We start from the raw sequence: 41,447 nt of genomic DNA, 5'->3' as shown, positions 1-41,447 counted from the left end.
TGCGCTGGACGCACCGAACGCCACATTGGGGCGCTTGGGTCAGATGACGGCGCCGTCGTCCTCGGGGGTGCGCGGCGGCAGCCACGACAGGCCGGGCACGCCCCACTTGTTGGCCTTCAACATCTTCTTCGCGGCGCGCGCGTGCCGGCCGACCAGCCGGTCGAGGTAGATGTACCCGTCCAGGTGGTCGGTCTCGTGCTGCAGGCAACGCGCGAAGTAGCCGGTGCCCTCGACCTCGATCGGGCTGCCGTCGATGTCGGAGCCGGTCACCTTCGCCCACTTGGCGCGGCCCGTCGGGTACGACTCGCCGGGCGCCGACAGGCAGCCCTCCCAGTCGTCGTCCGGGTCCGGCATGGTCTCCGGGATCTCCGACGTCTCCAGTTTCGGGTTGACGACGACGCCCTTGTGCCGCACGCCCTCGTCGTCCGGGCAGTCGTAGACGAACACCCGCAGGTCGAGGCCGATCTGGTTGGCCGCCAGGCCGACGCCCTCGGCGGCGTACATCGTCTCGAACATGTCGTCGACGAGCGTGCGCAGCTTCTCGTCGAACTCGGTGATCTCCCGAGTCGGCTGGTGCAGCACGGGTTCGCCGGCGATAACGATGGGGTGGATGGTCACGGCGAGCCAGTTTAGTCGGACCCCTCTGGTAGACCTGCATCAGACCGTGACGCGCCGACGTCGATGCCCACGTCGGCGTGCTGATCCGTGGTTGAATGGCGCCCGCGGAAGAGCTAGGTCTGATTCGCCATGACGCCCGATTGAGAGGGACTCGGATGGACGCCGCGGAGTCGATGGCTGAGCCGCAGCCGTCGCCGCCGAAGCCCGTGCCCGGCCTGACCGAACGCGAGGTCGAGATGCTCGCCTTCGAGCGTCAGTGGTGGCGGCACGCCGGGGCGAAGGAGAACGCCATCCGCGAGCGCTTCGATCTGTCCGCCACGCGCTACTACCAGCTGCTGAACAAGCTGCTGGAGAAGCCGGAGGCGATCGAGGCCGACCCGATGCTGGTGAAGCGGCTGCGCAAGACGCGCGCCGCCCGGCAGCGTAAACGTGGCGCCCGGCGACTGGGGATCGAGCTGAAATGAGCGTGTTTTCGGGGATGTCGCGGCCGATGAAGGCCGCGGGTGTCGTGTTGGTCGGCGTGGCCATCGTCGCCGCCGTGATCGGCGGGATCTCCGCGCTGAGCGGGGGCGACGGAGGGAACGAAGCCGGGCCGAGCGGCACTTCGACGCAGCCGGGCACGTCCGGCGGGCCGTCGTCGCCGCCGGCCACGTCGTCGACGGCCACCCCGCCGTCGACCTCGACTCCGGCTTCGCCCACCTCGCCGCCGCCTCCGACCTCGCCGCCGCCCGGGCAGCCGACGTCGCCCGGTCCCGGCCAGCCGGGCGGTGACCAGCAGGCGTCCAACAAGTGGGTGACGGTCCGGGTCTACAACAACTCCCTGATCGAGCACCTCGCGGCCCGCGCGGCCGACGACTTCCGCCACGCCGGCTGGAACGTCACCGAGGTCAAGGGCTATCCCTACGGCACCATCCCGGCGACGACGGCGTACTACCGCCCGGGCACCGACGAGGAAGCGGCCGCCAAGGCGCTCGCGCAGCAGTTCGGCTTCAAGGCCGAGCCGCGCTTCGACGGCATCAAGGACGCGTCCGCCGGCGTGATAGTGATCGTGACGAAGGACTACGGGACCAACAGCCCCAAGGGCAGCTGACCCGCAACTCGCGTGACCAGAACGCCGACACGCGTGATTGAGGGGTCAACTCGCGTGATCAGAGGGTCGACACGGCAGGTCGGGTGACCGGCGTCGTGTCGACCCTTCAATCACGCGTGTCGACCCTTCAGTCACCGGCCTGGGTCTTCGCGTAGGCCTCCAGGGCGGCCAGCTGGGCCGGGTCGAGGCTCGGCCGGACCGTCTTCCGGGCCGTCTCCAGGTGTGCTGCCGTGACTTCGCGGGCCTCCAGGGACTCGCGCATCGCCGTCAACGCCGCTTCGCGGATCAGCGCGGCGCAGTCGGCGGCGGAGTAACCGTCCAGAGTGGACGCCACCGCGGCGAGGTCCACATCGGACCCCAGTGGTGTGTTCTTCGAAGTCGCCGCCAGGATCGCGGTGCGGGCCCCGGCGTCCGGCGGCGGCACGTAGACGCGGCGCTCCAGTCGTCCCGGCCGCAGCAGCGCCGGGTCGACCAGCTCCGGCCGGTTCGTCGCCCCGAGGACGACGACCTCGCGCATCGGCTCGACGCCGTCGAGCTCGGTGAGCAGCGCCGCGACCACGCGATCGGCGACACCCGAGTCGGACGACTGCCCGCGGCGCGGGGCCAGCGCGTCGATTTCGTCCAGGAAGATCAGTGCGGGCGCGGCCTCCGCGGCCCGGCGGAACAGCTCGCGCACCGCGCGCTCGGACTCGCCGACCCACTTGTCCATCAGCTCGGCGCCCTTGACCGCGAAGACGTTCAACGCGCCGGTGCCGGCCAGCGCCCGCACGAGGAACGTCTTGCCGCCACCGGGCGGCCCGTACAGCAGCACCCCGCGCGGCGGTTCGACGCCGAGCCGGGCGAACGAGTCCGGGTACCGCAGCGGCCACAGCACGGCTTCGGTGAGCGACTGCTTGACGTCGACCATGTTCCCGACGTCGTCCAGGGTCAGCCCGCCGGTGGCGAGATTGTCCGAAGTGGACATCGACACCGGCCGGACGGTGGCCAGCGCGTCCAGCAGGTCCTGCTGCGAGATGCGCGGCTCGTCGGTGTCACGCTGGCGCAGCGCCGCCCGCAGCGCCGCGTCCCGGCGCAGCGCGATCAGGTCCGCCGCGACGAACCCCGGCGTCCGCTCGGCGAGAACGCCGCAGTCGATCCCGGAATCGAGCGGGACGTCGCGGAGCAGGACGTTCAGCAGCTCACGCCGGGTCTTGGCGTCCGGGAGGGCCAGGCCGAGCTCGCGGTCCAGCAGGTCGGCGGCGCGCAGCCGCGGGTCGGCCGACTCCGCGCGGGCCGTGGTCGCGACGACGGCGAACCGCTCGCGCCGCAACGCCGTCCGCAGCTCTTCGAGCACGACGGTGGCCACCGGCGGCGGGGTGGCCGCGGGCAGCAGCGCGTCGACGTCGGTGAGCAGGAGCACGGTGGGGCTGCCGGCCGAGCGGATCGCCTCGCGCAGGCGTGCCACCGCGACGTTCGGGTCCAGCACGGCGAGGTTCGGCGCGGCCACCGGTACCACGCGGATGTCCGCGTCCTGGGCCACCGACCGCACCAGCGTCGCCTTGCCGACGCCTTCGGGGCCGGACAGCAGCACGCCGAGGTGGGCCGGCGCGCCCAGCCGCGCCAGCAGCTCGGGCCGCTGGAAGGCCAGGTCGAACCACTCGGCGAGCTTGCGGGCGGCTGTCTCGGCGCCGATCAGGTCGGCCAGCGGCACGGCCGGTTCGGTGACCTCTTCGACCGTGACCTCGTCTTCGACGATCTCGGCGTCGATCCACTCCTCGGCCGCGGTGACGGCGGAGGTCCGGACCAGCGCGGTCGCCGTCCGGGGCGCGGCGGGCTCGGGCGCCGGCCGCGCGCCGTCGCGCCAGGTGACCACTGTGGACGGTCCGACCGCCACGGGGCCGACGGGCTCGGTCGCGGTGACGGTCAGCAGCTCGTTCGTCCAGGTCGCGCCGATCGCCCGCGAAAGCTGGCCGCGCAGGCCGGCCGGGTCCGACCCCGGCGACGGCGCGAGGTCCTGCGGCAGCAGGGAAACGGCGTCGCCGACGGTGAGCACCTTGCCGATCAGGGCGAGCCGCAGCGTGTGCGGGCTGAGCGAGACGCTGGCCAGCCGCGAGCCCGCGACGGTCACCGTCTTCGCCGCCGCGACCTCGGCGGGCGCGACCACGACCTCCGAGCCCTCGGTGACGCCCAGGTTCGACATCGTCACGTCGTCGGTGAGCAGCACCCCGGGCACGCCGGTCTCGTCGGCGGGCGCGGCGAGCGCGGCGCTGACCCGGGCACCGGTGATGTGGACGGCGTCCCAGGCCCGCAGGCCCAGCGCGTCGAGGACTTCGGGATGCAGCCGGACGACGCCCCGGCGCGTGTCCAGCGCGGACGGCGTGTGCCGGACGGTCAGCGTGATCTGCGGGTGGCTCACGCCGTTCACCCTAGCGATCCGGAGTCTCCGGAGGAGGTGAGAACCCGTGTCGTCCCCTCAATCACGCGTGCCGACCCTCCAATCACGGGTGATGCCCCTCGGATCACGGGTGATCGCCGTACCGGAACGGCCGGCTCGCGTGCCTGGAGGGTCGGTTCGCGTACCCAGGCGGTCGGTTCGCGTGATCAGGACCCGATCTCGCGTGATCCGGCCCGTGTCTCGCGTGATTCGGGACGTAACTCGCGTGATTGGAGGGGCATCTCGCGTGATTGGAGGGGCGACACGTTACTTGCGGCGGAGGCCGATCTGGCGCCAGGTGCGGCGGCGCTGGCCGTTGCTGTTCTGGGAGGTGCCGCGGGGGACTCGGGCCGTTTCGCGCGGCAACCTGACCGCGCGCATCGCCGCGCCCGCCACCCGGCGCCGCAGCGGCGGGCGCAGGCCGAGACGGCGGGTCGAGCGGGCGCGGCGGATCGCGCGGCGCTCGCGCGGCGGGACCGTCCAGGCCTCCGGGTGGGCGGCCAGCCAGCGGTGCCGGTGGATCGAGTACGGGATGTGCGCCAGGTAGAGGATCATCGCCACGACCAGCGCGACCAGCGGGAACTGGATGATCGCCGCGGCGAGCAGGGCCACGCCGAGCAGCAGTGGCGCGATCGCCTTGGGTGGTGCCTTGACCGTCTTCAGCGACAACGTCGGGATGCGGCTGATCAGCAGGGCCGCGATGGCGACCGTCCACGCCCACACGACGTACTGCGACGACCACCACCCCTCGCCCCACTGCAGGTAGGCGACCAGCGGCAGCATCCCCAGCAGGCCGCCCGCGGGCGCCGGGACGCCGACGAAGAACTCGCTCGCGTAGGGCGGCTGTTCGGTGTCGTCCAGCAGCGTGTTGAAGCGGGCCAGCCGCAGGATCATGCAGACGGCGAAGATCAGCGACGCCACCCAGCCGATCCGGTCCGCGCCCGTCTGCCACACGTAGATGACCAGCGCCGGCGCGACGCCGAACGAGATGCCGTCGGAGAGCGAGTCCAGCTCCGCGCCCATCTTCGACGTCGCGTCCAAGAGACGCGCGATCCGGCCGTCCAGGCTGTCGAGCACCGCCGCGATGCCGATCGAGGCGATCGCCATCCCGTAGTTCCTGGTCAGCGCGAACTGCACGGCCGAAAGGCCCGCGCACAGCGCCAGCACGGTGATGGCGTTCGGCAGCAGCCGGACACCCGGGGTGGTCACGCGGACCATCGATCAGCCTTCCGAAGGCGTGGCAGGGAGTTCCGCGATCACCGTCTCGCCGCCGACCGTGCGCTGGCCCTTGGCCACGAGCACGCGCGAACCCGGCGGCAGGTAGAGGTCCACCCGCGAGCCGAACCGGATGATGCCGTAGGTCGCGCCGGCGCCGACCTTGTCGCCCTCGCGGATCTCGCAGAGGATGCGGCGCGCGACCAGCCCGGCGATCTGCACGACGACGAGCTCGTGGCCGTCTTCGGTGCGCATCAGCACGGAGTTGCGTTCGTTGTCGTCGCTGGCCTTGTCGAGGTCGGCGGACAGGAACTTGCCCGGCCGGTAGGCGACCCGCTCGATCACGCCGTTCGCCGGCACGCGCTGGACGTGCACGTCGAACACCGAGAGGAACACCGACACGCGCATCCGCGGCTCGGCGGGCAGGCCCAGCTCGGCGGGCGGGACGGCTTCCTCGATCAGCGACACGATGCCGTCGGCGGACGCGAGCGCGACGCCGTCACGCGGCGGCGGGACCCGCTTCGGCTCGCGGAAGAACGCCGCCGTCGCGACGGTCGCGAGCGCGCCGACGACCCCGAGGCGCTTGGAGAACCGGCGGGCGAGCAGCGTCGCGGCGACACCGCCCGCCACGAACGGGCGGCCCGCGGGGTGCATGGGCGGCAGCGTTTCGCGAGCGAGCTGGAGTGCGTGCGCGACTGGGTTGCCGGCGGGCTCCGGCCGGGTGCCGCTCATGGTCGGGTCCCCTGTTTTCGTGTCGGAAGGACGGCTGGGCGCCGGGGTCCGGCGGCCGCGTACGGGCGCCCCCACGCTACCGCTGCCCCAGGTGAGCGTGTCCGCGTGCCCCTGCCCGTCCTCCGCGAGGGGGTCACCGCGGTGGGTGGGAATGATCGCCGGGCGGTAACGCAAGGTCGATTTCACCGATGACTCTAAGTAGTTGACGCCGCTCGGGGCGCTGCCCCGCCCGACCTGCGAGGACCGATGACCGATCGCCGCGATTCCGCCGACGCTCGTCTTCGCGACCTCTTGGGCGCGTGGCGCCGGGAGATCGACGAGGTGCCCGTGCCGCCGCTCGTCGACCCCGTCCGCGCCGTCGACGTGGTCATCGAGGCGAGACGAAGCCGGGTGCATGCGCCCCCCGACGGCGCACGCACCCGGCCGCGGGATCAGGGCCTGCGAGACGCGCAGAACGACATACTTTAGCCGCTGGAGCGGCGTTGATCACGGCTTGTCCGGCAAAAGTTACCAACGGTCACTCGAACGTCGGCCGATGCCGCTCGCCAGCCGCAGGATCGCCAGCAGCACGACGGCGCCGAGGACGGCCACGCCGAAGCTGGGGAAGTCGAAGTCGAACGTCTTCGCCTGGCCGGTCGCGAGCCGGTAGACCAGCCCGCCCAGCGCCGCGCCGACGACGCCGACGAGCACGCTGACCAGGCAGCCCTGCCGTCGCCGCTCCCGGCTGCCGACGACCAGGTTCGCGGCCCAGCCGACGATCGCGCCGAAGATCACCCATGCGACGAAACCCATGGCCGAAGCTTACGGGAGCAGATGCACAAGAGTTATTGCACAAGGATCATTGTGCAACTACTCTTGTGTGTCATGAGGGAACCCAACGTCCGCGAAATCCGCGATTCGAAGGCGCTCGCCGCCATCGCGCACCCGCTGCGCCACCGCCTGCTGGATCTGCTGCACCTCGACGGCCCGGCGACCGCGTCGCTGCTGGCGGAGAAGACGGGCCAGGCGGTGGGGAACATCAGTCACCACCTCAAGGTCCTGGCGGCCAGCGAACTGATCGAAGAGGCGCCCGAGCTGGCGCGGGACCGCCGGGAACGGTGGTGGCGGCGCACCTCCAGCGCGATCAAGTGGGGCGCCCAGGACTTCCCCGACGACCCGATCGCCGAGGCGGCCGAGGTGCTCACCCTCGACCACCAGCACGCGATCGCCCGCGAATGGCTCGCCAAGCGGGAGACCTACCCCCAGGAGTGGCGTGGCGCGCTGTTCAGCATCGACGGCTGGGCCCGGCTCTCCGTCGCCGAACTGGACGAGCTGAACGACCGGATCGTCGCCATGCTCGCCGAGTACCGTGATCGCACCCTGCCGGACGACGGCATCGAACGCCGTCCGGTCTTCGTCGCCGCGCGGGCTTCGCTGGGCCAGCCGTGAAGGGGCTCTGGGGGAACAGGGACTTCCGGCTGCTCTGGACCGGCGAGACCACGAGCATGCTCGGCAGCATGGTCGCGAGCACGGCGTTGCCGCTGGTCGCGGTGGTCACGCTGCAGGCGAGCACCTTCCAGGTCGCGCTGCTGACGGCGGTGGCCTGGCTGCCGTGGCTGATCGTGGGCCTGCCCGCCGGCGCCTGGGTCGACCGGTTGCCGAAGCGGCCGGTCATGCTGATCTGCAACACGGTCTCGATGGCGGTGTTCGGCAGCGTCCCGCTCGCCGCCGCCTTCGGGGCGCTGACCATGCCGTACCTGCTGGCCGCGGCGACGCTCGGCGGCTTCGCGAAGGTGTTCTTCACCCTCGCCTACCGCGCGTACCTGCCGGCCCTCGTCGGGGCGGACGAACTCCTCGAAGGGAACGCGAAGCTGCAGGGCAGCGAGTCCGCGACGCAGGTCGCCGGCCCGGGCCTCGCCGGACTGCTGGCCCAGGTGCTCGGCCCGGTCAGCGGCATCCTGGCCGACGCGGTCAGCTTCGGCGTCTCCGTGCTCTGCGTGCGGGCGATCCGGGCGCGGGAGACCGTGGTCGCGGCCGAGCGCACGCCGTTGCGCAGCCAGATCGCCGAAGGACTGCGGTTCGTCGTCAGCGACCGCTACCTGCGGACGCTGACGGTGTTCGGTGCCGTGTCGAACATCGCGCTGACCGGGTACGGCTCGATCCAGATCGTCTTCCTGTCCCGCACGCTCGGCGCCGCGCCCGGCCTGGTCGGCCTGGTCCTGGCGCTGGGCGCGACCGGTGGCGTGCTCGGCGCGGCGCTGGTCGGCCGGCTCGGCGCCCGCTTCGGCGCCGCCCGCGCGTTCCTGCTGTGCGAGGCCTTCGTCGCGCCGATGGGGCTGCTCGGGCCGCTGAGCCGGCCGGGCTGGGGTCTGGTGCCCTACGTGCTCGCGCTGTTCGGCGTCTGCGCCGGCTTGGTCGCCTCGAACATCCTGACCATGACCTTCCGGCAGCAGTACTGTCCGCCCGAGTTGTTCAGCCGGATCAACTCCAGCGCCGCGATCGTCAACTACGGCACGATTCCGCTGGCCGGCGTGCTCGGTGGCGCGCTGGGCGAGGCGATCGGCGTCCGCGAAACGCTGTGGGTGATGGCCGGCGTGCTGATCGCCGCCTTCCCGGTGCTCCTGCCGTTCGCCAAGCTGCGGGAGTTCCCGGCTAGAGAAGAAGGACGTCCACCTCGTCGCCTTCCGCAGCCGACGTGACGTCCTCCGGCAGCACGATCAGGCAGTTGGCCTGGGTGAACGCGGCCAGCAGGTGCGATCCCGGCCCACCGCGCGGCCCGACGATCCCGGTGACCTCGCGCTCCGACAGCGTGAACACGCCCCGCCGGTACTGGCGGCGCCCGGCCGGCGAGGACATCGCTTCGGTGAGCCGGGCCCGCACGCGGCGTCGGGAGACGTCGGTGTGGCCCAGCGCGGTCAGGATCGCCGGACGCAGGAACGCCTCGAACGACACCAGCACGCTGACCGGGTTGCCGGGCAGCGTCACCACGGGCACGCCCTGCCAGCGCCCGCAGCCCTGCGGCCCGCCGGGCTGCATCGCGATCTTCGCGAACTCGACGCCCTGACCGGTCAGGGCGTCCTTCACCACTTCGTACGCGCCCGCGCTGACGCCGCCGGAGGTGACCAGGAGGTCGGCGTCGGCCAGCTTCGGCTCGATGACCTTCCGGAACTCCCCGACGTCGTCGACGACGCTGCGGACGACGTCGACCTCGCAGCCGAGGCCGCGGATCGCCGCCGCGAGCATCACGCTGTTGGACTCGTAGATCTGGCCGTGCCGCAGCGGCGTGGGCGCGTCGATCAGCTCGGTGCCGGTCGAGGCGACCAGGACCCGCAGCGGCCGGTGCACGCGGACTTCGGCGAGCCCGACCGCGGCGGCCAGGCCGAGCTGCGAGTGGCCCAGCACGGTTCCCGCGTGCAGGGCGATGTCGTCGGCGACGACGTCCTCTCCGGTGCGCCGGATGTGCGCGCCTTCCTTGGCCACGGCCGAGATCGTCACCGTTTCCGTGCCGCCGTCGGTGTCCTCGACCATCACGACGGCGTCCGCGCCGGGCGGCAGCGGCGCGCCGGTCATGATCCGGTGCGCGGTGCCCGGCTCGAGGGGCCGGACGTCGACCCGGCCCGCGGGGATGTCGTCGGCCACCGGCAGGGTCACCGGGGTCGCCGGGACATCGGCCGCGCGGACCGCGTAACCGTCCATCGCGGAGTTGTCGAACGGCGGGAGGGAGACACCGGCCCGCACGTCCTCGGCCAGGACGAGGCCGGCCGCGGCGGCGAGGGGCAGCGTGGTCGCGGGGGAGGTGCCCAGGAGCGCGGCAACCCGGTCGCGGTAGTCGTCGACGGAGATCACCGGACCATCCTCCCCGTGTTCGGGGCGCGTGCAAGACTCTGCCCCGTCACGAGCACGCCGATGGGGAGTACGCATGCAGGTCGGAATCCGTCAACAGCCTTCGTTCGCCGTCGCCCGGCTGATGCTGGCGCCCGGCGAGCCGTGCCAGGTCGAGTCCGGCGCGATGATGGCCACCAGCTACGGCGTGCAGGTCCAGTCCCAGGCGCAGGGCGGGATCATGAAGGGCCTCGGCCGCGCGTTCCTCTCCGGCGAGTCCTTCTTCATCTCCACCTTCACCGCGCCGCCGAACGGCGGCTGGGTCGACGTCGCCGCCAACCTGCCCGGCGACATCCAGGTGATCACCCTCGACGGCCGCACCGGCTGGGCCGTCACCCGCGGCTGCTGGCTCGCGTCGTCGCACGGCGTGCAGACCGAGACCAAGTGGGGCGGCATGAAGAACCTGATGGGCGGCGAGGGCGGCTTCCTGACGCACGCCACCGGCCAGGGCCAGCTGCTCGTCAGCTGCTACGGCGCGGTCGAGACGATCACGCTGCAGCAGGGCGAGATGGTGACCATCGACACCGGGCACGTCGTCGCGTACGCCGACACCGTGCAGTACCAGATCCGCAAGGTCGCGCAGGGCATCATCCAGTCCATGAAGAGCGGCGAAGGCCTCGTGTTCGACTTCGTCGGCCCCGGCCAGATCATGACGCAGACGCGCAACCCGTCCGCGCTGGTCGGCTGGATCGTCTCCCACGTCCCGTCACGCTGATGCGCGTCCAGACCCGGCACACCCCCGGCTTCGGCGTCGCCCGCGTCCTGCTCGACCCCGGCGAGGCCGTGCAGGCCGCGCCCGAAACCCTGCTCGCCAGCCGGTTCGGCGTCACCGAGACCGCGGCGGGCCGCGGCGGTGTCCGTGCCGGCAAGAGCACGACGGCCGTCTACACCGCACCGTCCGACGGTGGCTGGATCGACTTCGCGCCGCTGCGCCCCGGCGACGTCTACCCCCTCGAGCTGCGCGGCGGCACGGGCTGGTCGGTGCACCGCGACGCCGTGCTGGTGCGGCCGTCGTCGGTCCGGCACGACACCGGCTGGGTGCCGTTGCAACAGCTCTTCGGCGCCGACACGGGATTTCTGGAGCACTACAGCGGAACCGGGCCGCTCGTGCTGGCCGCACCCGGCCCGGTGGACGCGTTCGAGCTGGGCCAGGGCGAGCTCGTCACGGTCCGGCCGGACTACCTGCTGGCCTACCCGGACACCGTGCAGTGCCGGTTGCGGGCGCTCGACCCGGGCGGGCCGCAGTCGCTGCGTACCGGCGAAGGGCTCGCGGTCGACTTCGCGGGTCCCGGGACGGTGCTCGTGCACGCGCGGAACAGACGCCTTTCGGGTTCGTGATCTTCGGACGAATTGCCCATTGCCGCGGACAATAATTCCGGTAGCGTGATTGCTACTCGCACCGCTGGCATCCGCTCGGGCCAGCGGATCCTTTGTGCTGAGGGAGGGCGCCGTGGCTGTCGGCACCGTCAAATGGTTCAACTCGGAAAAGGGCTACGGGTTCATCGAATCCACGGAGGGGCCGGACGTGTTCGTCCACTATTCGGCCATCCAGTCCGAAGGATTCCGCACCCTGGACGAGGGGGACCGGGTCGAGTTCGAAGTGCAGTCCGGCCGCGATGGTCGTAGCCAGGCAGCCGACGTGCGGAAGGTTTCGTAGCCACCGGTCACCTGATCGGCGAACCCCCGGCAAGCGCCGAACCTGGGGCGTTAGGCTTCGGGCGTGACAGGCGACGTGTCGGGGGACCTCACCGGTCGCCGGCTGGGCAACTACCGCATCGACGGAGTGCTCGGCAAGGGCGGCATGAGCGTGACCTACAAGGCCACGGATGTGCGGCTCGGCCGCAAGGTGGCCCTGAAGGTCATCGGTGACCACCTCGGGACCGACGCCGAGTTCCGCGAGCGGTTCGTCGACGAGGCGCGCAACACGTCCGCGATCGACCACGCCAATGTCGTGCCGCTGTACGACTTCGGCGAACTCGACGGCATGCTCTACATCGCCATGCGGATGGTCGACGGTGGCGATCTCGCCGGGTTGATCTCGGGGGGACCCATCGCGCCCGCGCGCGCCCTGACGATGCTCGACCAGGTCGCCGACGCCCTCGACACGCTGCACAACCGTGGTCTGGTCCACCTGGACGTCAAGCCGGCGAACGTGCTCGTGACGAAGAAGGAGACTTCGCGCGAGCACGTGTACGTCGCGGACTTCGGGCTGACCCGGCGCGGCGCGACCGGGCACCGGACGCGCGGCGGCGACTTCCTGGGCTCGCCGACGTACGCGGCGCCGGAGCACCTGCGCGGCGAGCCGCTGGACGGGCGCACCGACCAGTACGCGCTGACGTGCGTCCTCTACGCGTGCCTCACCGGCAGCCCGCCGTTCAAGGGCGACGTGCCGACGGTGATCAAAGGCCACCTCAACGGCGACCCGCCCGCGATCTCCCGGGCCGTCGCGCTGCCGTCGTCGATCGACGAGGTGATCCGGCGCGGCATGGCCAAGAACCCGGCCGACCGCTACCCGAGCTGCGTCGAGATGGTCGCGGCCGCGCGCCGCGCGCTGGGCCCCCTTGCGACGTCCGACACACCGCCCGGCCCGCCCGGGTCCCATTCGGGCGGAATCCCCGCGCCGCAGCGTCCTGGTCAGGTACAACAAGGGCCGCACCAGAACCACGCACCGCAGGGAGAGGGGACCCCCGTGCATCCGTACGGAGGACAGCAGCAGCCCGGCTACGGCCAGCAGGGCCACGGGCCGCAGGGACCGCCGCCGCAGGGACCGCCGCCGGGTTACGGCTACCCCCAGGGCCCGCCGCCCGGGATGCCGCCGCAGGGGCCGCCGCCGGGCTACGGCTACCCGCAACAGCAGGGCATGCCGGGCCCGCCGCCCGGCTATGGCCAGGACCCGATGCGGCTGCGTCCCCCGATGCCCGCCGGTGGTGCGGGCGCGTTCCACCAGCCGAAGAGCGGCGGCGGCAAGAAGTGGATCTTCGTCGTGCTGGGCCTCGTCGTGGTCGCGGGCTTGGTCGTGGGCGCGATCATCTTCTTCAGCAGTGGCGACAGCGGCGGTGGCGGCGGCCAGACCACGGCCCCGAACATCCCGGTCGGCCCGGGTGACTCGCAGAGCAACGCCCCGTCTTCGCTGAAGACGCCTCCGACGTCGATCACCATCAAGCCGAGCTCCTGATCGTGCGGCGCTGAGCAGGTCTTCTTGCACTCTCCCCCCGAGAGTGCTAAACACGGACCTAGCACTCGACGCCGTCGAGTGCCAAAGGTCGGGACGGTGAGGCTGACCCCCACCCGGGTCCAGTCGTCCGTCGCGGGCACCGAGCCTGGCCGAGGAAAAGAGTCCTGCTGCCGCCGCTGCAAAGCACCACAGCGCGGCGGTGGCGCCCAATACCGGAGGACCAAACCGCAATGGCCAAACTGATCGCGTTCGACGAGGACGCCCGCCGCGGTCTCGAGCGTGGCTTGAACATCCTCGCCGAAGCCGTCAAGGTGACCCTCGGCCCGCGGGGCCGGAACGTCGTGCTCGAAAAGAAGTGGGGCGCGCCGACCATCACCAACGACGGCGTCTCCATCGCCAAGGAGATCGAGCTCGAAGACCCGTGGGAGAAGATCGGGGCCGAGCTCGTCAAGGAAGTTGCCAAGAAGACCGACGACGTCGCGGGTGACGGCACCACCACCGCCACCGTGCTCGCCCAGGCCCTGGTCAAGGAAGGCCTGCGCAACGTCGCGGCCGGCGCCGACCCCATCAGCCTGAAGCGCGGCATCGAGGCGGCCGTCGAGGCCATCACCGAGCAGCTGCACAAGATGGCCGTCCAGATCGAGACGAAGGAGCAGATCGCTGCTACCGCCTCGATCTCGGCCGCTGACCGCACCATCGGCGAGCTGATCGCCGAGGCGCTGGACAAGGTCGGCAAGGAAGGCGTCGTCACCGTCGAGGAGAGCAACACCTTCGGTCTCGAGCTCGAGCTCACCGAGGGCATGCGCTTCGACAAGGGCTACATCTCGGGTTACTTCGTGACCGACCCGGAGCGTCAGGAAGCCGAGCTCGAGGACCCGTACATCCTCCTCTTCGGCTCCAAGATCTCCACCGTCAAGGACGTGCTGCCGCTGCTGGAGAAGGTCATCCAGTCCGGCAAGCCGCTGCTGATCATCGCCGAGGACGTCGAGGGCGAGGCGCTGGCCACCCTGATCGTCAACAAGATGCGCGGCACCTTCAAGTCCGTCGCCGTCAAGGCGCCGGGCTTCGGTGACCGCCGCAAGGCGATCCTGCAGGACATCGCGATCCTGACCGGTGGCCAGGTCATCTCCGAGGACGTCGGCCTCAAGCTGGAGAACGCGGACCTGTCCCTGCTGGGCAAGGCCCGCAAGGCCGTCATCACCAAGGACGAGACGACCATCGTCGAGGGTGCGGGCGACGCCGACCAGATCCAGGGTCGCGTCAACCAGATCCGCGCCGAGATCGACAACTCGGACTCGGACTACGACCGCGAGAAGCTGCAGGAGCGGCTCGCGAAGCTGGCCGGCGGCGTGGCCGTCATCAAGGCCGGCGCCGCGACCGAGGTCGAGCTCAAGGAGCGCAAGCACCGCATCGAGGACGCGGTGCGCAACGCGAAGGCCGCCGTGGAAGAGGGCATCGTCGCCGGTGGTGGCGTGGCCCTGATCCAGGCCGCCGAGGCCGCGTTCGCGGGCCTGAAGCTCGAGGGCGACGAGGCCACTGGCGCCAACATCGTCAAGGTGGCCGTCGAGGCCCCGCTCAAGCAGATCGCGATCAACGCCGGCCTCGAGGGTGGCGTCGTGGTGGAGAAGGTCAAGGGCCTGCCGCAGGGTCACGGCCTCAACGCCGCCACGGGTGTCTACGAGGACCTGCTCGCCGCCGGCGTGCCGGACCCGACGAAGGTCACCCGCTCCGCGCTGCAGAACGCCGCGTCCATCGCGGCGCTGTTCCTGACCACCGAGGCCGTCGTGGCGGACAAGCCGGAGAAGGCTTCGGCCGCTCCCGCCGACCCGTCCGGTGGCATGGGTGGCATGGACTTCTGAGTCCGGCCTTCTGAACGGGAAAGCCCGGTCCGCTTCGGCGGGCCGGGCTTTTCTCATGGCTTGGTGAAGAACCAGACGGCGAAGGCGCCGACGATGACGACGCCGAGCGCGAGCACGCCCAAGCCCCCGAGCCAGGCGGTCACGGCTTCATCCGCTTCCAGCGCGACGACGATCGCCCCGATCCCGGTCAGCAGGACCCAGATCGCGAACGCCGCGGCGGTGTAGAGCACGGTCTTGGTGACGGACGGGCTGCCCGTGTCGTTGAACGCCAGCGCGAGGAACGCGGCGAAGGCGGTCAGTCCCAGCCCGGCGATCAGGTAGAGCCCGCCGAGGATCCCGACAACGACCTTCGCGGCCGTTCTGCTCCCTTGATCCACGAGCGCGAACCCTAACCCCTCGAACGGGATTCGCGCCGGGCTTTTACGCCGCTCGGCTCAGCCGCCTCGCCCGAACGGCCCGGACGTCCCCTTGGCGTCCGGGCCGTTCATCGGCACACCCCCGGCGTCCGGCGGGCACCCGTTCCCCCTGCGAACCGGCGCCCGCCCGGGGTCAGGCGTCCTCTTCGGGCGTCAGGATGGCGGCGGCGACGTAGATCGGAATGGCGATCCCGACCGACAGGAACACGGCGGCGACCAGCCCGATGCGCAGGACGTTGGCATCGATGCCGAGGTAGGTGGCCCAGCCGCCGCAGACGCCGGTGAGCATCTTGTCGGTCCGGCTGCGGCGGAGCTTCTTGGTGGCTTCCGGGGTGTACACGCTGTTCGTCATGGCTCAATGGTGGCTTCCGGGGACCCCCGGCCACATCGGGAACGGCCCGGACCCCGACCCTGAACTTGCCCTCGGGGGCTCCCCGGTGGTCATGCCTCCGAGGTGCGGTCAGTTGCCCACAGAGCGCGGACCCGGGCCAGCCGGTCTTGCCAAGCCGCCTCGACCTCGGGTGACGCCGCGTAAGCCGCCGTGGGTTCCGGTGCCCGGCGCGGGACTGCCAGGTATCCGTCCACAGGGGACAGTGGCACGGCGCAGACGTCACCGTCCAGCAACGAAATCGTCCCCAGTCCACAAGCGAATTCCAGTTCCGGGAGCGCGCCGGCCAGTGCCAGCCCCGCCGCCAGGCCGACGCTCGTCTCCACCGCCGACGACACCACGCACGGCAGCCCGCACGCCTCGGCCACCTCCAGCGCCCGGCGCACGCCGCCCAGCGGGGCGACCTTCAGGACCGCGATGTCCGCCGCTCCGGCGACCGCCACCTTCAGCGGGTCCTCCGCCCGGCGGATCGACTCGTCGGCGGCGATCCGGACACCCACCCGGCGCCGCACCGCCGCCAGGTCTTCGATCGACGGGCACGGTTGCTCCGCGTACTCGAGCCCGGCCGCCGCCTTGTCGAGGTCCGTGATCGCCCGGACCGCCGTGTCGACGTCCCACGCCATGTTGGCGTCCACGCGGATCGCGCCGCCCGGGCCCAGCGCGTCGCGGACGGCCTCCACCCGCGCGCAGTCGTCCGCCAGGGAGACGCGCGGGTCGGCGACCTTCACCTTGGCCGTGCGGCAGCCGGACGCGCGGACCAGCTCGTGCGCCTTCTCCGGCGCGACCACCGGCACCGTGGTGTTGACCTCGATCCGGTCGCGGACCGGCGACGGCCAGCCCGCCTCGCTCGCTTCCAGCGCCGCGCGCAGCCACGGCACGCTCTCGGCGTCGGAGTAGTCGGCGAACGGGCAGAACTCGCCCCAGCCCGCCGGGCCGTGGACCAGGACACCCTCACGGACGGTGATGCCGCGGAACCGGGTGCGCAGGGGGATCGCGTAGACCTTCATCGAGACCGATCATGCCACCGCCCGGTGCGGTAAACGGGTGCCGAACAGCGCGCTTCCGGTCAGAATGACTCCGTGGTCCTCGATTTCCGCGTGCTGGGTCCGGCCGAGGTCACGGCCGACGGCCGCCCGGTACCGCTCGGGGGCAGCCGGCCGCTGATCGTCCTGGCCGGGCTTCTGCTGCGCGCGAACCGGGTCGTGCCGGTCGACGAACTGGGCCGCTGGCTGTGGAACGACGACCACCGCCGCTCCAAGGGCGCACTCCAGACGTACGTGCTGCGCCTGCGCCGGGCCCTCGGCGACCAGGTCGCGATCCGCACCGAGAGTGGCGGCTACCGGATCGAGCTCGACGACGACCTGCTCGACCTGACCCGGTTCCGCGCGCTCGCCATCCGCGGCAAGGCCGCGGTGGACCGCGGCGAGAGCCGCCAGGCGGCCGCGCACTTCGCCGAGGCGCTCGCGCAGTGGCGCGGGCCGGCGCTGCTGAACGTCGAGTCGGACGCGCTGCACCGCGACGAAGCCGGTCAGCTGGCCGAGGAACGGCTGCGCGTCCGCGAGCAGTGGGCGGACGCGTTGCTCGAAGTCGGCGAGTACGGCACCGTCGTCCCCGAGCTGACCCGGCTGACCAGGGAGAACCCGCTGCGGGAGCGGCTGCACGAGCAGCTGATGATCGCGCTGTACCGGTCGGGCCGTCAGGCCGAAGCACTCGACGTCCACCGCCGGATCAGCCGCGTGCTGGCCGAGGAGCTGGGCCTCGACCCGGGGCCGTCGCTGCAGCGCACCCGTCAGGCGATCCTCACCGGCGCCGACGACGGCGACGCCGCCCGGATGCCGCGTTACCGGCTCGGCGTCGAGCCGCAAGTACCCCACCAGCTGCCCGCCGACCTGCGGACCTTCTCTGGGCGCGAGTGCGACCTCAAGGCGTTGCACGCGCTGCTGCCGGAGGCGCTCGACGCCGACACGTCGACGCCGATCGCGTCCGTCGAAGGCATGGGCGGCATCGGCAAGACGACCCTGGCCGTGCACTTCGCGCACGAGATCGCCGACCGGTTCCCCGGCGGGCAGGTCTACCTCAACCTGCGGGGTTACGGCCCCGGCGAGCCCGTCGAGCCGTCGGCGGCGCTGGAAGCGATGCTGACCGCGCTCGGCGTGCCGTGCGAACAGATCCCCGCCGACCTCGACGGCCGCGCGGCGAGCTGGCGGACGCACACCGCGGGGCGGCGGCTGCTGATCGTGCTCGACAACGCCAACCGCACCGAGCAGGTGAGCCCGCTGCTGCCCGGGCCGGGCTGCCTGGTCGTGATCACGAGCCGCTGGCAGCTGCGGGCGCTCGTCGCGACGCACGGCGCGCGGCGGATCGCGCTGGAGGAGCTGGGTGATGAGGACGCCATCGGGCTGCTCGCGTCCACGATCGGCTTCGACCGGGTGGCCCGCGACCCGGCGGCGGCCGAGCGGTTCGTGCGCTACTGCGGCGGGTTGCCGCTGGCGATCCGGATCCTCGCCGTGCGCGCGGCGCAGTTCCCGGACCTGCCGCTCGACGAGTTCGTCGACGCCCCCGACCTGCTGGGTTCGTTCGACCTCGCCGACGGCGAGGGCACCAACATCAGGTCGGTGTTTTCGTACTCCTACCGGGCGCTGCAGCCGTCGGGGGCGCGGCTGCTGCGGCTGCTCGGGCTGCACACGGGCGTCGACTTCACCGCCCCGGCGGCGGCCGCGGTCGCCGGCCTGGACCTCGCGGCGACGCGGCCGATGCTGGAAACCCTGGCGGCCGCGCACCTGCTCGCCCAGCCGCGGCCGGGCCGCTACCAGTTCCACGACCTCATCCGCGCCTACGCCGGCGAAGCCGCTTCGCAGGTGGAGCCGTCTTCCGAGCGCGAAGCCGCTCTGGATCGGTTGCTGGGCTGGTACTTGGCGTCCGCGCTGAACGCGTCACAGCAGATGCGGCCGGAGCGCTACTACCGGCTGCTGGAGCTCGACGACCTCGACGGCGGCGTGTCGTTTTCGTCGTACCACGACGCGCTGACCTGGTTCGGCGAGGAGGCGGGAAACCTGATCGCCGCGGTGCACCTGGCGCGGCGGCTGCGTCGTGACGACGTCTGCTGGAAGCTGGCCTGGCTGCTGCAGAGCTACTTCGTGACGCGCTCGCGGCTCGACGACTGGCGGTCGGTGTTCGAGGTGGCGCTCGAAGCCGCGCGGGTGAGTGGGCACCGGCCGGGCGAGGCGGGGATCTTGAGCGGGCTGGGCGTCGTCAACGCCGTCGCCCGGCAGTACGCCGAGTGCCGGCGGTACCTGGAGCAGGTGCTGGCGATCCAGCGGGAGCTCGGCGCGCGCGAGGGCGAGGCACGGGCGCAGTACAACCTGGCGATGGCGGCCCACAACCTCGACGACTACGCCTGGGCGTACGAACACGGCATGCAGGCGCTGGAGATCGTCCGTTCGCTGGGACTGGGGGCGTTCGAGGCGAACGTGCTGCGGGCACTGGGCGACATCTGCACGTCGATGGGCGACCACGAGCAGGCGCTCCGGCTGGCCGACGCGGCGCTGGCGATCCTCGGCCCGGACGGGCAGCCGGTGGACAAGCGGTTCACCCAGCCCACGCGCGGCCTGGCCCTGATCGGCCTCGGCCGGCTCGACGAGGGGATCACGTGCATCAGCGAGTCGGTGGAGATGTTCCTCGCGATGGGCGAGCAGTACGAAGCGGCGGACGTGCTGTCCCAGCTGGGCACGATCCACCTCCGCCGGGGAGACCCGGCACTGGCCCGGGAGTGCTGGCTCCGATCGGTGCACCTGCTGACGGAGCTGGACCACCCGGATGCGGACGACGTACGGGCGAAGCTGGCGGCGCTGGTCGGAAGCTGTCCACAGGCGGGCCGTGATGTGGACAAGCGGTCGCCGTAGGCCGGTTTTTCCGGCTTTCACCGGTGGGGGCCGATACGATGGACTTGGGGTCGCCCCCTGGGAGCGGCGGGGGATGTCTGGTCCCTGTGCGCGGTGGCGGACCGTTCGCGTGCCGACCCCCAGCGACAGCACGCAAGCCGGTCCGGCCCGCGTGTCCACTCAAGCCGATGGCGCTCACTGTCCACTCACTGCCGGGTCGGCGGAGTCACCCCCAGCAGGTCGGCGAGGCATTCGGCGTTACGGGGCGCCTCCACCTTGACGTCGTTGTCGAAGTAGATGTGCACGTCGCGCCGGCCGCCATCGTGCCAGGCCCGGATTTTCTCCGCCCACCTTCGTAAGGCCTCGTCCGAGTAGCCGCTGACGTACAGCTCCTCGTCGCCGTGCAGGCGGACATAGGCGAAGTCCGCCGTCTGGTCTTCGAGGAACGGCCACTTGCCCGCGGTGTCGGCGACGACCAGGGCGATCCCGTGTTCCCGCAGGAGCTCCTTCGCCGCGGGCTCGGCGAAGCTGGGATGCCGGACCTCCAGCGCGTGCTGCAGCGGCCTCCGCGCCCCGGCTTCGAGGTACGGCGTCCCCTTCAGTTTGTCGTCGTGCTTCGTCGCCAGCTGGGCGGCGTCCGTCGTCGTGCGCGGCAGGAGGGCGAAGAAGTTCACGAGCCGGTCCGGGTCGAACGCGAGTGTCGGTGGCAGCTGCCAGAGGAACGGCCCCAGTTTCGTGCCGAGGGCGAGGACTCCGGAGGCGTAGAAGTTCGCCAGCGCGGTCTCGACGTCGCGCAGCTGCTTCATGTGCGTGATGAAGCGGCCGCCCTTCACCGCGAAGAGGAAGTCCGCCGGGGTCTCGTCGAACCAGGCGCGGTACCGCTCCGGCCGCTGCAGCGAGTAGAACGAGCCGTTGATCTCGACCGCGTTCATCCGCCGCGACAGGTACTCGAGTTCCCGTCGCTGCACCAGCCCGGGCGGGTAGAACACCCCGCGCCACGGTGGATAGCGCCACCCCGAAGTGCCGATCCGGATCTCGGCGATCGCTCTCACCGCCTTTCCGCGGTGGCTGATTCCCGCTCGCCGTCCCGGCCAAACACGGCCGCGGCGGTGGAGCCCGGACCGGTGGACCGCGGGTCGGGTCAGCCGACCCAAGTTGGTGGACGCCCGTCTCAACGGTCCTTTGGCTCGTTTGCTCATGGGCCGGCTTCCGATCTGGACGCAGAGATCACTTGGCTGGAGATGCCGCGCGGCCCGGGACAGGGGATCGCGGTGCGGGTGCGGCTCGCTCGAGTCGCGGTGTGGTGCGGCCGCGCCGACGCGCCTTGCGGTAATGCTGCCGAGCCGGGTAGCGGCGGCCTTTGGTCGAGGCGTGGTCGGTGGCCCGGCAAGCCCGCTGGAGCGACGGGCTGGGCGGTCGACTGGAGCCACGGTCTGGGCGGTCAACGGCGCGCTCGTGGCCCGTCCTGGGAACCCGTCCGCGGCCGTGAGCAGGTTGTCGCTCGTCGCCGGGACGGGAGTGGCGCGTTCCTTCACCCCCACACGCCACTCCCTGCTCCCCGGTCCACCCTCCTGGCCCCCGGCCACTCGGCCACTCGGCCAGGCTTCCCCTCTCACCCGGACGGCCCGGTGAGCCCTGCCCAGCCTGGCCACCGGCTCCCCGGCCACGCCCGGCTCCCTCTCACCCGGTCCAGTCGGGGCCCCTGACCCTGGCCGGGGTCCCCTGGCCCCCGGCCCGGCCGCCCCCGCGGCACCCTGGCCGCCAGTGGCCTGACCTGGCCTGACCTGACCTGGCCCGGCCCGCGTGGCCCGGCCTGACCTGGCCCGGCCTGACCCCGGTCGGCCTCCCGCCGCGGCCGCCGCGACCCCGGCCCCCTCTCACCCGGCCCCGGCCCAGCCAGCCCCCAGCCAGCCCCCAGCCCGCTCCCGGGCTCGCTCGCCCCGGCGCGCCGGGCTCATGCCCAGGAGAACCGCCAGTGGCGTGTCTGCACCAACCCCGACGCGTACTCGCGCAGGTTCCCCGGCTGCCCGGCGAAGGTCGGCAGGCTGAACGCCCGGTGCTCGGCCGCGACCGTCAGGGCCCTCGCCTGGTTGCGAGGCGGCGCCGCCACCGACAGCTCGATCGTGTCGAATCCCAGCACCACCAGCGTCGCGCCGAAACGGTCCTCCCAGCTGCGTAGCACCGCCGACAGCTCGGCAACCTGGTCCGTGCACTTCACCATGCCGGTCCAGCCCAGCAGGGCCGGGATGTCCGCCGGCCGCTCCGTCTGGACCAGGCCGAGCCGGTGCGGGGCGCGCGTCGCCAGGATCGAACCCGTGTTGCCCGCTTCGGCCAGGGGGTCGGATCTGCGCGGGCTGCGCTTGGCCAGCCCCGGGAACCGGGCGCCGAACGGCCGCAGGCAGGCACCGTCGCAGCACGAGCCGTCCCACCAGCGGTCCAGTGCCCCCGCCGCGTCCGCCGTCGCGACGCGGTGGCCTGCCGGGGCCAGCCTGCCGCGGTCGTCGATCCAGTCCTCGCCCCTCGCCGCGAAACGCTGGTCGTGCGGGATCAGCACCGGCCACAGCCCCGACCGCTCGAACTCGGCCACGCAGCCGAGGTAGCGCTCGGGCCGGGTCAGCGGCAGGTCCGACACCCACAGCCTGCCGTGCCACGACCCCGGTGGCAGGGTCTGGACCGGCGGCGCGGGCGTACCGGGGCGGAGCGGTGCGATCGTCATGGACGTCCCCTCGAACTTGTGTTCGGCTACTGCACCTCGAACAGTAGTTCGAGGGTCCGACAATTTCCAGCGTCATAGCCGCTCATCCGTTCGAGTGAATCCGGAAATCTGCAGGTCAGAAGCTTGGCGGAGACTCCTGTGGCGGAAGTTGTTCCTGTGACGATTCGCTACGCCGAACGAGTCCGCCGCTCGCGCAGCCGGACGACCGCGAACAGCCCGATCGCCACCGCCACCGCCGCCAGCACGACGTACTGGAACACCGACGCGTAGCGGTCGACCAGCGACCAGCTCTCGCCGAGCAGGTAGCCGGCCACGACGAACGCCGTGTTCCACAGCAGGCTGCCCGCCGTGGTCAGCAGCAGGAACCGGCCGAACGGCATGCGCTCGACGCCGGCGGGCAGGGAGATCAGGCTCCGGAAGATCGGCACCATCCGCCCGAGGAACACGGCCTTGCCGCCGTGCCGGGTGAACCACGCCTCCGTCCGGTCGAAGTCACTCACCTTCATCAGCGGGATGCGCGCCACGAGGGCGCGGGTGCGGGCACGGCCGAGCAGCGCGCCCAGCCAGTAGACGATCACCGCGCCGGCCAACGACCCCAGCGTCGTCCAGAACAGCGCGCCGAGGAGTGTGAACGCGCCCCGGCTCGCGGAGAACCCGGCGAGCGGGAGCACCAGCTCGCTCGGGATCGGCGGGAACAGGTTGTCCAGCCCGACGATGATGGCGGCGCCGGGGCCGCCGAGCGCGTCGATGAGCCCGACGGCCCAGCCGGCCAGGCCGGTCATCGGTTCGGCGGCGGTGGAGGTCAGCAAGAGGTCCATGCCTTCGAACGTAGGAATCCGCAGGCGGAAGCACATTGCTGAACACCACCCGGAAACACTGCGGAAAACCGCAATACGGAAAGACCCCTGCGCTCGCTAGCCTGAAGTCGTGATCATTTGGGCTCTGCGCACCACGGTGGGCGTCGGCCTCGGCGCGCTGACCGCGATCGCCGAGGTGCTGTACGTCCTGCTGAGTGCGCCCCTGCTCGTCCTACCGACGGCGCGCCGGGGCGTGCTGCGCGGTGCCCGGGAGCTCGCCGACGTCGAACGCGAGCGGCTGCTTCGGTTCTTTGACAACTACAACAGTGACGATTACGACGGCCGCCGCGCACTGCAGTACCTCCTCCCGCGCGCCGGCGTCGGCCTTCTCGGGCTGGGCGTCTGGGCATGCCTCGGTGCCGGGGTGGTGACGGCCGTGGTCTACGGCAGGCAGCTGCTCGCCGGACGCGCACCCGGCGGGCAGGGCCCCGGCACCGCCGGCGGCTGGTTCCTGATCGCCGTGCTCGCGACGCTCGCGGCGTTCCTCTGCTGGCAGGGCATCGCCGGCGTCGCCGCCCTGGACCGGTGGCTGGCCCAGCGGTTCCTCGGCCCGAGCCCCCAGATGCTGCTCGAGCGCCGGATGTCCTTCCTCTTCACCAGCCGTTCGGAAGTCGTCGAAGCGGTGAACGGCGAACGCCGCCGCATCGAGCGCGACCTGCACGACGGCGTCCAGCAGCGGCTCGTCGCCCTGGGCGTGCTGCTCGGCCGGGCCAGGCGCACGGGCGATGCCGAACTCGTCCGGCAGGCGCACGAGGAGGTGCAGGAAGCATTGCGCGACCTGCGGGACGTCTCCTGGCGCGTGTACCCGATCGCGCTCGACGAAGGTGGTCTCGCCACCGCACTCGAGTCGCTGGCCGAGCGGGCGGCGCTCCCGGTCGAGGTGCGGTACACACTTTTCGAGGCACCCTCGCGCGAGCTGGCGACCGTGATCTACTTCGTGGCGTCGGAGTCGGTCACCAACGCGGTCAAGCACTCCGGCGCGACGCGGGTCGGGATCGACGTCCACCTCGTCGACGGGAAAATCCGCGTGGAGATCGCCGACGACGGCGTCGGCGGGGCTCGGAACAGCGGAACCGGCGGGCTCTCCGGCCTGGCGCGGCGCGTGGCGGCGGCGGACGGGAGATTCACCGTGGACAGTCCGGAGGGCGGTCCGACGGTGGTGCGGGCGGTGCTGCCGTGCGGGTGATCCTGGCCGAGGACTCCACGCTGCTGCGGGAAGGCCTGGTGCGGTTGCTGGCCGAGGAGGGCCACGACGTGCTCGCCGCGGTCGGTGACGCCGAAGCGCTCCTCGAAGCGACGGAGAACCACAAGCCCGACGTCGTCGTCACCGACGTCCGGATGCCACCCACCCACTCCGACGAAGGGCTGCGCGCCGCGCTCGAAATCCGCGAGAAATGGCCGGAAACCGGCGTTCTCGTCCTCTCCCAATACGTCGAGAAGCGTTACGCGGCCAAGCTGATCAGTGGCGGCGGCGGCCGTGTCGGCTACCTGCTCAAGGACCGGGTGGCCCAGGTCGGCGAATTCCTCGACGCGCTCGATCGGATCGGCGAAGGCGGCGCGGCCTTCGACCCGGAGGTGGTGCGGCGGCTGGTGGCCCGGACCTCCCACGAGGACGCGCTGGGCCGGCTGACCCCGCGCGAGCGGGACGTGCTGGAAAAGATGGCGCAGGGGCACACGAACGCGAGCATCGCGAAGCTGCTGTACCTGTCGCAGAGCTCGGTGGAGAAGCACGCCAACGCGATCTTCGACAAGCTCGACCTGCCCCAGGCGGCCGGGTACAGCCGCCGGGTGCTCGCGGTCCTGCGCTTCCTCGGTTCGTGAGGGCTCAGAGCGGCCGGAGCAGGTCGTCCGCGTCCACGATGTGGTAGGCGTAGCCCTGCTCCGCGAGGAACCGCTGCCGGTGCGCCGCGTACTCCGTGTCGACCGTGTCACGCGAGACGATCGAGTAGAAGTGCGCCTGCCGTCCGTCGCCCTTCGGGCGCAGGAGCCGTCCGAGGCGCTGGGCCTCCTCCTGCCGCGAGCCGAACGTGCCCGAGATCTGGATCGCCACCGACGCCTCGGGCAGGTCGATCGAGAAGTTCGCGACCTTCGACACCACCAGCGTCTTGATCTCGCCGCGCCGGAACTTGTCGAACAGCTCCTCGCGCTCCTTGTTGCGCGTCGCGCCCTGGATGACCGGCGCGTCGAGCTCGTCGCCGAGCATCTCCAGCTGGTCGAGGTAGGCGCCGATGACCAGGGTCGGCTCGCCGGTGTGCTTCTCCACGATCGACTTGATCACCGGGGTCTTCGTCAACGCCGTCGCCGCCAGCTTGTACCGCTCGTCGGCCTCGGCCGTGGCGTAGTCGAGCCGCTCCGCGTCGGTCAGCGTCACGCGGACCTCGGTGCACTCCGCCGGCGCGATCCAGCCCTGCGCCTCGATGTCGCGCCACGGCACGTCGTAGCGCTTCGGCCCGATCAGCGAGAAGACGTCACCCTCGCGGCCGTCCTCGCGCACCAGCGTCGCGGTCAGGCCGAGCCGCCGCCGGGACTGCAGGTCCGCCGTCATCCGGAACACCGGCGCCGGCAGCAGGTGGACCTCGTCGTAGACGACCAGGCCCCAGTCGCGGGAGTCGAACAGCTCGAGGTGCTTGTACTCGCCCTTGGTCTTGCGGGTGATCACCTGGTACGTCGCGATGGTGACCGGCCGGATCTCCTTCTTCTCCCCGGAGTACTCGCCGATCTCCTCCTCGGTCAGCGACGTCCGCGCGATCAGCTCGCGCTTCCACTGCCGTCCGGCGACCGTGTTCGTCACCAGGATCAGCGTCGTGGCCTGAGCGCGAGCCATCGCCGCCGCGCCGACCATCGTCTTCCCGGCGCCGCACGGGAGCACGACGACGCCGGAGCCGCCCGCCCAGAACGCCTCCGCCGCCTGGCGCTGGTAGTCACGCAGCTGCCAGTCGCTCTCGTCGAGCGCGATCGGGTGCGCTTCGCCGTCGACGTACCCGGCCAGGTCCTCGGCGGGCCAGCCGACCTTCAGCAGCGCCTGCTTCAGCCGCCCGCGCTCGGACGGGTGCACGATGACGGTGTCCTCGTCGATCCGGGCGCCGATCATCGGGCTGATCTTCTTGTTCCGGATGACCTCGGTCAGCACCGCGCGGTCGGTGGTCGACATGACCAGCCCGTGCGCCGGGTGGTTGGCGATCTGCAGCCGCCCGAACCGGCCCATCACGTCGACGACGTCGATGAGCAGCGGCTGCGGCACCGGGAAGCGCGAGTACGTCGTCAGCGCGTCGACGACCTGCTCGGCGTCGTGGCCCGCGGCGCGCGCGTTCCACAACGCCAGCGGCGTGATCCGATAGGTGTGGACGTGCTCCGGCGCCCGTTCGAGCTCGGCGAACGGCGCGATGGCGATCCGCGCGTCATCGGCCTGGGGGTGGTCGACCTCCAGGAGCACGGTCTTGTCGGACTGGACGATCAGCGGGCCATCAGTCACAACTACTGTTATACGTGCCTCGCTCCGGTCCGCTTCCGTCGCGGTCCGCCGGGGGGACGAGGTGCCGAGGGGATCACTGGAGGGCACGTTGACCACACCACCGTCCGACGACAACCCGTTCCGGACTCCGGACTACGCCGCGCCGGCCGCCCCGATGCCCCCGGTACCGGGCCGGCAGGCGCCGATTCCGCACTGGTTCACCACGAAAGTGCGGGTCACGCTGGTCGCGTGCGTCGTCGCCGCGCTGGGCCTCGGCGCGCTGGGGGCGCTGGGCATCAGCGGGCTCAACCGCTACGGCACGCCATCGAACGGTGACTGCCTGTACCTGACGCACGAGGGTGGCGGCAAGCTCGCCTACCACCGCGCCGGCTGCGGTTCGGACAGCGCGACGTTCAAGGTCGAGAACACCTATCACGGGGTCGTCGCGTGCGCCGCCGGCGACTACGTCCGGTTCCGGCTCGGCTCCGGTACCGGCGAGACCCTGTGCCTGGCCCTGAACGTCAGGTCCGGCGAGTGCATCCGCAACATCGAAGACGAGACCACGATCGACAAGCTGAGCTGCGCGGACCCGGCGGCGGAGGAGCGTGTCCGGATCCTTCCCGGCTTCGGCCAGGACGAAGACTGCACGGGCGCCGACAAGGTGCTTTCCTACGCCGGTCCGCCGTCCCGCACGGTCTGCCTGATCAGGTCGGGCGAGAACATCTAGCCGCCAAGGGCGGCTAGTAACCGGTCCGGTCGGGGAGCAGGGCTTGGACGTCGAGGCGGTTGGCCAGCAGGCCGGAGTTGTGCATCAGGTCGGCGACGCGCTGGAGCCGGATGCCGTTGAGCGACGCCGGGTACGAGCCGAGCGAGATCAGCGCGGCCGTGGTCGGGTCGATGTCGGAGAACTTCGGCAGCGCGTCGCGCACGGTGGCCGGGTCGGTCGCGCTCTGCTGGGCCGCGCCCAGCGCGGTCCGGAACGCCGCGAGCGTACGCGGGTTGGCCTGCGCGAACGGCTTGGCCGACGCGTATCCGGACAGCGGGAAGTCGAGCGTCGAACCGCGGGCGCCGTCGGCCAGGATGTGCGCGCCGAGGTCCTTCTCGGCGCGGGTGATGTACGGCTCGATCATGAGCGCCGCATCGGCGTCGCCCGCCTGCAGGGCCTGCGGCATCCGGTCGAACGGCACCGCCGTGAACTTGATCTTCCCTTCGTCCACGCCCGCCGTGCCCAGCACCGAACGCGCGACGAGTGCGCCGACGTCGTCGAGCATGTTCACCAAGATCTTGGGCGACTTCTTCCCCGTGGGCACGGTGTAGTCGGAGTCGGGCAGCGTGACCAGGGCCATCGTGTTGGGCCCGGACGTGTAGGCCTCGCCCTGCAACTGCAACGCCGCCCCGCCGGCCGCGGCGCGGAACATGGCGATGTCGGAGGCGAAGGTGACGTCGAGGTCGCCGGAGGCCAGCTTCGCCAGCCCGTCGTCGGCGCCGAGGTCGACGAGCCGGACGTTCAGCCCCGCGGAACCGAACTTCCCGGCCGCCACGGCGATCCGCAGCGGGGCCGTGTCGATGGCGTTGCCCACTCCGACGCGGAGGGTGGTCCGCTCCAGCGGCGGCGGAGCCGCGGTGCCGCCGGAAGAGAACATGCTGCATCCCGCGGTCGCCAGAAGCGCCGCTACCAGCGGAATCGTTCTTCCACGTCTGATCATGAACCTTCACCTACCGCGAGAATCTGGTTCTCGTGCTGGATCGTATGGTCCAGGCCCCATACGATCGCGGGCAGGGCCGTATCGTGCCAGCGCGGCTTTCGGATCTCCATGGGGCGGGCTACCGTTCAGTAGGTTCGAGTGTCGTTCGATCCGCGGGTTCCCGCCCGCGGCGGAAAAGGAAACCAGGTGACCCGTCGCGACAAGCGTCCCCGCAAGGGCGGCGACGCGGCGGGACCGCGTCCGGCTGGCGGCCGGTGGCGGCTGCGCAACTGGCGCCTCGGCACGAAGCTCTTCGCCGTCCTCCTGATTCCCGCGCTCGCCGTGATCGCGCTCGTCGGCCTGCGGATCAGCTCGGACCTGCGTGACGCCCAGCAGCTCGCCGAGTTCGCCACCCGCGGCCGCGTCGACAGCACGGTCGCCGAAGCCCTGCACGAGCTGCAGCGCGAGCGCGACCTGACCGTCCGGTTCGTGGCCCAGAACCGGCAGGGCGACACCGCCGACCTCACCGCCCAGCGCAACCGCGTCGACCAGGCGATCGGCAAGTTCGAGCGAACTCTCGCCGACAGCCGGCCGCGGCTCGACGCGAAGGCCGCCGTGAGCCTGCAGCAGACCGACGACCGGCTGCGGGTGCTCGGCGGTCTCCGGTACTCCGCGGAGCACTCGGCGTTCCCCGCCGACGCCGTGCTGCGCTCCTACAGCGAGCTGATCTCCGGCCTGCTCGACATCAGCGACTCCGCCGCCGCCGACGTCTCCGACCCGGATCTTGCGCGGATGCGGCTGGCGGGCAACGCACTGGCCCGGATCAAGGACCAGATGTCGGTCAAGCGGGCGGTGATGGCCGAGGCGCTCGCCGCGGGCACCCTCGACCGCGACCGCACGCGCGCCTTGCTCGGCGCCGAAGCAGAGCTGGCCGCCGCGCGCAGCGACTACCGCACCTTCGCGACGCCTGAGCAGCAGCGGATGTTCGACGACACGGTGATCGGCCTGGTCGTCGACATCGGCAACGACATGGTCGAGTCCGCGCTCACCCGTACCGAGAACGGCCAGAACCTCTCGGGCCTCGACCCGAACCAGTGGGACGTCTCGGCGACGCACACGGTGAACCTCGCCCACCAAGTGCAGCAGGCGTTGCTGGTCCAGTTGCAGGAACGCACGGACACCCTGGCGGCGCAGGCCCGCACGGCGGCGCTCTGGGACGGCGGCGCGGTGCTCGGCGTCCTGCTCGTCGCCGGCGTGCTGTCGGTGGTCATCGCGCGGTCCCTGTTGCGCCCCTTGCGGATCCTGCGCCGGACGGCCCTCGAAGTGGCCGAGCACCGGCTGCCCGCCGCCGTGCAGAACCTGCTCACCGATCCCGAGCCCGCCCCCGAAAACCTGCGGAAACGGCTCGCCGTCGCGCCGGTGCCGGTGTACACCCGCGAAGAGCTCGGCCAGGTGGCGCGCGCGTTCGACGCCGTCCACGGCGAGGCCGTCCGGCTCGCCGGCGAACAGGCGATGCTGCGCGAGAACGTCAACGCGATGTTCGTCAACCTCTCGCAGCGCAGCCAGGACCTCGTCGAGCGGCAGCTGTCGGTGCTCGACCGGATGGAGGCCGACGAGCAGGACCCGGACACCCTCGCGGGGTTGTTCGAGCTCGACCACCTCGCAACGCGGATGCGGCGCAACAGCGAAAACCTGCTGGTGCTGTCCGGTCAGGACTCGGCGCGGGAGGACGCCGGCCCGGTCTCGGCCGACGAGATCATCGGCGCCGCGCTCTCGGAGGTCGAGCACTACCAGCGGATCGAGCTCGGCCCGGCCCCGCAGGTCGCGGTCCGCGGGGAGGCCGTCAACGACCTCGTGCACGTCGTTTCGGAGCTGCTGGAGAACGCCACGCGCTACTCCGGCGAAGAGCCGGTCACCGTGGCCAGCGCCGAAACCCACGACGGCGACTGGCAGATCGAGATCATCGACCACGGCGCCGGCATGCCGAAGGCCGAGATCGACCGCACGAACGCGCGGCTCGCGCACCCGCCGGACGTCGATGTCGAGGTGTCGCGCCGGATGGGCCTGTTCGTCGTCGCGACGCTGGCCACGCGCCACCACATCGACGTCAGCCTGAGCCTGGGGGCGGAGGGCGGGCTCGTCGCGACCGTGCTGGTGCCCGCCGGGCTGATCGTCGAGCTGCCGCCGATGCCCGCGCCGCCCCCGCCGGCCGAGCCGCAGCGCGCTCCCGACGTGGAACCCGAGCTGCTGGCCCCGCTCGCGCCGCTCACCCCGGCGGAACCGGAACCGCCGGAGCCGGAGCCGGAGCCGGAAGAGCTGACGCCGCCGTCGATCGAGGCGGGCCCGCCTCGCCGGGCTCCGGTGGTGGCGCGCGAGCACGCGCCGGAATGGCCCGCCGCCGACGGCGACGTCCACCTCGACCTGGACGCGCCGACCGAGCGGATGCCCGCCTACCGCGACGTCCTGTCCCGCTGGTTCGACGCGTCCGCGGCGCCCGAAGCGCCGCGCAGGCAGGCGGAGCCGCTCCCGGTCGCCGAAGAGCCGCGGCCGGCCACTGCCCACCCGCGGCACGCGCTCGCCACGCCACCACCGCCCCCGCCACCTTCGCCGCTGCTGCCGCCTCTGCCGTCGCCGCCGTTGCCGTCGCCCGATCCGGTGGTGGCCGGGCCGAACCCGGACGACGAGGACACCGAGCCGCGGCTCGCGCCCGTCCCGCCGCCGGCCGCGATCGAACCCGAATACCAGTGGCCGAGCCCGGCTGAACTGGAGCAGGAGGACGGCGCCGAGGACACCTGGCCGTTCCTGCAGACCGTCGATTCCGCGGCGAGCCCGGGAGCGGTGCCGGAGCAGCGGCCGATACTCTCTCTTTCCCCGGAAGCGGTGCGCGAGCGGATGACGAGCCTTCAAGGCGGCTTCCGGCGAGGGCGGCACGCGAGGGGAGACGACACCCGGAACCAGTGAAACGGATGAGGCATGAGCTCGAAGACGCCCCTGCTGGAAGTGATCGCGCTGGACGCGGCGGATGCCGAAGGCGCGCAGGCGGGCGGGGCGGACCGCCTCGAACTGGTCGCGGACATGGCGCAGGACGGCCTGACGCCGTCGGTGGAAACCCTGCGTGACGTGCTGTCGGCGACCGACCTCCCGGTCCGGGTCATGCTGCGGGACAACGGTTCCTTCGCCATCGGCGACCTCGAAGGGCTGCGGGCGGACACCGCCCGGCTGATCGACGCGGGCGCGCGCGAGTTCGTCTTCGGTTTCCTCACCGTCGACAGCGAGATCGACCTCGACGCCTGCGAGACGCTGATCAAGGAGGTCGACGGCCTCCCCTGGACGTTCCACCGCGCCATCGACCGCACCCGCGATCCGGTGCGCGCGTACGACCAGCTGGCTTCGCTCGGGTGCGACACCGTGCTCGCCGCCGGCCACCCGAACGGCGTCGCCAGCGGCCTTTCGGTGCTGCAACGGCTCGCGCAGCGCGAAAGCGGGCCGGAACTGCTCGTGGGCGGGGGCCTGCGCGCCCAGCAGGTGCACCTCTTGCGCGCCGGCGGCGTGCGCGGGTTCCATGTCGGGAGCGCGGTGCGGCCCGGCGGCTGGCAGGCGGCCGTCGACGCCGAAACGGTGCGCACCTGGGTGGACCTCGTCAAGAACTGATCCAAAACGGAACCCGAACAGGCGCCGGTCATACCAGTATTCATTCTCGGGAATCGGCCGGAAATGAAACTGCATTCGTGTCTTGCGAATGCCGATCGGCGCTCGGGTGTGCACCTGCACGTGCAATCCTGCGGTTGGTCTGCTTGGGGGCTGAAGCTGTGGCAGGCGCTGGCTATCGTGGGTTTGAAGTCGTGAAACAGTGGCGATTTCCGGTGGTGGCACGGCAGGTGACGGGTAGTGGCGGCCCGTCCCGGCGAGGCCAAGAATCCTTCGCTAGAGCGGGAGGCGGCGCTGTGGGCGCGCGTATTCGGTTCGCGATCAATTCGATGAGGAGCGGTCGGGAAACCCGGTCGGCGACCGTCCGGTGGATTTCCATGGCCTGGGAACGGTTGATTCAACGGGAATATAGTCAGAATGCGTCCGTGGCAAGCCGGAAGGCCGAATCGTGACCGGCGTGATACCGCCTCAACGCGGTGCTGTGACAACCGGGGCTTCGCCCCGGTCCGGGGGCTTCGCCACCCGGACCACCGAAGAGCGATCCGAAACCTCCGAGGACGAGTTCGCCCGCTTGGGTCTCGGCGGCTCGCTCGCCCTCACCGGCCTCCTGGCCGCCGTCAAGATCGCGGAAACCGCCACCGGCGTGGTGCTGACCGCCGCCGGGGTCCTGCCCGGTACTCACCCCCCGAAGGAACGGGTGTCGGCCTGGCCCGGAGGGGAATGACCCGAGCTGCCCGCATGGCGGCTCTCGAGGACGGAGGGTGGCCATGGCCGGCAGTGAGGGAAACGATCTGCGTGGTGTGCGCGTCGGTCTCGCCGACGTGCGGCGGCTCGAAGACACCGTCGCGCGGCTTCGGGCCCAGGACTACCGCTACGGCGGTGGTGCCTGCTGGGAAGCCGTCGAGGCGCAGTTGCCGCGGGCGGTGGAGCTGCTGAACGGGACGGTCCGGCGCGCCGTCTTCCCGCGGCTCTGCACCGCCGTCGCCGACCTGTACAACCTCGCCGGCTGGACGAGCTTCGACGAGGACCGCCCCACGGCCGCGCTGGAAGCGTTCGCGCGGGCGCTTCGGCTCGCCGTCGAGGCCGGGAACCACGACCTCCAGGCGAACATCCGGTACCGCGCCGGACGCCTGCTCCTGCACTACGACGCCGTCGATCCGGCGCTGACGGAGTTCGCGCGGGGCCGCGAGGCGGCGCGGCTGGCGAGTTCGAAGCTCGCCCAGTCGATCCTGTCGGCCAACCAGGCGTGGGCGCACGCCAAGAAGGGTGACGTCGCCGCCGCGCTGACGTGCCTGCGCCGGGCGCGCACGGAGTTCGCCGACGCCCAGGGGACGGAACCCTCGCCGTGGGCGGCCTTCTTCGGGCCCACCGACCTGTCGGCGATGGCCGGCACGGTGCACGCCGAACTGGCCCAGGTCGTCGACGTCCGGCACGGCCGTGACGGGATCCCCGCGCTCGCCGGCGCGATCGCCGGGTACGGCCCGGACATGGCCCGCAGCCGGTCGCTGACCGCGATCTGGCTGGCCACGGTGCACGCGCTGGAGGGCGATCTCGACATCGCCCTCGAGGTCGGGCGGGACGCGATCGAGGTGGCGGGCGCGCTGCGGTCGCCGCGGACCCGGCAGCGGCTGCGGACGCTGTCGGCCGCGGCCCGCCGGTACCCCCGGGACGCGCGCGCCCGGCAAATCGTCGAACGCGTCGAAACGGTCGGGCATTCCGGACAATAATCGGCAAGTTATGTTGAGGTAAACCTCTCGGAAAATGAAAATGGGATCCGTCCGAAGCCCAGACAAAAGTAGGTTCTCGGCGTGATCATGGCTTCTTATGCTTCTCGGCAACCTGCGGCGAGCATTCCGCGCAGGCCCGGTCCCCACCGCCGAGAGGAAATTCCCCCATGCGCTTGCGCAAGCTCGTCGCGGCCGCTGTGCCGCTGCCTGCGTTGCTCGGCCTCGCCGTGGCCGTCCCGGCTGCCGCCGCGCCGGAACCCCTGGTCACCCTGTCCGACAACGCCGCGCCGCTGATCAACAGCGACCGCACCGGTGACGTCGCGGCCGACCGGCCGATCACCGCCGCGCTCTCGCTGAAACTGCACAACCAGCAGGCTCTGGAAAAGTTCCTCGCCGACGTGCAGAATCCCGCTTCGCCGCAATATCACCACTTCCTGACCCCCGCGCAGTTCAATGCCCGGTTCGGCCCGACTCAGGCCGATGTCGACAAGGCCGTCTTATTCCTCGGGAAATCGGGTGCCACCGGGATCGAGGTTTCCGGCAACCGGCAGGCCATCACGTTCACCGGCTCGGCGGCGCAGCTCGAATCGGCGTTCCGCACCCGGATCGGGAACTACCACGACCGGGTTTCCGGGCGTGACTTCTTCGCCAACGACGCCGCGCCCGCCGTGCCCGCGGGTGTCTCGGACGTCGTGGGCAACGTCGTCGGCCTCGACGACCACGCCGTGCGGACGCACTCGTCGAAGCCCCTGGCCAAGCCCAACGTCGTCAAGTCCGCGACGCCGACGGTGCTCAAGACCGCTTACGGCACCAGCGGTCTTTCGGCGACCGGCAGTGGCGTCAACGTCGGCTTCGTCGAGTTCGACGGGTACCAGAAGTCGAACATCACCAAGTACGACAGCACCTACGGGCTTTCGGCGGGCTCGGTGACGACGGTCGGCGTCAGCGGCGCGAACTACGACTCGTCGCCGGGTGACGGCCAGGTCGAGGTCGAACTCGACATCGAGGTCGTGCACGCGGTGGCCGCCGCGGCCAACGACTACGTCTACGAGGCGCCGAACTCGGGCGCCGGCGAACTGGCGATGTACCAGAAGATCGCGTCGGACGCCACGGTCGACGTCGTCTCGATCTCTTGGGGCGCTTGCGAAGCCGCGGAGGGTTCGAGCGCGGCGAAGAGCGTCAGCAGCGCGGTCGCGACCGGCACCGCGGAGGGCATCTCGTACTTCGCCGCCGCGGGCGACGACGGTACGACCGACTGCTACCGCCAGACGGGCTCGACGGCGCGTGGAGTGGACTTCCCGGCGTCGAGCCCGAACGTGACGGGCGTCGGCGGGACGAAGCTGAACGTGACGTCGTCCAACGGCTACAGCAGCGAGTCGACCTGGAACGACGGCAACAACGGCGGCTCGACCGGCGGCGGCATTTCGACGGTCTTCACGGCGCCTTCGTGGCAGTCGTCGCAGAGCTCGACGTACCGCAAGGTGCCGGACGTCGCGGCGGACGCCTCGCCGACGTCGGGTTACTACATCTACAGCGCGGGCAGTTGGGAAACGGTCGGCGGCACCTCGGGCGCGACCCCGCTGTGGGCGGCGTTCGCGGCGCTGCAGAACCAGGTCCACGGCGGCGCGCTGGGCAACCTGAACCCGAAGTTCTACTCGATCGGCAACGGGTCCTCGTACGGCACGGGCTTCCACGACGTGACGACGGGCAACAACACCCTCCACGGCACGACCGGGTTCAGCGCCGGGACCGGGTACGACCAGGTGACGGGCTGGGGTTCGTTCAAGGCGAGCGGGCTGTCGGGCCTGATCGGCTGAGTGCGTCGGGTTGAGTGTGCAGGCGGGGCTGTAGCGGATTCGCTACGGCCCCGTCGGCCGTTTTCGTCGGTGGCCGGTGACAGACTGCGTACATGGCAAAAGACTGCTGAGCTTGGCAGCGCACGCCCAGGAGCCTGACTGGCTCGAAAGCTGTGTGCCGGGAAGCGCGCTTGGCATTCAGGCGACCGAATATCAGGCAGCTCAGCGCTCGGTGGTCAGTCTTGCCCTTCCTGCGCGGATTCGCGACACCAAGGACCGCGCCGGGGCGCGCTCGCCGTTTCTGCGGCCGCTTGGCGGGCTTTACTTCGCAAAACTAAGCGTTAACCTGTCCGCATGATCAAGCGAACGGTGCTGCACGCCACCCGGGAACTGCTCCGCGAACTCGGCCTCACCACGGTGTTCGGCAACCCCGGGACGACCGAGGTGCCGTTCCTCACCGACTGGCCCGACGACTTCGACTACGTCCTGGGCCTGCAGGAGTCCACCGTCGTGGCGATGGCCGATGCCTATGCTCAAGCCACGCGGCAGGCCGTGCTGGTCAACCTGCACTCCGCGGGCGGGGTGGGGCACAGCCTCGGTAGCCTCTTCACCGCCTACCGCAACCGGACGCCGCTGATCATCGTCGCCGGGCAGCAGGTTCGTTCGCTTCTTCCGCACGAGCCCTTCCTCGGTGCGATGGACGCCCCCGAGTTTCCCAAGCCGTACGTCAAGTGGTCGATCGAGCCCGCGTCCGCCGAGGACGTCCCGGCCGCGCTGGCCCGGGCCTACCACATCGCGACGCAGGCGCCGTCCGGTCCGGTTTTCGTGTCCGTTCCCGCCGACGACTGGACCGCACCCACCGACCGGCCCGTCATCTCGCGGCCCCGCATCCGCGGCTTCGCGCCGGATCCCGAGGCCATCGACGAGCTCAACACCGCGCTGGAAGCCGCGCGGCGGCCGGCGATCGTCGTCGGGGGAGCCGTCGACCAGGACAGTGCCGTCCCGGAAACCGTCGCGCTCGCCGAACGGCTCAACGCCGGCGTGTGGGTCGCGCCGATGTCCTACCGCTGCTCGTTCCCCGAGAACCACCCGCTGTTCCAAGGGTTCCTGGAGCCCGAACGCGGCGCCGTCGCCGACACGCTCGCGAAGCACGACCTCGTTCTCGTGCTCGGCGCGCCCGCCTTCACGTACCACGTCGACCGCGGGCGCGGGGACGCTCCGCTGCCGCCGCTGTTCATCCTCAGCGACGACGAACAGATCCTCGCCCGCGCCTTCGAAGGCACCGGCATCCGCGCCACGCCGAAGCTGGGCGTCCGCGCGCTGCTCAACGTCGTCGATCGGAGCACGCGGCCCGCGCCGGCGCCGCGGCCGCGTCCGGCCAAGCCCAGCGGTGAGACGCTCACCGGCGAATTCCTCTACTCCACGCTCGCGGACCTGTTGCCGGACAACGCCTTGGTCGTCGAGGAGGCGCCCAGCCACCGCGGGAGCCTGCACGAGCACCTGCCGATCACCTCGACCGGTTCCGGGTTCCTGACGATGGCCAGCGGCACGCTCGGCTACGGCATCCCGGGCGCGGTCGGCGCGGCGCTCGCCCGCCCGGACCGCAAGGTCGTCGCCGTGGTCGGCGACGGGTCGAGCATGTACGGCATCCAGGGCCTCTGGACGGCGGCGCGCGAGCAGCTGCCGGTGACGTTCGTGATCTTCGACAATTCGGAGTACGCGGCGGTCCGCCTCCTCGGTGACACGATCGGCGGCGTGAAACTGCCGGGCACCGAACTGGGCGGCATCGACTTCGCGGCGCTGGCGGGCAGCATGGGCTGCCAGGGCGTGACGATCACCGAACCGTCCGACCTGGCGGCCGGCCTCGCCGCGGCGCTCGCCGACCCGCGCCCGACGCTGGTGCACGTCCGGGTCGCGCCGACCCAGGCACTGGCGTACTGAACGAAACGGCTCAGCCGTGCCGGGCCGGCCGGTAGGTCAGCACCTGCGTGTGGCCGTCGAAGGTCCGGGCTTCGAGCAGCTCGAGGTCGAAGTCGGCCACACCGTCGAAGACCCGGTCCACGCCGGTCTTCCCGCTGATCACCGGGAAGACCGTCAGCTCGATGGTGTCGACCAGGCCCGCGTTCAGCAGCGCGCGGTTGAGCGTCAGGCTTCCGTGGGAGAGCAGCGGCACGTCGGATTCGGCTTTGAGGCGCGTGACCACCTCGACGGGATCGCCGGGCTCGATGGTCGTTCCCGGCCAGTCGAGCGGCTCGGTCAGCCGGCTGGAGAGCACCGTGACCGGGGAGCCGAACATGCGCGTGATCCACTCGTCGAAGAGGCCGCGGTCGAAGCCCGGGCTCAGGAACGGCGCGTTCGACGAGTAGGTCTTGGCCCCCAGCACCATGCGCAGCGGGTCGCGGTAGGCGGCGGCGCGGTGCGCGAGGAATTCGAGGCCCTGCTTGCCCCAATAGCCGCCCCAGTCGCCGCTGTGGTTGGCGAAGCCGTCGAGCGTGGCGAAGATGTCGAAGGTGTACGTGGCGGTCATCGGGACTCCTTGCGGGAAGCGGGCCGCCCCTTGTGGCGGCCTCACTCCTGCTACGAACACCACCGCCGCGATCCGACACCCCGCCCGGACTTTCTTTTCGGGTGAACGGTCGAGCTGGAGAGCTGGTGTGACTGTGCTGTGGCTACGCGGGATGTGGCGAGAGACTCCTCGTGGGTTGCGGGTCTTGTGGCCGGCTCTGTGGGGTGCCGGCGTTCTGCTGCTGGGCCTGGGGTGGTGGGGAGATCAGGCCGGGTTCTGGTCGAGCAAGCCGTTCGTCACCAACGTGTTCTCGTCGTTGACGGCGGCGTTTTTCGGTATTCCGCTCGCGTTGATCGTGCTGCAGCGGCTGGGGGTGGCGCAGGCGGAAGCGGTGGAGGCACGAGCGGCGCGACGGCTGGCGGCCACGGTTGCCGAGGACCTTGCCTCGGCTGCCCCGCGACTGCACCCCGGCCCGTTGAGCGAACTGCGCCGCGCCGAAGCCGAGTTGCTGAAAGTGGAGAGAGCGGCCCAGGAGGCCATCAGGCAGTGGGACAGCACTCAGGACGAGGAGAGCCTGCGTCCGTTGCGCGAGTTGCTGGCCGACGGCACGCTGGACGGCGCGCTGGCGGATTTCAGATCGGCCATCCGGCCCGGCAGGCAGGCCATTCCCGCCGTCGCGGAGGTTTCAGCTCACTGGTCCTTCCTCAACACGACCGTCCGCAGCCGGCTGCTGGAGACCGGTGGGACGTGGCTGGCCGCACCGCTCGCCGCCCGAATCGACGGCATGGTCAAGCTCGTGACGGCAGATCCGTACCTGGACGGTTGGCTGCGTGATCTCGACATGGCGATCAGAAGGTTTCACGCGGCCTCGGACCTGTCCACCGCCCTCCGGCACCTGTGGACCCAGCTGGAGATCGGGTCCGAACTGGCCGAGGCCGTCGGCCAGCTCGATGTTCTCACCGCCCAGGCTTCTCGGGCACTGACGCCGTCCTCAGAGGCATGACCAGAGAATCAGCTCCGGGTCTTGCTCTCCGTCACGTCCGAGGCGTGCTCCGCCAGCTCCCATTCCGCGGCGTCCGACGCGGCCTCGGCCGCTTCCGCCGGGCTGCCGCCGTGCAGCAGCCGCGCGACTTCGCCGCGCAGCGACACGAACTCCGCCGACTCGCGCGTGGTGATCTGGTCGCGCTCGGCGGGCAGGCCGACGGGCAGGTCCGCCACGATCGACGCCGGTGACTTCGACAGCACCAGCACCCGGTCGGACAGGTAGACGCTCTCGTCGATGTCGTGCGTGACGACCAGGATCGTGCTGCCCTGCTCGCGCTGCACGCGCCGGGTGAGGTCTTCCAGCTCGAAGCGCGTCTGGGCGTCGACCGACGCGAACGGCTCGTCCATCAGCAGCAGCGCCGGGCGGCTGGCCAGCGCGCGGGCGATCGACACCCGCTGCTGCATGCCGCCCGACAGCTGCCACGGGTACTTCCCGCCGACGCCCGAAAGCCCGACCTGCTCCAGTGCCTCGGCCGCCCGCTTCCGGCGCTCCGCCTTCGAAACCGGCCGCCACCGCAACGGGAACTCGACGTTCTTCTGCACCGAAAGCCACGGGAACAGCGAACGGCTGTAGTCCTGGAACACGACGGCGAGGTCGTCCGGCACGCCCGAGACGCGGTCGCCGTGCAGGCTCACCGTGCCCTCGGTCGGCGGGGTCAGCCCGGCGACGCAGCGCAGGAGCGTCGACTTCCCGCAGCCCGACGGCCCCACGATGCTGGCCAGCTGCCCGGCCTCCACCGTGAACGACAGGTTGTCGACCGCGGTGTGTGCCTTGGCGCCGCTGCCGTAGGTGTGGCTGAGGCCGGAAACTTCGAGCATGGTGGACATGGGAGAGGCCTTTCGCGGGCGTCAGTCGCGGCCGAGGCGGGCCGGCTGCCAGGCCAGGACCCGCCGCTCCGCGGCCAGGAAGATCGTGTTGAAGACGTAGCCGAGGATGCCCAGCAGCACCAGCCACGCCCACATGGTCGGGAACTCGAAGTCCTGCTGGGCGTTCATCAGCGACCGGCCGATGCCGTGGTAGGCGCCGACCAGCTCGGAGATCACCATCAGCAGCAGCGAGATGGACAGGCTCACCCGCAGCCCGGCGAAGATCTTGGGTGCCGCCGCGGGCAGCACCACCATGCCGAGCCAGTACCCGCGGGGCGTGCGGAACGACCGGGCCGTCTCCACCTTGACCTGGTCGACCGAGCGGACGCCGTCGACGGCGTTGAGCAGCACCGGCCACACCGCGCCGAAGATGATCGACCCGAGCTGCATGCCCGAGCTCAGCCCGAACAGGACCCCGAACACCGGGATCAGCGTGGGCGGCGGGATCGAGCGGAAGAACGCGAACAGCGGGCCGACGTAGTCCAGCGCCCGCGCGGACCGGCCGATCAGCACGCCGAGCACGATGCCGACGACCGCGGCCAGCACCCAGCCGCCGAGCATCCGGCCAAGGCTGGGGAACACGTCGACGAACACCGTGTCGGTGAGGAACAGCTGCGACGCGGGCCCGGTGAACCACAGCTTCGCGGCGGCGACCGCGATTTCCGTCGGCGGGGGGAAGAACTTGCTGCCGCCGGCCCGGGCGGCGAACTCCCAGGCGACCACGAGGATCGCGAACAGCAGCCAGTTGCGCAGGACCGTCGCGGCACCGCGCGCGGCGCGCCTGCCGACCCGGCCCGAAAGAGTCGCCGCCGTCACGCGATCGCCTCCCGGTCGACCGAATTCCACCGGAACAGCCGCTTGCCGAGCTGTTCGAGCCCTTCGTTGATCAGGTATCCCAGTGCCCCCGCCACGAGCGTACTGGCGAAGACCAGGTCGAACCGGGTCGAGCCGGTGCTGACGAGCATGATGTAGCTGCCCAGCCCGACCTCCGAGCCGGCCAGGAACTCGGTGCTGACGACGGCGATCAGCGCGATCGTCGCGGACAGCCGGACGCCGGTGAAGACGAACGGCGCGGTCTGCGGCAGTGCGACCGACGACAGGATGCGGAACCGGCTGGTGCCGCACGCGCGTGCGGTCTCCATGAGCACCGGGTCGATCTCGTTCATCCCGTAGATCGTGTTGAACATGATCGGCCAGAGCGATGCGTACACCGCGAGGGTGATCTTCGCTTCCGGTCCGGAGCCGATCACCAGCAGCACGAGCGGGATGAGCGCGGCGACCGGGATCGGGCGGAGGAACTCGACGATCGCGGCGGTGGTGGTGCGCAGCACCGGGATGCTGCCCAGCAGCAGCCCGGCGGGCACCGCGACGGCGATGGCGATCGCGATGGCGATCAGCCAGGCGAGCATGGTCGCGACGATGTCGCGGAGGAACTGCGCGTCGCCCAGCAGGTCCACGAGGCTGACGAGGACGACGCTCGGCGGCGGGATGAACGTCTTACT

General features: G+C 71.2%; 40 protein-coding genes. 22 read left to right on the top strand and 18 right to left on the bottom strand.

Annotated features, from left to right (window positions below; genetic code table 11):
• Positions 1-39: 39 nt before the first annotated feature.
• The gene (locus CF165_RS25210; RefSeq protein ID WP_093950036.1) at positions 40-618 is read right to left on the bottom strand and encodes a peptide deformylase; all 579 of its coding nucleotides are present in this window, start codon (positions 616-618) and stop codon (positions 40-42) included.
• A gap of 155 nt (positions 619-773) precedes the next feature.
• On the opposite strand from CF165_RS25210, the gene CF165_RS25205 reads away from it, so the two are divergent.
• Together CF165_RS25205 and CF165_RS25200 are read left to right on the top strand one after the other, a co-directional pair.
• On the top strand, positions 774-1,082 hold the full coding sequence (locus tag CF165_RS25205; RefSeq protein ID WP_020641742.1) for a DUF3263 domain-containing protein: 309 nt from the start codon (positions 774-776) through the stop codon (positions 1,080-1,082).
• Positions 1,079-1,708: a LytR C-terminal domain-containing protein gene (locus CF165_RS25200; RefSeq protein ID WP_240521775.1), complete on the top strand. Its 630-nt coding sequence runs from the start codon at positions 1,079-1,081 to the stop codon at positions 1,706-1,708. The genes CF165_RS25205 and CF165_RS25200 overlap by 4 nt, the downstream gene beginning before the upstream one ends.
• Before the next feature lie 127 nt (positions 1,709-1,835).
• On the opposite strand, the gene CF165_RS25195 is transcribed toward CF165_RS25200, so the two are convergent.
• The 3 genes from CF165_RS25195 to CF165_RS25185 all read right to left on the bottom strand — a co-directional run bounded on the left by CF165_RS25195 (position 1,836) and on the right by CF165_RS25185 (position 6,068).
• On the bottom strand, positions 1,836-4,103 hold the full coding sequence (locus CF165_RS25195) for an AAA family ATPase (RefSeq protein ID WP_093950039.1): 2,268 nt from the start codon (positions 4,101-4,103) through the stop codon (positions 1,836-1,838).
• Positions 4,104-4,388: 285 nt separating this feature from the next.
• Positions 4,389-5,339 (bottom strand): CDP-diacylglycerol--serine O-phosphatidyltransferase, encoded by a 951-nt coding sequence (pssA, locus tag CF165_RS25190; RefSeq protein ID WP_093950035.1) that lies wholly within the window; start codon positions 5,337-5,339, stop codon positions 4,389-4,391.
• Between the two features lie 3 nt (positions 5,340-5,342).
• Positions 5,343-6,068: a phosphatidylserine decarboxylase gene (locus tag CF165_RS25185; RefSeq protein ID WP_093950034.1), complete on the bottom strand. Its 726-nt coding sequence runs from the start codon at positions 6,066-6,068 to the stop codon at positions 5,343-5,345.
• A 246-nt stretch (positions 6,069-6,314) separates the two neighbouring features.
• Between CF165_RS25185 and CF165_RS25180 the strand changes: the two genes are divergently transcribed.
• Complete coding sequence (locus CF165_RS25180) at positions 6,315-6,536, top strand: hypothetical protein (RefSeq protein ID WP_093950033.1); 222 nt, start codon at positions 6,315-6,317, stop codon at positions 6,534-6,536.
• Between the two features lie 39 nt (positions 6,537-6,575).
• Here the strand turns inward: CF165_RS25180 and CF165_RS25175 are convergent, their stop codons facing one another.
• Positions 6,576-6,860, bottom strand: coding sequence for a GlsB/YeaQ/YmgE family stress response membrane protein (locus tag CF165_RS25175; RefSeq protein ID WP_093950032.1), 285 nt, complete (start codon positions 6,858-6,860; stop codon positions 6,576-6,578).
• A 72-nt stretch (positions 6,861-6,932) separates the two neighbouring features.
• Between CF165_RS25175 and CF165_RS25170 the strand changes: the two genes are divergently transcribed.
• Both CF165_RS25170 and CF165_RS25165 read left to right on the top strand, forming a co-directional pair.
• A complete protein-coding gene (locus CF165_RS25170; protein WP_167441567.1) occupies positions 6,933-7,496 on the top strand; it encodes a helix-turn-helix domain-containing protein in 564 nt (187 codons plus the stop codon).
• Positions 7,493-8,746 (top strand): MFS transporter, encoded by a 1,254-nt coding sequence (locus CF165_RS25165; RefSeq protein WP_093950030.1) that lies wholly within the window; start codon positions 7,493-7,495, stop codon positions 8,744-8,746. The genes CF165_RS25170 and CF165_RS25165 overlap by 4 nt, the downstream gene beginning before the upstream one ends.
• Here CF165_RS25165 and moeA read toward each other — a convergent pair.
• Positions 8,700-9,893 carry a molybdopterin molybdotransferase MoeA gene (gene moeA, locus CF165_RS25160; protein WP_093950029.1) on the bottom strand — a complete coding sequence of 398 codons (1,194 nt, stop codon included), beginning with the start codon at positions 9,891-9,893 and terminating at the stop codon, positions 8,700-8,702. The genes CF165_RS25165 and moeA overlap by 47 nt on opposite strands.
• A gap of 73 nt (positions 9,894-9,966) precedes the next feature.
• On the opposite strand from moeA, the gene CF165_RS25155 reads away from it, so the two are divergent.
• The 5 genes from CF165_RS25155 (at position 9,967) to groL (ending at position 14,963) form a co-directional block, all read left to right on the top strand.
• Positions 9,967-10,644, top strand: a complete 678-nt coding sequence (locus tag CF165_RS25155) for a TIGR00266 family protein (protein WP_013230282.1) — start codon at positions 9,967-9,969, stop codon at positions 10,642-10,644.
• On the top strand, positions 10,644-11,267 hold the full coding sequence (locus CF165_RS25150; RefSeq protein WP_093950028.1) for an AIM24 family protein: 624 nt from the start codon (positions 10,644-10,646) through the stop codon (positions 11,265-11,267). Before CF165_RS25155 ends, CF165_RS25150 begins: the two co-directional genes overlap by 1 nt.
• Positions 11,268-11,379: 112 nt before the next feature.
• Positions 11,380-11,586 carry a cold-shock protein gene (locus CF165_RS25145; RefSeq protein ID WP_003085446.1) on the top strand — a complete coding sequence of 69 codons (207 nt, stop codon included), beginning with the start codon at positions 11,380-11,382 and terminating at the stop codon, positions 11,584-11,586.
• Between the two features lie 63 nt (positions 11,587-11,649).
• A complete protein-coding gene (locus CF165_RS25140) occupies positions 11,650-13,104 on the top strand; it encodes a serine/threonine-protein kinase (RefSeq protein ID WP_205660967.1) in 1,455 nt (484 codons plus the stop codon).
• A 230-nt stretch (positions 13,105-13,334) separates the two neighbouring features.
• Positions 13,335-14,963: a chaperonin GroEL gene (gene groL, locus CF165_RS25135; protein ID WP_093950026.1), complete on the top strand. Its 1,629-nt coding sequence runs from the start codon at positions 13,335-13,337 to the stop codon at positions 14,961-14,963.
• 53 nt (positions 14,964-15,016) lie between these two features.
• On the opposite strand, the gene CF165_RS25130 is transcribed toward groL, so the two are convergent.
• From CF165_RS25130 to CF165_RS25120, 3 genes are all read right to left on the bottom strand, one after another.
• On the bottom strand, positions 15,017-15,340 hold the full coding sequence (locus CF165_RS25130) for a hypothetical protein (RefSeq protein ID WP_093950025.1): 324 nt from the start codon (positions 15,338-15,340) through the stop codon (positions 15,017-15,019).
• Between the two features lie 172 nt (positions 15,341-15,512).
• Positions 15,513-15,731, bottom strand: a complete 219-nt coding sequence (locus CF165_RS25125; protein ID WP_093950024.1) for a PspC domain-containing protein — start codon at positions 15,729-15,731, stop codon at positions 15,513-15,515.
• Between the two features lie 89 nt (positions 15,732-15,820).
• Positions 15,821-16,774: an o-succinylbenzoate synthase gene (locus CF165_RS25120; RefSeq protein ID WP_093950023.1), complete on the bottom strand. Its 954-nt coding sequence runs from the start codon at positions 16,772-16,774 to the stop codon at positions 15,821-15,823.
• 72 nt (positions 16,775-16,846) lie between these two features.
• On the opposite strand from CF165_RS25120, the gene CF165_RS25115 reads away from it, so the two are divergent.
• Positions 16,847-19,669, top strand: coding sequence for an AfsR/SARP family transcriptional regulator (locus CF165_RS25115; protein WP_093950022.1), 2,823 nt, complete (start codon positions 16,847-16,849; stop codon positions 19,667-19,669).
• A 185-nt stretch (positions 19,670-19,854) separates the two neighbouring features.
• Here the strand turns inward: CF165_RS25115 and CF165_RS25110 are convergent, their stop codons facing one another.
• From CF165_RS25110 to CF165_RS25095, 3 genes are all read right to left on the bottom strand, one after another.
• Positions 19,855-20,700: a DUF72 domain-containing protein gene (locus CF165_RS25110; protein WP_093950021.1), complete on the bottom strand. Its 846-nt coding sequence runs from the start codon at positions 20,698-20,700 to the stop codon at positions 19,855-19,857.
• Between the two features lie 902 nt (positions 20,701-21,602).
• Complete coding sequence (locus CF165_RS25100; RefSeq protein ID WP_093950019.1) at positions 21,603-22,364, bottom strand: DUF4253 domain-containing protein; 762 nt, start codon at positions 22,362-22,364, stop codon at positions 21,603-21,605.
• A 167-nt stretch (positions 22,365-22,531) separates the two neighbouring features.
• On the bottom strand, positions 22,532-23,182 hold the full coding sequence (locus CF165_RS25095) for a DedA family protein (RefSeq protein ID WP_093950018.1): 651 nt from the start codon (positions 23,180-23,182) through the stop codon (positions 22,532-22,534).
• A 109-nt stretch (positions 23,183-23,291) separates the two neighbouring features.
• On the opposite strand from CF165_RS25095, the gene CF165_RS25090 reads away from it, so the two are divergent.
• Both CF165_RS25090 and CF165_RS25085 read left to right on the top strand, forming a co-directional pair.
• Positions 23,292-24,407, top strand: a complete 1,116-nt coding sequence (locus CF165_RS25090) for a sensor histidine kinase (protein ID WP_093950017.1) — start codon at positions 23,292-23,294, stop codon at positions 24,405-24,407.
• Positions 24,398-25,042 (top strand): response regulator transcription factor, encoded by a 645-nt coding sequence (locus CF165_RS25085; RefSeq protein WP_093950016.1) that lies wholly within the window; start codon positions 24,398-24,400, stop codon positions 25,040-25,042. The genes CF165_RS25090 and CF165_RS25085 overlap by 10 nt, the downstream gene beginning before the upstream one ends.
• 4 nt (positions 25,043-25,046) lie before the next feature.
• On the opposite strand, the gene CF165_RS25080 is transcribed toward CF165_RS25085, so the two are convergent.
• Entirely contained in the window at positions 25,047-26,693 is a 1,647-nt protein-coding gene (locus CF165_RS25080; RefSeq protein WP_093950015.1) for a DNA repair helicase XPB, read from the bottom strand.
• Positions 26,694-26,781: 88 nt separating this feature from the next.
• Here CF165_RS25080 and CF165_RS25075 point away from each other — a divergent pair, with 88 nt between their 5' ends.
• Positions 26,782-27,399, top strand: a complete 618-nt coding sequence (locus CF165_RS25075; protein ID WP_093950014.1) for an LppU/SCO3897 family protein — start codon at positions 26,782-26,784, stop codon at positions 27,397-27,399.
• Positions 27,400-27,412: 13 nt separating this feature from the next.
• On the opposite strand, the gene CF165_RS25070 is transcribed toward CF165_RS25075, so the two are convergent.
• Positions 27,413-28,378 carry an ABC transporter substrate-binding protein gene (locus CF165_RS25070; protein ID WP_093950013.1) on the bottom strand — a complete coding sequence of 322 codons (966 nt, stop codon included), beginning with the start codon at positions 28,376-28,378 and terminating at the stop codon, positions 27,413-27,415.
• A 186-nt stretch (positions 28,379-28,564) separates the two neighbouring features.
• Between CF165_RS25070 and CF165_RS25065 the strand changes: the two genes are divergently transcribed.
• From CF165_RS25065 to mdlC, 7 genes are all read left to right on the top strand, one after another.
• On the top strand, positions 28,565-31,318 hold the full coding sequence (locus CF165_RS25065) for a sensor histidine kinase (RefSeq protein ID WP_205660966.1): 2,754 nt from the start codon (positions 28,565-28,567) through the stop codon (positions 31,316-31,318).
• Between the two features lie 12 nt (positions 31,319-31,330).
• Positions 31,331-32,008 (top strand): copper homeostasis protein CutC, encoded by a 678-nt coding sequence (locus tag CF165_RS25060; RefSeq protein WP_093950011.1) that lies wholly within the window; start codon positions 31,331-31,333, stop codon positions 32,006-32,008.
• 478 nt (positions 32,009-32,486) lie between these two features.
• Positions 32,487-32,729: a hypothetical protein gene (locus CF165_RS25055; protein ID WP_093950010.1), complete on the top strand. Its 243-nt coding sequence runs from the start codon at positions 32,487-32,489 to the stop codon at positions 32,727-32,729.
• Positions 32,730-32,772: 43 nt separating this feature from the next.
• On the top strand, positions 32,773-33,732 hold the full coding sequence (locus tag CF165_RS25050; RefSeq protein WP_240521774.1) for an NsdA family TPR-like regulatory protein: 960 nt from the start codon (positions 32,773-32,775) through the stop codon (positions 33,730-33,732).
• 167 nt (positions 33,733-33,899) lie between these two features.
• Complete coding sequence (locus tag CF165_RS25045) at positions 33,900-35,549, top strand: S53 family peptidase (RefSeq protein ID WP_093950009.1); 1,650 nt, start codon at positions 33,900-33,902, stop codon at positions 35,547-35,549.
• Positions 35,550-35,661: 112 nt separating this feature from the next.
• Positions 35,662-35,886 carry a hypothetical protein gene (locus tag CF165_RS50370; RefSeq protein WP_143268654.1) on the top strand — a complete coding sequence of 75 codons (225 nt, stop codon included), beginning with the start codon at positions 35,662-35,664 and terminating at the stop codon, positions 35,884-35,886.
• Positions 35,883-37,469: a benzoylformate decarboxylase gene (gene mdlC / locus CF165_RS25040; protein WP_093950008.1), complete on the top strand. Its 1,587-nt coding sequence runs from the start codon at positions 35,883-35,885 to the stop codon at positions 37,467-37,469. Before CF165_RS50370 ends, mdlC begins: the two co-directional genes overlap by 4 nt.
• A gap of 10 nt (positions 37,470-37,479) precedes the next feature.
• Here mdlC and CF165_RS25035 read toward each other — a convergent pair whose 3' ends face one another.
• Positions 37,480-38,055: a dihydrofolate reductase family protein gene (locus CF165_RS25035; protein WP_093950007.1), complete on the bottom strand. Its 576-nt coding sequence runs from the start codon at positions 38,053-38,055 to the stop codon at positions 37,480-37,482.
• 127 nt (positions 38,056-38,182) lie between these two features.
• Here CF165_RS25035 and CF165_RS25030 point away from each other — a divergent pair, with 127 nt between their 5' ends.
• Complete coding sequence (locus CF165_RS25030) at positions 38,183-39,037, top strand: hypothetical protein (RefSeq protein ID WP_093950006.1); 855 nt, start codon at positions 38,183-38,185, stop codon at positions 39,035-39,037.
• A gap of 8 nt (positions 39,038-39,045) precedes the next feature.
• On the opposite strand, the gene CF165_RS25025 is transcribed toward CF165_RS25030, so the two are convergent.
• The 3 genes from CF165_RS25025 to CF165_RS25015 form a co-directional block, all read right to left on the bottom strand.
• Positions 39,046-39,906, bottom strand: a complete 861-nt coding sequence (locus CF165_RS25025; RefSeq protein ID WP_093950005.1) for an ABC transporter ATP-binding protein — start codon at positions 39,904-39,906, stop codon at positions 39,046-39,048.
• A 21-nt stretch (positions 39,907-39,927) separates the two neighbouring features.
• Positions 39,928-40,761: an ABC transporter permease gene (locus CF165_RS25020; protein ID WP_093950004.1), complete on the bottom strand. Its 834-nt coding sequence runs from the start codon at positions 40,759-40,761 to the stop codon at positions 39,928-39,930.
• On the bottom strand, positions 40,758-41,447 hold a 690-nt coding region (locus tag CF165_RS25015; protein ID WP_093950037.1), incomplete at its 5' end, for an ABC transporter permease. The genes CF165_RS25015 and CF165_RS25020, both read right to left, overlap by 4 nt.

The sequence above is a fragment of the Amycolatopsis vastitatis genome (assembly GCF_002234595.1).
Lineage (GTDB): Bacteria > Actinomycetota > Actinomycetes > Mycobacteriales > Pseudonocardiaceae > Amycolatopsis > Amycolatopsis vastitatis.
This window is presented reverse-complemented; position numbering and strand designations above follow the sequence as displayed.

What these genes read in the sequence shown, in the direction of transcription:
- CF165_RS25070 (WP_093950013.1), bottom strand. Translation starts at nt 28,378, where the DNA reads ATGATCAGACGTGGAAGAACGATTCCGCTGGTAGCGGCGCTTCTGGCG.
- CF165_RS25100 (WP_093950019.1), bottom strand. Translation starts at nt 22,364, where the DNA reads ATGACGATCGCACCGCTCCGCCCCGGTACGCCCGCGCCGCCGGTCCAG.
- CF165_RS25175 (WP_093950032.1), bottom strand. Translation starts at nt 6,860, where the DNA reads ATGGGTTTCGTCGCATGGGTGATCTTCGGCGCGATCGTCGGCTGGGCC.
- CF165_RS25170 (WP_167441567.1), top strand. Translation starts at nt 6,933, where the DNA reads ATGAGGGAACCCAACGTCCGCGAAATCCGCGATTCGAAGGCGCTCGCC.
- CF165_RS25180 (WP_093950033.1), top strand. Translation starts at nt 6,315, where the DNA reads ATGACCGATCGCCGCGATTCCGCCGACGCTCGTCTTCGCGACCTCTTG.
- CF165_RS25205 (WP_020641742.1), top strand. Translation starts at nt 774, where the DNA reads ATGGACGCCGCGGAGTCGATGGCTGAGCCGCAGCCGTCGCCGCCGAAG.
- mdlC (WP_093950008.1), top strand. Translation starts at nt 35,883, where the DNA reads ATGATCAAGCGAACGGTGCTGCACGCCACCCGGGAACTGCTCCGCGAA.
- CF165_RS25095 (WP_093950018.1), bottom strand. Translation starts at nt 23,182, where the DNA reads ATGGACCTCTTGCTGACCTCCACCGCCGCCGAACCGATGACCGGCCTG.
- CF165_RS25045 (WP_093950009.1), top strand. Translation starts at nt 33,900, where the DNA reads ATGCGCTTGCGCAAGCTCGTCGCGGCCGCTGTGCCGCTGCCTGCGTTG.
- CF165_RS25060 (WP_093950011.1), top strand. Translation starts at nt 31,331, where the DNA reads ATGAGCTCGAAGACGCCCCTGCTGGAAGTGATCGCGCTGGACGCGGCG.
- pssA (WP_093950035.1), bottom strand. Translation starts at nt 5,339, where the DNA reads ATGGTCCGCGTGACCACCCCGGGTGTCCGGCTGCTGCCGAACGCCATC.
- CF165_RS25025 (WP_093950005.1), bottom strand. Translation starts at nt 39,906, where the DNA reads ATGTCCACCATGCTCGAAGTTTCCGGCCTCAGCCACACCTACGGCAGC.
- CF165_RS25125 (WP_093950024.1), bottom strand. Translation starts at nt 15,731, where the DNA reads ATGACGAACAGCGTGTACACCCCGGAAGCCACCAAGAAGCTCCGCCGC.
- CF165_RS25155 (WP_013230282.1), top strand. Translation starts at nt 9,967, where the DNA reads ATGCAGGTCGGAATCCGTCAACAGCCTTCGTTCGCCGTCGCCCGGCTG.
- CF165_RS25120 (WP_093950023.1), bottom strand. Translation starts at nt 16,774, where the DNA reads ATGAAGGTCTACGCGATCCCCCTGCGCACCCGGTTCCGCGGCATCACC.
- CF165_RS25050 (WP_240521774.1), top strand. Translation starts at nt 32,773, where the DNA reads ATGGCCGGCAGTGAGGGAAACGATCTGCGTGGTGTGCGCGTCGGTCTC.
- CF165_RS25185 (WP_093950034.1), bottom strand. Translation starts at nt 6,068, where the DNA reads ATGAGCGGCACCCGGCCGGAGCCCGCCGGCAACCCAGTCGCGCACGCA.
- CF165_RS25200 (WP_240521775.1), top strand. Translation starts at nt 1,079, where the DNA reads ATGAGCGTGTTTTCGGGGATGTCGCGGCCGATGAAGGCCGCGGGTGTC.
- CF165_RS25035 (WP_093950007.1), bottom strand. Translation starts at nt 38,055, where the DNA reads ATGACCGCCACGTACACCTTCGACATCTTCGCCACGCTCGACGGCTTC.
- groL (WP_093950026.1), top strand. Translation starts at nt 13,335, where the DNA reads ATGGCCAAACTGATCGCGTTCGACGAGGACGCCCGCCGCGGTCTCGAG.
- CF165_RS25150 (WP_093950028.1), top strand. Translation starts at nt 10,644, where the DNA reads ATGCGCGTCCAGACCCGGCACACCCCCGGCTTCGGCGTCGCCCGCGTC.